The organism is Kosakonia sp. YIM B13588, from assembly GCF_042788165.1.
In the GTDB taxonomy this organism is placed as follows: domain Bacteria; phylum Pseudomonadota; class Gammaproteobacteria; order Enterobacterales; family Enterobacteriaceae; genus Kosakonia; species Kosakonia sacchari.
On the sequence record NZ_JBHZPO010000001.1, the window covers coordinates 861,788 to 918,627 of the forward strand.

Genomic DNA, 56,840 nt, shown 5'->3' on the forward strand with positions numbered 1-56,840 from the left:
TTGCGGCCTGGACAAAAGTGATGAACCTCGATCGCTTCGACCTGCTGTAATCTCACGCTTTATCCTCAAGCCTGCGACCTGTCGCAGGCTTTTTTATGCCGCGCGTTCAGGAATGCGCGCAATCACCTTAATTTCGAAATCAAAACCCGCCAGCCAGTTCACGCCCACGGCTGTCCAGTTGGGATACGGCGGTTGCGGGAAAAGCGCCTGTTTAACCTCCATGATGGTGGCGAACTGGTTTTCCGGGTCCGTATGAAAGGTGGTGACATCAATCAGGTCATCAAAAGTACACCCCGCCGCCGCCAGCGTGGCCTGCAGATTGTCGAACGCGAGGCGCACCTGGGCGGCGAAATCGGGCTCCGGGCTGCCATCGGCGCGGCTGCCAACCTGGCCGGAAACAAACAGCAGATCGCCGGAACGTATCGCGGCGGAGTAACCATGCTGTTCATACAACACATGGCGATGAGCGGGAAAAACGGGTTCGCGCGGGATCATAGGGTTACCTTTTGTTGGTTAATTTAAGATACACTTCGTATATGAAGGTAATCCACATACACCGCGTATGTCAATTCACATACGCAATGTATTTAAAAGGGAGTCAACATGGCCGTAAAACGTCGCGCGCAAACCATGGAAGAGAACCGCGCCAAACTTATCGCCGCTGCACGCAAGGCGTTTGCCGAAAAAGGGTTTGCGGCGGCATCAATGGATGAACTGACCGCCAGCGTGGGCTTAACGCGCGGGGCGCTGTACCACAACTTTGGTGATAAACAGGGTTTACTTGCCGCCGTGGTGGCGCAGGTCGATGGCGAAATGGCGCAGCGCGCAAAGATGCAGGCACACGCCACCGATAATGCCTGGGATACGCTGCTGGCTGAAGGTGTCGCCTATATCGAGATGGCGCTCGATGCGGAAATCCAGCGCATTGTGTTGCTTGATGGCCCGGCGTTTCTTGGCGATCCTTCGCGCTGGCCAAGCCAGAATGCCTGCCTGCAGGCCACCCGTATTGCCGTAGCCGACATGGTGGCAAACGGCGAGATGAAAGAGGTGGATGTGGAATCCGCCGCGCGTTTGCTCAACGGCGCAGCGTTGAATGCCGCGTTATGGGTTGCCGCCAGTGATAACCCGCAACAGACGTTACCCAAAGTGATTGACGCGTTTATCTTGCTGGCGAATGGGCTGCGCGCAGAGAAAAAAAACCCGGCGTAATGCCGGGAATAATTTGGTAGATAACGAGTTTGAGCGTGGCGGCAAAGTGCGCCGCCGCGAAATCAGGGTAACAACAAATGAAGCCGCAAGCCGGAGAAAACAGAGTCAGTGGCAGGGCTCGCGGCTATTAAAAGGGATAAATATAACGCAGAGATGACACGACGTCGGTTGCCAATAATAGGCCCGTCGCGTGCGCTTCTGTGCCACTGGTGAAACATGCTACCCGAGTGTGTTCAACCTGAAGCGGCTTCTTTCTCCAGCCTGAGCACAAAATGGTTATCGTGACGGGCAATCTTCGCCCCGCTGTTGCCGTAATTTGCCGAGAGCATAAAAAAAGTATCCGCATCGACATCAAATGCCAGCTCAACTTCCTGGTGCTTTCCTGAGCTAATCATTTGATACGCCTGCTTTAAATTATAAGCTTTTGCTATAGCCATGGATAAGTCTCCGCGCATGCTGTTGCTTACTGTAAATCTCGCCTTTACTTTATAGCCTGTTTTGCCGAACTAACCTGCAATTTTTCCACTGAAGATGCGAAAAACCCAGCTGTTATAAAACAATGTGACTGGCACCAGCAACGCAAACGTCAACAGCAGAAATCGTTGCGTGGCCGGTGGCGCGGCGGTCTGCGTAATGCTGAGGACAGGCGGCACTATCCACGGAAAAAGCGTAAACACCAGCGCACAAAAAGCACAACAGACCATCACTAACACGCCGGCAAGGGGTAAAAAAGGCCGACGCAAAATCAGACCAACCCCAAACAACGCCACTGCCAGTACACCCACCAGTAACAGCGGCAACCAAAGCCAGATATTAAACAGATGCTGACGCCAGGTTTCATATAGTTGCGTAGTCCACGCCAACAAACCCGCCAGCAGTAATCCGGTGACGATGGCGAGCCACGGCATCACCCGTCTTCCCCACATTTCCAGCTCACCGGTGCAGCGCCAGATTATCCACCCGGCCCCCATCAGGCTATATCCACACACCAGCGCAAGGCCGCAATAGAGCGGAAAAGGACGCAGCCACTCAAAGCCGTTGCCGGTAAACTGGCGCCCATCGGTGGCAATCCCCTGTAGCAGCGCCCCCACAAGAATCCCCTGCGCCAGCGCCGCCAGCAGCGAACCGGCGACCAGCATCAGGTCAAACAGCCGTGGCGCATAGTGGCGATACTCAATCGCCATGCCGCGCATCACCAGCGCCAGCACCATCATAAACACCGGGATATAGAGTGCGCTGAGGATAATGCCGTACGCCAGCGGAAAAAGCCCCAGCAAGCCGCCCGCCGTGAGCACCAGCCAGGTTTCGTTGCCATCCCAGACCGGCAGTAAAGAGAGGTTGATAACATGGCGCGACTGCGGGCTGCGCTGAAAGGCACACAGGATGCCGGTGCCCAAATCTGTACCATCAAGTAGAACATAGACCAGCAAACTGAGCGCCAGTGCAGCGGCAGAAAGTGCATCAAGCCACGGCAAACCTAAAATATCCGGCATATCACGTCCCCTTCCCGGTGCGTTCGGCGACCTCGGGCATGGCACTCTTTTCATGCCTGGCAGGTAAGCGCGACATCAGCTTAAGCAAAAACCACAGCCCCAGCGCAAAGAGCGCGATATAAACCACTACCGTCACCAGCAACGAGCCCAGCACCAGTGCCGGTGAAACCGGCGCCACGCTGTGCGAGGTGCGCAGCAACCCGTAGATTGTCCAGGGCTGACGCCCCGCTTCCGTCACCAGCCAGCCCGCCAGCATGGCGATAAATCCGGCGGGAGCCAGCAGCACCATCACGCGTTGTAACCAGCGAGCGTGCCACAAACGCCCCCGCAGGCGCACCACCAGCCCGGCAATGCCTGCGGCCGCCATAGCGATGCCAAGCCCGACCATTACGCGAAACGACCAGAACACCACCGGCACCCACGGCAACGTTTCCGGTGGGTACTGATTGAGCGTATGAATGCGCCCTTCAAGATTGTGGCGCAAGTAGAGCGAACCGATATTGGGAATGGCGACTTCATATAAGTTGCGGCGCTGTTGCATGTCCGGCAGCGCAAATAATCGCAGCGGCTCGCCTTCGCCCGGCGGCGGCGGATCCCACGCACCTTCCATCGCTGCCAGTTTTATTGGCTGATGGTCACGCGTGTTTTCGCCATGCAGATCGCCAAGCACGATCTGTACCGGTGCCATCACCACCAGCATCCACAGGCCTAACGAGAACATCTGACGCGCCGCCGGATGTCGCGCCTCGCGCAGCAGATGCCACGCCCCGCACGCCGCCACCAGGCACGCCGTGCCTAACATTGCCGCCACCACCATATGCGCCATGCGCCAGGGAAATGACGGATTAATGATCGCCGCCCACCAGTCGACCGGCACAAAGCGCCCATCGGCCGCCACGGCGAATCCATCTGGCGTCTGCATCCATGAGTTGGCCGCAAGGATCCAGAACGCGCTGAACAGCGAACCCAGCGCCACAATGCAGGTCGCCATAAAATGCACCCACGGCCGGACTTTGCCCATGCCGAAAAGCACCACGCCCATAAACCCCGCTTCAAGAAAGAAAGCGACCAGCACTTCCATGTACATCATCGGGCCGAGCACTGCCCCCGCGCGGCTGGCCAGCCCGCTCCAGTTCGTCCCGAAAGCGAACTCCATCACCACGCCGGTGACCACGCCCACCGCCACGTTAAGCGCAAAAATTTTGCTCCAGTAGCGCCACAGCGACAGCCAGAGCGTCTGCTTGCGCCAGAGCCACATCGCCTCAAGGAACATCAAAAAATGCGCCAGGCCAATGGAAAAGGCCGCCAGCACAATGTGAAAGCCGATGGTAAAAGCAAACTGGCCGCGCGCCAGCAACAGTGCGGTTTCCCCGTTCATTATGCGTCGCTGGGTTTACCGGTCCACGCGGAGATCGGCTTATCAACCGGTTCCTCCATGCGCCGCGCGAAGGCTTTCATCCCACTGAGCAGAGGTTGCAGGGCATGCCACAAATCCTCGTCCTGTAGCATCTTCCACGCGCCCTGCAGACCAGGCGCATTATGCTCGCCCGCCCCGGCAGGCTGACTTAGCGCATCGGCCATGTCGCGCAGACCAAAGGCCAGTTTGTACATTTTCTCCGGCGGAATGCTGGAGAGCGCGAGCAGCAGCACCGAGATATTCTGCATCGCATTGAGCGTGCCTTCGCGCTGTAAACCTTTAACCAGCACGTTTGCGATGTCCTGATTGGCACCCACCAAATCATTCGCCAGGCGCAGCACACCATGCTGATGCAGCGACTCCAGCAGCCGCGCCAGTTCTTCATGGGCATCGGGGCCAATTTTTGCCGGTTCCGGCTGATAATCAATCGCTTTTGCCATCAGAATTTCTCCGGGTGGGGTTCAGTTGCTGGCGGTTCGAGGTAATCGGCGCGCCGCCATTTCTCTTCCACTGGCACCTTGTCAATCGGGGTGCGTTTACCGTGGCGGAAATTGTGCTTCGGTAGCGGGTCGGGCAACGGCGGGCGATCCAGCGTCTCCAGGCGCACCGCCAGCTCTTTATAGGCGGGTGTATTGACCGACGGATCGTGGTGTTCGCCTGTGAGTTTGTTAATGCCATCTTTACCCTGATGAATAGAGATAAACAGCACCTTCCCCTGAACGCGATCGGTCACCACCACCGGCACCTCTACCTCACCGCGCCGGGAGATAAGTTTTACCCAGTCGCCCTCCTGCAGGCTGCGCGCGCCCGCAAGTTGCGGGCTGATTTCCACAAACCAGTCCGGCGAAAGGCTGGTTGTGCGCCCGCCCTGCCCGCTCTGGTTGGTGGACTGGAAATGCTCCAGCATCCGGCCATTGTTGAGCAACAAATCATATTCGGCATCCGCCTCTTCGGCAGGTGGTTGCCAGCTCAACGGATAAAGCGTGGCGCGCCCATCCGGGGATTTAAAGCGTTCGGTATAGAGCAGTGGCGTGCTGCTGCCATCGGCATTGACCGGCCAGATTTGCGATTTCCAGCCCTCAAGACGTGAATAGCTGACACCAGCAAAACTTTCGGCAATACCCGCCACTTCTGCCATGATCTCCTGCGGATGTTGATAGCCCCAGTCATGGCCCATGCGGGCTGCCAGTTGCGTAAGGATCCACCAGTCCTGGCGGCTGTCGCCAAGCGGCTCCATAACCGGGTAGAAACGCTGAATTCGCCGCTCGGTGTTCACAAACGAGCCCTCTTTTTCCACGCTCGGGCAACCAGGCAACACCACATCGGCAAACTGCGCCGTGCGGCTAAGAAACAGATCCTGCACCACCAGAAAATCGAGGTTGGTAAAGCCCTGATGGACATTTTCCGCATCCGCATCGGAAAAGGCCGTTTCTTCGCCAATGACGTACATGGCGCGGATCACCTCCTTGCGCGCCAGTTCGACCATCATAAAGTTATCCTGGCCGACCTTGAGCGACAGGCGCTCAGCCGGTACGCCCCAGGCTTTGGCCCATTTTTCGCGGATCTGCGGATCGCTGACCGATTCATAACCGGGGTAGAAGTTTTTCAGGCAGCCAAAATCGCTGGCACCCTGCACATTGTTATGCCCGCGCATCGGATAGCCACCAGTTCCGGGTCGGCCATAGTTGCCGGTAACCAGTAGCAGGTTGGATAACGCGGTGCTGGTGTCCGCGCCGTGGCTGTGCTGCGTAATGCCCATCGCCCACATAATGCAGACACTGCCCGCCTTGCCGATCAACTCAGCCGCTTCGCGCAGTGTCTCTTCCTGAATACCGGTGATTTGCGCGGCGTAATCCAGCGTAAACGGGGTTAGCGACTGGCGATAAGCTTCAACCTGGTTGACGCGTTCAGCAAGAAAGCCTGCATCTTCATAACCGTGGTCAAACATATAACGCGCCATCGCCGATGCCCAAACCAGATCGCTGCCGGGATGAATGCGTAAATGCAGGTCGGCGCGCTCCGCCATTTCATGCCGTCTTGGATCGACCACCAGCCATTTTTGCCCATAATGTTTTTTTGCCGCTTTCAGGCGTGAAGCGATCACCGGATGGTTTTCCGCCGTGTTGCTGCCGACGATAATCACCAGTTCGGCCTGTTGCAGATCGTCAATCGTCCCGGCATCGCCGCCATAGCCCACCGTGCGAAACAGCCCTTCCGTGGCCGGGTTCTGGCAATAGCGCGATGAGTTATCCACGCTGTTGGTGCCAATAATCGCGCGGGCAATTTTCTGCGTCAGATACGCTTCCTCGTTGCTGCCTTTGCTGGAACCAATAAAACCAATACTGTCCGGGCCGTACTGATCACGGGTCTGTAATAAGCGGCTGGCAACAAGGGTTAACGCTTCCTCCCAGCTTGCCGGGCGGAAACAATCGTTTTCGCGAATCAGCGGCGTGGTCAGGCGCTGCGGGCTGTTAATGAAATCCCACGCGAATTTGCCTTTAACACAGGTGGATATGCCATTCACCGGCGCATCAACCACTGGCTGCACTTTCAGAAGCTGGCGGTCGCGGGTCCACATTTCAAAGCTGCATCCCACACCGCAATAGGTGCAGACGGTTTTGGTGCGTTTGATCTCCTGCTGGCGTAACGCGGTATCTATCACCGAAATACCGGAGATAATTTCGGCGCCGGTGGAATTTTCCAGCACTTTAATCACATCAATCAGCGGGCGTTTGAGCGACTGGCGCATCGAGGTGAAAGGCCCGGCATCCGGCTGCATGCTTTTTTCCAGCAGCGCATTGCACGGGCAGACCGTCACGCAATGCCCGCAGCTAACGCAGCTCGAACCGGCAATCTGATTTCCCCCGTCCCACAGCACGCGCGGGTGCTCCATGGTGTAATCAATGCTCAGCGTTTCGTTGACTTCCACGTTCTGACAGGCGTCCACGCAGCGCCCGCACAAAATGCATTGATCCGGATCGTAGGTATAAAACGGGTTGGAGTGATCTTTAACATAAGGCTTGCGCGTATACGGGTAGCGCTGGATGGGAATATGCATATCAACCATGGTGTTATGCAATGTACAGTCGCCGGTGTTGTGTTCGCACACGGTACAATAAAGTTCATGTTTCGCCAGCAGACGATCCATCCCCTCTTCGCGCGCCGCGCGCGCCTGTGTATCCAGCGAGTTAATCACCAACCCTTCATGGCTTCGCAGCGTACAGCCGCGCACCAGTTTCCCCTCCTGTTCGACCCAGCACACATCGCAGGTCTGTAACGGATCGAGCGCCGGGTGGTAGCAAACATGGGGCAGTGTGATATTGCAGGTTTCCAGAAAATCGATCAGCGGGACATTTTGCGGGCCAACCAGCGCCCTACCGTCATACAGGACGGTACATTTTTGCAGGCTCATCTTGCTTCCTCACCAAAAAACACTGTACGCGCACTCCCGGTTCGACAGTTCAGTGAACGTGCAAAAAGTCGTTCCTGTTCAGGGTGACGTATCGGTTATTGAAGTTTAAAAGTAGTTGCCGTGTTGGTTGCGAGCCAAACGGCAAGATACATTCTGCATCCTTGTTTAAGACTTCTCTTAAAACCATAAGCAACAATGATGATTACCCAAAGCCAAATGTAAATTTATGTCAATAAATGCCATTTTCATGCCAATAATGAGATGAAAAAAGGTAGGTAATAACGCAAGGTAATATTCGTTTTCTATCTACTTTTTGCTAAGTGACTTATTTTAAAGATACATCCTTAATGCCGCTTTGTTTAAATAACCAGCAGCTACACCTAAAGGAGTATTTTTTGCATAGGAATTTTCACGTTTGACTATTTCACTACAGCGACTAACTTTAATCCCTGAACGCAGTGAACATGGTTTCGAATATTCATGTTCATATATTTAACAACGAAACAGGAGAAATATTATGGCTGAACATCGTGGCGGCTCAGGTAATTTCGCCGAAGATCGTGATAAAGCGTCCGAAGCGGGCCGCAAAGGCGGTCAACACAGCGGTGGTAATTTCAAAAATGATCCACAGCGCGCTTCCGAAGCAGGTAAAAAAGGCGGCCAGAATAGCCACAGCGGCGGCCGTAAATCAGGGGAGTAATTTCTGATTTAATTTTTACCGCATCAATATATTTATTACCTTACTGGCGAGCCGGCAACGGCTCGCTATTTTTAACCCTGGAATTAAAGGTCTTTAATTATGCAGATTAATACGCTAAACGATTTATTTATCCATGGCTTGTCGGACATTTACAGCGCAGAAAAACAGCTTGCCCGCGCGTTAGCCAAACTGGCTCGCGAAGCCTCTACCACCGAGCTGGTGCAAGCGTTCAAACAACACATGGAAGAGACGCAAGGCCAGATAGAGCGCATCGATCAGCTGCTTGAAGCCGAAAGCGGCCTCAAGTTAAAACGCATGAAGTGCCATGCAATGGAAGGTCTGGTAGAAGAAGCAGACGAAGTTATTGAAAGCACCGAAAAAGGTACCATTCGTGACGCCGCTTTAATTGCCGCTGCGCAAAAAGTTGAACATTATGAAATTGCCTCTTACGGTACGCTTTGCACCCTTGCCGATCAATTAGGCTATAAAAAAGCGAAAACACTTCTGGCGCAAACGCTGGAAGAGGAAAAAACCACCGACAATCTGCTGACTAAAATTGCGACCAGCAAAATTAATTCCAAAGCGGAAGTAGAATAAACGTCATTGAGTTAATTCCACCTGAGGTAAACGTATGACACGCGAAGAGAATTATCACGACTGGCTACGTGACGCACATGGGATGGAAAAACAGGCGGAGTCGATGCTGGAGGCAATGGCTAAACGCATCGACAATTATCCTGTGTTGAAAAGCAAAATAGAAAGTCATTTAGCCGAAACCCGTGAACAAATAGTGTTACTTGAAGGGCTTATTGATCAATGCGGAATATCGCGATCGGTCCTTAAAGATACCATGGGTAAAATGGCGGCGATGGGTCAGGCCGTCGGCGGTGTCTTTAATTCCGACGAGGTGGTTAAAGGCGCGATAGGTGGCTATGTCTTTGAGCAATTTGAAATTGCTTGCTACACCTCATTGATTAGAACGGCTGAAGAATTGGGTGACGTCAACGGCGTGCAGGTGCTGCAAAAAATTGTGGCGCAAGAGATTGAAATGGCGGAGTGGATGCTCCAGCACGTTCCGGAAGTGACTACTCAATTCCTTGAACGCTCCAGCGCGCCCGGCGTTGAGGCGAAAAAATAACCTGCGTTTATTGTTAATGGAGAGACGACGATGCTGCCAAAGCTGAAACGCGTAAGGAATGTGTTAATGAACAGCCGTGCCAGTGACGATCTCGGCTGGCAGGTGTTGAGTGAGTTCGAACGCGCCCGGGAGCAAAAACCCTTTGTTGCCGGGCAACCCGCCAGCAACCATGACGAGGCTGAACTGCCACAACCCGATCTTTCTCTCGACCCCGTGCAGGAATATCTGGTCACGACGATGGCTAACCGTAAACAGGCCAGCGAGTAACGCCCACCGACCGCGTTATTCCCTCCCCCTTTGTGTCTTGTTAGATTTGCCCGGAGTGGAATCTCCGGGTTTTTTATTGCCTTTCAACCGCGCTTTTCCGCACCTGCTTGACTTAAAATGTAATTAGCGTACGTTTCAGGACATGAAAACATTCCTCATTATTGTCCCTGATGGTGGCATGCTGTTCGAAGCCGCCGGGATAGCCGACATTCTGATGCAGGCCAACCAGCTGCACCCGGATGATACCGCCCAGCCGCGCTATCGCGTTGCTGTTGCCACCACCCAGCCACATCAGGTGATCCACGGCCAGTCCGGACTGAACCTGCTGGCGGATCATCGTCTGCCGGAAATCGATCCGCGCCAGCCGTGGGACACCATCATGATAACCGGGCGCGGTACTGATGCCGAAGAGGGTACCGCCGTGGTGGACTGGCTGCGCCTTGCCGCGCCGCACGCACGCCGGGTCGTTTCTATTTGCGGCGGCGCGATGCTGCTGGCGCAAAGTGGGTTGCTCAATGGGCGGCGCGCAACCACCCACTGGCGGTTACTGGAAACCATGCAGAAAGAGTACCCCGCTGTCACCGTTGAAGGCGGCCCGCTCTATATTCAGGACGGGCCAGTCTGGACCTCCGGCGGCGTCAGTTCCGGCTTCGATCTCACGCTGGCGCTGGTTGAAGATGATTACGGCTTCTCGCTGGCGCTGGATATCGCGCAGAACATGGTGATGTACCTGCGCCGTCCCGGCGGGCAGTTGCAGTTCAGCCGCTATCAATTACAACAGGCCAGCGGCGTCGGGCCAATCAGCGAACTGCAAAACTGGATCCTTGCCAACCTGGCTGAGGATTTATCCGTTGAGCGGCTGGCGGAGCAGGTTGCGATGAGCCCACGCAACTTCACCCGCGTCTTTACCCGTGAAACCGGCGTTTCCCCCGCGCGCTATGTGTCCGAAGCGCGGCTCGCCGCCGCACGCAGCCGGCTGGAGCAAACCAGTGAAACGCTGGAGCAGATTGCCGCCGCCACCGGTTTTGGCAGCAGCATCAATCTACGGCGCATTTTCGAACGCCAGTTACACCTCACACCGGGCGATTACCGCCAGCGCTTCCACTGCCGCAAATTGGCGTAAAGTGATCCTTTTTTGTCGTTTACGCCAAACCATGACCGGCCTACAGTAACTGCAGTTAGTTACCGCACAGGAAGGATTCAATTATGGTTAAGGTCGGCATTAATGGTTTTGGCAGAATTGGACGCAACGTGTTACGCGCGGCGCTGGGCAACCCGGAGATTCAGATCGTGGCGATTAACGATCTGACAGACAGCAAAACCCTCGCGCATCTGCTGAAACATGATTCTCTGCTCGGCACCCTGCCCGTTCCGGTAGAAGCAGGTGAAGGCCAGTTGTTCGTCGATGGCAACGCGGTGCGTGTGTTCAGCGAACGCGATCCGGGCAACATTCCATGGCGCGATGTTGGCGTCGAAGTGGTGATTGAAGCCACCGGTTTCTTCACCGAACGCGACAAAGCCGAAGTGCATATCAGCCGCGGCGGCGCGAAACGGGTGATTATCTCCGCGCCCGGTAAAAATGATGATTTAACCATTGTGCTGGGCGTAAACGATAGCCAGTACGATCCCAAACGCCATTTTGTGGTCAGCAACGGCAGTTGCACCACCAACGGTCTGGCACCTGCCGCGCAGGTGTTGCACCAACGTTTTGGTATCGAACATGGCCTGATGAACACCACCCACGCCTATACCAACAGCCAGGCGCTGCACGACCAGCCGGAGAAAGATCTGCGCGGCGCGCGTGCTGCGGCGCTGTCGATTGTGCCTTACTCCAGCGGTGCGGCAAAAGCGCTCGGCAAAGTGATCCCGGAACTCGACGGCCGACTGACAGGTTACTCACTGCGCGTGCCGGTTCCGGTGGTGTCGATTGTCGACCTGACGGTCACGCTGAAGCGTGATGTGACGGTTGAAGAGGTGAATGCCGCGTTCCGCGAAGCGGCAGAAGCGGGTCCGTTGAAAGGTATTCTGGGCTATAGCGACGAACCGCTGGTTTCCAGCGATTACCAGGGCGACCCGCGCTCGTCAATCATTGATGGATTATCAACGCTGGTGATTGGCGGCAATCTGGTAAAAATCCTCGCCTGGTATGATAACGAATGGGGCTTCTCTAATCGTCTGGTTGAGCTGGCGAGCCTGATCGCCAAACGCGGTTTGTAACAGACGACATTTCAGCCCTTCACACTATGACGACGCCTCAGGGCGTCGTTTTTTATTCGATATCGCTCAAAGCGGCAACCAGTTGCGCGCGGCGGCGTTCAAGGGTGGCGATTTGCGCCTCAATCGTCGCCAGCCGTTTACGCTGCAACGCACGCGTTTGCGGGCACATCGTCGCCCCCTCTTCATTGCGCATACAGGCAGGAAAAGCAGCAATTTCAGCAATGCTAAAACCCGTGGCGATTAACTGCTGGATTTGCCTCACCTGCCCGAGCGCCTGCGGTGGAAAGTAGCGATAACCGTTGCAGGCACGCGTGCTGCACAGCAGACCGTGGCGATCGTAATGGCGGATTGATCGCACGCTGATACCCGTTTGTCGGGCGAGCTCGCCAATTGATAACATCTTCTTCCTCCCGGTAAATGGCTTGTTGACTCTGACACCAGTGTCAGGGTTGAGGATAGCCGCGTACATTCATCTGGAGGAACATTTTATGCTGTTATCCCCTGGCCGTTATCTCGCTATTTTGTTATTCAGCTTTTCCGCCTCGCTGTTTGCCAGCGACAAGCAGTACACCGTTACCTCGGCGGACGGTGTGGAACTGGCGGTACAAGAGTCCGGCTCGCCGCAAGGTAAACCGATTATTTTTATTCACGGCTTATTAGGCAGCCACCTGAACTGGGAAAAACAGCGTCAGGACCCGGCTTTGCAACGTTTTCGGTTAATCAGTTTTGATATGCGCGGCCATGGTCTGTCGGCAAAACCGACGCAGGCAGAGGCCTACCGCGAGGGAAGCCGCTGGGCGGAGGATGTCGCCGCCGTGATTGACGCAAGCGATGCAAAAAAACCGCTGCTGGTCGGCTGGTCGCTCGGCGGTGCGGTGATCAGTCACTACCTGGCACAGTTTGGTGACAAATCCCTGTCTGGCGCGCTGTATGTCGATGCGGTGGTGGAGTTAACGCCCGAGCAGATCCCGGCACACCCGCAAGTCTATCAGGCGATGACCTCGGCGGATTTAGCCACCCACCTGGATGGCGAGCGCGAGTTTCTGCGGCTCTGCTTTTATCAGCAGCCTGACGAGGTAACCTTCGCGCGCCTGCAGGCCAATGCGGCGATGGCCTCCTGGGAGATGCAACGCGCCGTGCCGTCGATGAAAGTTGCGCTTGAGCAGGGGTTGGGAAAAGCGACAATCCCGGTACGCTTTATTTACGGCAGGCATGACCAACTGGTGGATCCACAAGCGTCACTGGCGCGGGCCAGAAGCGTGAATCCCCATGTTAGCACGGTGTGGTTTGACCATTCGGGGCACGCCCCGTTCCTTGAAGAGCCAGCCCGTTTTAACCAGCAGCTGGCAGATTTTGCGGATTCTCTGCACTGAAATACAAAACGGGGCATCACTGCCCCGTTTTACTGGGTTACTTCGACATATCAACGACGATCCTGCCGGTGATTTTCCCGGCGCGCATCCGCTCAAAGATACTGTTGATATTCTCCAGCGGCTCCACGGCGACTTCCGCATGGACTTTGTTGCGCCCGGCGAAATCCAGCGCTTCCTGCAGATCTTTACGCGTGCCGACAATCGAACCGCGCACCGTGGTGCCGTCGAGCACCATGTCAAAAATCGACAGGTCGAATTTCCCCGGAGGCAAGCCGTTGAGCACCATGGTGCCGCCACGGCGCATCATGGTGGTTGCCTGCTCAAAGGCTTTTGGCGATACCGCGGTTACCAGCACGCCGTGCGCACCGCCAAATTCGCTATGGAAACGCGTTCCCGGATCTTCCTGGCGCGCATTGACCACCACCGAGGCACCGAGACGGCGGGCAAACGCCAGTTTGTCATCATCAATATCGACCGCCGCCACGTTCATGCCCATCGCCACCGCATACTGGATCGCCAGGTGTCCCAGACCGCCGATACCCGACACCACTACCCACTCTCCGGCGCGCGCTTCGGTCATTTTCAGCCCTTTATAGACCGTCACCCCGGCGCAGAGGATCGGCGCGATACTGTGAAAATCGACGTTATCCGGCAAAATCCCGACATAGCTGGCATCGGCCAGGCAATATTCGGCAAACGTACCGTTCACCGAATAGCCGGAGTTTTGCTGGGAATGGCACAGGGTTTCCCAGCCGCCAAGGCAGTGTTCACAGTGACCACACGTCGAGTAGAGCCACGGCACACCGACACGATCGCCCTCTTTCACATGCTTCACGCCCGGCCCGACCGCCACCACATGGCCGACACCTTCGTGGCCGGGTATAAACGGCGGGTTCGGTTTAATCGGCCAGTCGCCATCGGCGGCGTGTAAATCCGTGTGACACACGCCGGTCGCTTCAATTTTGACGAGGATTTTGCCCGGTTCAACAGCCGGCACCATTACCTCTTCAATTACCAGCGGCTGACCAAAGGCTTTCACCACTGCGGCTTTCATGGTTTTCAATTGCATATTATCGCCTCATCCTGATGTAGATAATTAATACAGCCCCAGCGGCGAACCGCTGTAACTCACCAGCAGGTTTTTGATCTGCTGGTAGTGACTCAGTGCCAGTTTGTGGGTTTCACGCCCGACGCCCGAGTTTTTGTAACCGCCAAACGCTGCATGTGCAGGGTAGAGGTGGTAACAGTTTGTCCATACGCGACCCGCTTTAATGGCGCGCCCCATGCGCCATGCGCGGTTGATATCCAGCGTCCACACCCCGGCGCCGAGGCCAAACTCGGTGTCGTTGGCGATGCGCAGCGCTTCGGCTTCATCTTTAAACGTAGTGATGCCCAGCACCGGCCCAAAAATCTCTTCCTGGAAGCAGCGCATACCGTTATGGCCTTTAATCAACGTCGGTTGGATATAGAAACCGTTTTGCAGCCCGTCGCCGTGTTCAACATGGGCGCCTCCGGTAATGATTTCGCCGCCTTCGTCGCGGGCAATCGAGATGTAAGAGAGGATCTTGTCGTACTGTTCTTGTGACGCCTGCGCACCGATCATGGTGTCGGTGTCAAACGGGTCGCCTTTGCGGATGTTTTCCATGCGGGCGATGACTTTCTCGACAAACTGCGGGTAGATTGACTCCTGCACCAGCACGCGCGACGGGCAGGTACAAACTTCGCCCTGGTTGAAGAACCCGAGCACAACGCCTTCCACCGCTTTATCAATAAAGCCTTCATCACCGTTCATCACATCCTCGAAGTAGATATTCGGTGATTTCCCGCCGAGCTCGACGGTGCTGGGAATGATGTTTTCCGCTGCGCACGAAAGGATGTGGCGGCCAATCGGCGTGGAGCCGGTAAAAGCGATTTTTTCGATGCGTTTGCTGCGCGCCAGCGGTTCACCGGCTTCAGTGCCGAAGCCGTGCACCACATTCAGCACGCCTTTTGGCAGCAAATCGCCAATCAGTTCCATCAACACGCAGATGCCAAGCGGCGTCTGTTCAGCCGGTTTCAGTACCACGCAGTTCCCCGCCGCCAGCGCCGGCGCCAGTTTCCACGCCGCCATCAGCAACGGGAAGTTCCACGGGATGATCTGCCCGACCACGCCCAGCGGTTCGTAAATGTGGTAGGCGACCGTATTACTGTCGATTTCTGCCGCCGTCCCTTCCTGCGCGCGGATACAGCCGGCGAAATAACGGAAGTGATCCACGGCCAGCGGTAAGTCCGCGCCCATGGTTTCGCGGATCGGTTTTCCGTTATCCCAGGTTTCTGTTAATGCCAGCACTTCCAGGTTGGCTTCAATGCGGTCGGCAATGGCCAGCAGCACATTGGCGCGATCCTGCACGCTGGTTTTTCCCCAGGCGTCGGCGGCAGCATGCGCTGCGTCCAGAGCCTTCTCAATATCCGCCGCGTCTGAGCGCGGGAATTCGGCAATCACCTGTCCGGTGACCGGCGAGGTGTTGGTAAACCAACGCCCTTCCACCGGGTCAACAAATTCACCGCCAATATAATTGCCATAACGCTGTTTAAAAGAGACTTTCGCGCCAGCAAGGCCAGGGTGGACATATTTCATAAGATGTTCCTCTTTTATTATCGGTACAGGTGAGGCGTCACGCATCGTGGCGGACACAGGGACATAAGCAGTTCTTATGCCAGGTCGTAGAAAACGAGCCGTTGCAGTTTTTTTATGCTGATAAAACAATGGAATAACTGAGAATCACGCGCTTGCTGGAATGAAATGACACAAAAAAGCACGGTGCTGGGTGTGGGAAGTGTGTCGCACGTCGCTACATACGGGACACTGTTATGCTACACAACTGTAACATCTCATTCAACGGAGAGTCACATGCCGCCACGCGCCTTGTCCCTCGCTCCTGCCGGGTTGCCCTGCCTGCTTGAAAACTCCTGGCAGCGTAGTCTCAGCTACGGGTTGACCCGCGATGATGACGCCCAGCCCTGGGTGGCGACATCCATGCTGAAAGATGCCCGCGCGGAAAACGGTTGGGTCAACCATCTGGCCGCCCCGCTACTGGCGCGGCTGCGCCCGGAGCTGGCCAGTCATCCGTCGATAATGGTGCTGTCCGACGCGACCGGCCTGGTGCTGGAGACCCACGGCAACCGCGACTTTCTGCAAAAAGCGCAGCGTTATGCGCTGGCACCCGGCAATCTGTGGGGCGAGCACGCACGCGGCACCAACGCGATAGGCACGGCGCTGGCCTTGCAGCGCCACTGTGAAGTCTCTGGCGGCGAACATTACCTCAGCCGCAACGCAGGCTTGTTTTGCTCGGCGTCCCCCGTCTTCCGACCGGATGGGCAAATTGCTGGCGTGTTAGATCTCTCGACTCCCGCCCAGGCACCGCGCCGCGATGCCGCTGCGCTGATCCGTCGCGCGGTGTGCCAAATAGAGCATGAATGGGCCACCAGCGCGCTCGGTGCCGATCGCTGGCTGCTGAGTCTGCATCATGACCCGTCTGTGCTCGGCAGTGCGCAGGAGCTGTTGCTGATTTTCGCCGATCAAACCCTGCTCGGCGCAAACAAGCTGGCGATGGATGAATTTTCGCTGACCACGCAGCATTTTGGTGAACTCTCTTTGCAGACCCTTTTCCCGCAGGCCGGTTTACAGGTGGGCGAAACCACCCTCGACGCCAGCAATACACGGCGCTACTACGCACGTCAGACGCTGCCTGCACGGCGCTATATCGGGCGCGGCGCGGCATTTGCGCAGGATCAACTGACGAAGGAAAAAGAGAAAGCGCTGCGCATTGTGAATGCCGGAATTGCCTTGTGCGTGACCGGTGAAACCGGCAGCGGAAAAGAGTATCTGGCACGCAAGTTATATGCCCGCAGCCAGTGGCGTACGGGAAATTTCGTCGCCATTAACTGTGCGGCGCTCCCGGAGCATTTGATTGAGTCCGAACTGTTTGGCTATGTCCCCGGCGCGTTTACCGGCGCAAGCCCGAAAGGCTATATCGGTAAGTGCCGGGAAGCCCACGGCGGGGTGCTCTTCCTTGATGAAATCGGCGATATGCCACTGGCGCTGCAAACCCGCCTGCTGCGCGTGTTGCAGGAGAAAAAAGTGACGCCGCTTGGCGCAAACAGTGTGTATGACGTCAATTTCACGCTGATTTGTGCCACTCATCAGGATCTCGCCACACGGGTGCAGGCCGGAACATTCCGCGAAGATCTGCTGTACCGCATTCAGGAGTTTCATCTGCGCATTCCCCCGTTGCGCGAATGGCAGAATATTGATGGGTTTATCCAAAAACTGTGGCAGGAGCTGGGCGCGGCCAGCCGTGGCCTCACCCTTAGCGCCGAGGTGGTCGCCACGCTGGCAGGTCGGCCGTGGCCGGGCAATGTGCGCCAGTTACTCAGCCAGTTGCGGGTATTGATAGCGCTGGCGGAAGACGGTGATTGCATTACGCTTGCAGATTTACCGGCCGAGATAGCCGCTCCGCGTCAGCCCGTGGCTGCGGTCACGCCGAAGGATGAGCAGAGCGCGATTGACGAAGCGCAGGGCAATATGAGCCTGGCCGCAAAAAAACTGGGTATCTCGCGCAGCACACTTTATCGGCGGCTGGAGAAACGACAAACCAGCGAGTAAGATAACACGTTGTTTTTAACCGTTTGATTTTAAATACAAATAATACAAAAGGGATATATACATAAGATGGATATTTCGACCCATAAACTCGCCAACGGTATCGCCGTAACGCTGCATATGCAGGCCACTGATAAAGACCAGCCGGTGATCATCCTGTGTCACGGCTTCTGCGGCATTCAAAAAATTCTGCTACCTGAATTTGTCGGGGTGTTTAACCAGGCAGGCTTTGCGACGATCACCTTCGATTATCGTGGCTTTGGCGACAGCGACGGCGAACGCGGTCGGCTGGTTCCGGCGTTGCAAATTGCCGATATTCGCTCGGTCGTTGACTGGGCGCGCCAGCAACCGGGGCTTGATCCTGACAGAGTCGGACTTTGGGGCACCTCATTCGGCGGCTGTCATGTTTTTGCCGCCGCGGCGCAGGATCGCGGCATTAAATGTCTCGTCAGCCAGCTGGCGTTTGCCGATGGAGAAGAGATGGTTACCGGCAAGATGAACGCGGATGAGAAAAGCGCGTTTATCGCCACGCTGGATAAAATGGCGGAAAAACAGCGCGCCACCGGGAAAGAGATGTTTGTCGCCATTACTCGCGTGGTCAGCGACAGCGAGTCGAAAGCCTTTTTTGAGGAAAACCGCGCCCGGTTCCCGGAAATGGATATCAAAATTCCGTTCCTTACCGTGCGGGAAACGCTGAATTACAAACCGGCGCATTTTGCGCGCGAGGTCACCTGCCCTTCGCTGGTGGTCGTCGCCGGGCAGGACAACGTCAACCCGCCGGAATATGGCCGGGCGCTGTTCGCCGCCGTCGCAGCCGAGAAAAAAGCGTTATACGAAGAGAGCGATGCGCGCCACTATGATGTTTACGCTGGCGAACATTTTGCGCGCGTCAGCCATGCTGAAATAGCCTGGTTTACTACCTACCTTTAATCGATATCCGTGACGGGTTGCCTGACCCGTCACGTTCACGCCTCGTTACGCCTCTCCCGGACAAAATAAAAATCGTTTCCGCAGAGATACTCTTTTTGCGCGTTCAAATTTTGTGATCAGCTTCAAACAAAATCAGCTAAAGCCTAATGCGCGGAAAAATAAGTACGTTTTGTTATGCAAATGCACATTGTCTGCGGATGGGGATAATCCTATCTTTGGCAAAGTGAATAATGATCAGGGAAATTAATGCATCCGCATAAAGATACTTAACCTAAATAAATCCACTGCGCTCATGTTAATAATCCATTCACTCCGAAAGCACCGGCCCGGAATGTATTGATTATTAACGTTTCGAAGTTATGGCAAATTTAAGGTGGTTTCGCATGAGTCAGGTGAATAATCTTGAGGGCGTCGCACAGGCGAAAAAAACGAATGTCCGCTGGTATATCGTTATTATCCTCTTTGTAATTACGGCGGTGAGCGTCGGCGATCGTTCTACGCTGGCGATTGCCGGTAAAGACATGTCTGCTGCGCTCGGCATCAATCCGGGACAAATGGGTTGGGTGTTCTCTGCTTTTGCCTGGGCTTACTGCCTGGCGCAAATTCCCGGCGGCTGGTTACTTGATCGTTTCGGGTCGAAAAAAGTCTATCTGTGCGGTTTGTGCATGTGGTCGGTGTTTACGCTGCTGCAAGCTTGCGTGGAGATCTTCCACGGCTTCGGCGCGATTATTTGCTTTACCATTTTATTGTTTCTGGTGGGTCTGTTTGAAGCACCGGTGATGCCAGGCAATAGCCGTTTTGTCGCCGCCTGGTTTCCGTCGAAAGAACGGGCGACCGCCGCCGCGATTTTTAATTCAGCGCAATATTTTGCCACGGCTTTTTTTGCGCCAATAATGGGTTGGTTAACGCTTAATTATGGCTGGCAATCCATATTTATTTTTATGGGTACGCTGGGGGTAATTATTACCTTTGTTGCGGCAAGAATTGTACATAACCCGTTAAATCATCCGCACGTTAACAGCGAAGAAATTGAGTATATTCGCAACGGTGGCGCGCTGGTGGATATGGATCAGCGTAAAGTGCGCACGGGCCCGGCATTTGATTTTGCCGCCTTTAAGCAGTTAATCACCAACCGTATGCTGCTTGGTGTTTATCTCGGGCAGTATTGCATCAACGTTTTAACCTTCTTTTTCATTACCTGGTTTCCGCTGTATCTGGCAATGGAAAAAGGGCTGGATATTAAAACTGTCGGTTTTATTGCCGCTATTCCGGCACTTTGCGGATTTGTCGGCGGGTTACTCGGCGGCGTGATTTCCGATCGCATTTTGCGCATTAGTCAGTCGCTGTCGGTTGCCCGTAAAACCCCGATCGTGCTTGGTATGTTGCTGTCGATGGTGATGGTGTTCTGCAACTACGTTGATTCGATTTACCTGGTGGTTTTCTTTATGTCACTGGCCTTTCTGGGTAAAGGGATTGGCGCGCTGGGCTGGGCGGTGATGTCCGATACCGCGCCGAAAGAGATGGCGGGCGTCGCCGGAGGCTTCTTTAATCTGTGCGGCAACGTTGCCGGCATTATTTCACCGGTGGTGATTGGTTATATCGTCAAAGCGACCGGTCATTTTGAGTGGGCGCTGGTGTTTGTCGCGCTGCACGCGCTGGTTGCCATTTTCAGCTTTGTGGTGATTGTTGGTCCGATCAAACGTATCGAACTGAAAAAAGCGCAGTAAGCACCGGAAAAAATCAGGGCGCACCGCGGTGCGCCCTTTTCTCTTTACAGCGCCATATCGTGCTGCGGGGAGGCTTCGCTTTTCGCTTCTGCCGGTTTGTCGGCAGGCGCGTTGCTCTGATCGTTCATCTGAATCACCGGCGGTTTAGTCAGTTGCAGTGTGGCGGCCGTGTCATCCCACACTTTCTGGGTCAGCGCCACATTACCGTTCATCTCCTGACCGTAGCTCGGAACGATGTCGCGGATTTTGCTCTGCCACTGCGGCGAGTTGAACTGCTCCGGGAACATCTTCTTCAGCACATTCAGGGTGATTGGCGCAGCCGTCGATGCGCCCGGCGATGCGCCAAGCAGCGCAGAGATGGTTTTCTGCTGATCGACCACCACTTCGGTACCCAGCTTCAGCACGCCACCTTTGTCTTCATCTTTCTTGATGATCTGTACACGCTGACCGGCCTGGATCAGTTTCCAGTCCTCTTTACGCGCCTGCGGATAGTACTCTTTCAGCGCTTCAAAGCGGTCTTCATCGCTCAGCATGACCTGACCAATCAGGTATTTCACCAGGTCGAAGTTGTCGAGCCCTACATGGGTCATCGGCATAAAATTGCTGGTGGTGGTGGTGCTCAGCAGGTCGAAGAAGGAGCCGTTTTTCAGGAACTTGGTGGAGAAGGTCGCGAACGGCCCAAACAGCACCACACGTTTGCCATCAATAAAGCGGGCATCGATATGCGGCACCGACATCGGCGGCGCGCCAACGGACGCCTGACCGTAGACTTTTTGCTGGTGCTGGCTGGTGATCGCCGGGTTTTCCGTCATCAGGAAGGAACCGCCAACCGGGAAGCCTGCGTAGTTGTCTGCTTCCGGGATGCCGGTTTTTTGCAGCAGCTTCAGCGCCCCGCCACCGGCACCGATAAAGACATATTTCGCATCAATGGTGTGCTCGTTGCCGCTGTTCACGTCTTTGATGGTGACATGCCAGGAGTTATCGGCATTGCGTTTGAAATCGGTCACTTCGGAAGAAGTTTGCAGCGAGAAGTTGCTGCTTTTTTTCAGGCTGCCAACCAGCTGACGGGTAATTTCACCGTAGTTAACATCGGTGCCGACCGGCGTCCAGGTGGCGGCGACTTTCTGGTTCGGGTCGCGCCCTTCCATCACCAGCGGTGCCCACTGTTTAATTTGCTGATGGTCTGTGGAGAATTTCATGCCCTGGAATAAAGTCGTTTGCTGCAACGCAGCATAACGTTTTGCCAGATAATCAACATTATCGCCCCAGACGAAACTCATGTGCGGCGTGGAATTAATAAAAGCGTGCGGGTTATTCAAAATATCGCGCTTAACCTGTGCCGACCAGAACTGGCGGGAAATCATAAACTGCTCATTAATTTCCAGCGCTTTGCTGACATCAATAGAACCATCCGCACGCTGCGGCGTGTAGTTAAGTTCCATATTTGCCGAGTGACCGGTGCCGGCATTATTCCAGCCGTTAGAAGACTCGAGCGCCACGCCATCGAGTTTTTCCACCATCACTTGTTTCCACTCCGGCTGCAACTCCTGCAGCCAGGTGCCCAGAGAGGCGCTCATGATGCCGCCGCCAATCAGCAGGAAGTCCGTTTTTTGCGTCTCTTCTGCGTACGCGCTGGTCACTGAACTGACGAGTAACGCGACGGCGCTGAGCGAGATAATTGTCTTTTTCATTGCAGGCATAATTATAAGGTTACATAGCAGGTGTGATTTGTGAAAACAGATATTAACGCACTTTTACGTTAATTTAAAATATCATTCACAAATCAGCTCATATCGATAAATATTATTTCGCCGCTTTTTTAAATTAAAAAAAGCAGTGGCATATTTTGTGTGGAATTAATATCGTCGGGATTTATTTTAAAGCAGAGAAATATCAAACAACTCGAGGGAAATTAAACGAAAAATAAAAAAGCCCGCAAGATGAGTGCCTGCGGGCTTTTTTGTTATTCAGACATTAGCAAGATGCGTTTTCGCCTCCTGTAAGGCGATTCGCAAATGATCGTTATTCTCCGTTAACAGATCGCGCGCGCGCCAGGCATCCAGGCCGGTCAGCACCATGAGTATCGCCGTGCGACAGTGATGATCGCAGCTTTCCAGCGCGCTTTTCGCTTGCTCGCGCGAACACTGCGTAGCCGCCATCACCAGCGTGATTTGCCGCTCTGCCCAGTGCACATTAGTCGCCTGCACATCCACCCGCAGGTTGCTATAAACACGCCCGGTACGGATAGCAAGACCGGTTGCCAGCATGCTGAGGATCTGCTGCTGGGCAAGACGCGCTTTCGGTTCGCTAAAGCCACTCACCACCTCTGCGCCGCTGTCCGGTGCCAGCACGATATCCGCTAATTGGGCGGCTTCGCTATCGTGACCCCGGCAAACCAGCGCGATGCGTGCGCCGAGCGACCAGGCATGGCGCAGCGCGCCCCATGTCCACGGCGTTTTGCCACTGACCGACAGCGCCACCAGCATGTCGTCATGGCTAAAGTTGATGGCCTGTAAATCGGCGACACCGCGTTCATAATTTGCCGCCGCCGAGTCACGCGCTTGCGCGTTAGCATTGATACCACCGGCCACCACGCCGATAACGCCGTGACGCGTATCCGGGGCAAAACCTTGTGCGGTTTGTATCGCCGCCTGCCCGGACGCACCGGCGCCGATAATCACCACCCTGCCGGCGCGGTTCAGCGTCGCGCTGGCGTTATCCACCAGCCGGGCGATCTCCGGCAAACAGGCGCTTACCGCGTCGGTGACCTGTTTATCTTCCTCATTGATCAGCGTCAGCATATCCAGCGTAGCGAGCCGGTCGATGTCGGTCGTGCGGCGGTTGCGACGTTCCACTAGTGAACCGTTTGGCTTACTGCTCATACCCTGCTCCTTCTGAATGGTTCCACACTCACTATAAGGTTATTTATCTGCCTTACCTGCGAATGGGGTCACGCTTCACGGCTACACCGCGCATTTTGTGCGTCTCACGCCGCTTTAAGATTTTTACGCCTTCGGTGATAATAACTATCTCGATGTGAATAATTGGGTTTGGCATGAAAGAGTTAGCGCAGCGGATAAAACCACGCAAACGCCCTATGAAGCTCAGCACCACCGTGACGCTAATGATATGCAGCGTTATCGGTTCAGTGCTGCTGCTGGCCTTTGCCCTGTGGTTCTGGCAAATCAGCAATGCCACGCGTGATGGTGTAAAAGAGACGGCGCTGGCCGTTGCGCGCACGCTGGCTGATTCGCCTGAAATCAAGCGTGGATTATTGTTGCCGCCCGACAGCAACGTGATCCAGCCGCTGACGGAAGCGGTCGCTGCCCGTAACGATCTGCTGTATGCCATTGTCACCAATATGCACGGCATCCGTTATTCGCACCCGAACGCCGGGATCATCGGGCAACACTTTATTGGCGAGGATCTTAACCCGGCGCTGAAAGGCAAAGAGAATGTCGCGGTGAATCGCGGCGTGCTGGCACCCGCATTACGCGTTTTTACGCCGGTATACGACCACGCCAATCAGCAAATTGGCGTGGTCGTGGTCGGGATCTCGCTGAGCAAAGTCGATCAGCAAGTCAGCCGCAGCCGCTGGGCGGTGATGTGGACGCTGCTGTTTAGCGCGCTGGTCGGCTCGCTCGGCACCTGGCAACTGGTACGGGTGCTGAAACGCATTTTGCTTGGCCTTGAGCCGCACGAGATTTCAGCGCAATTCAAGCAGCGCCAGGCGATGTTACAGTCGCTCAAAGAAGGGGTAATTGCCGTCGATGCTGATGGGCGCGTAACGCTGCTTAACCATGCCGCGCGGCAGATGCTGCTGACCAACGCGCCGGACGGTGCCGCCGGGCACGGGCCTCTGCTCGCCGACCTGCTGGAAGTACTGGAAACCGGCGAGCCAACCCATGACCGCGAGCTCGGTTGCAACGGTCTGCTGCTGCTCAGCAACACCGTGCCGGTACGCAGCCAGGGCGTGGTGATTGGTGCGATCAGCACATTCCGCGATAAAACCGAAGTGAGCCAGCTGCTCCAGCGACTGGACGGGATGGTGAATTACGTTGATGCGTTGCGCACCACGTCGCACGAATTTATGAACAAGCTGCATGTTATTCTCGGCCTGTTAAACATGAAAAGTTATGACAAGCTTGAAGAGTATGTGCTGCAAACCGCGCAGAATTATCAGACCGACATTGGCGCGATTCAGCACCGGATTAAATCGCCGGTGGTGGCGGGTTTTCTGTTAGGCAAAATCAACCGGGCGAAAGAGCGCGGTTTTACGCTGACGCTGGCGGATGAGAGCCTGGTGCCGGATAACCCCAATGAGAAGCAAGTGACCGTGCTGGTGACGGTGCTGGGGAATCTCATCGAAAACGCGCTTGATGCCATGAGTAGTCAGCCGGAAGGCGAAGTGGGTATCCTGCTGCATTATCAGGATGGCTGGCTGACGGGTGAAGTGAGCGACGATGGTCCGGGCATTGCTCCGGACAATATCGATGCCATTTTCCGTAAAGGATTCTCAACGAAAGGTGATAACCGGGGCGTTGGGCTGTTTCTTGCCAGCCAGCAGCTCACCGAACTTGGCGGCACGATCACCGTCGAGTCTGAACCCGGTGTCTTTACCCAATTTTTTGTCCATCTCCCCTGGGATAGTGAAAGGAAGAACGCGTGATAAATGTATTAATTGTTGACGATGATGCCATGGTCGCCGAGCTGAACCGCATGTATGTGGCGCAGATCGCCGGCTTTCAGTGCTGCGGCACGGCGTCGACGCTGCGCCAGGCCGAGGAGATGATTAACGATCCGCAGCGGGATATCGATCTGGTGCTGCTGGATGTCTATATGCAGCAGGACAGCGGGCTGGATCTGCTGCCGACCATTCGTGCCAGCGGTCGGGCGATTGATGTCATTATGATCACCTCCTCCGCCGATGCGGCAACCATTCAGACCTCGCTGCACTATGGGGTGGTGGATTATCTGATCAAGCCTTTCCAGTTCCCGCGCTTTGAAGAGGCCCTGACCTCGTGGCGCGAAAAACGCAAGCTGATGAGTGCACATCCTTATTATGAGCAGTCTGATGTCGACCGCCTGTTACACGGTGGCGCACCGGAAGCCGCAGACACACGTCGTCTGCCAAAAGGGTTAACCGCGCAGACATTGCGCACTATTTGCCAGTGGATTGACGCCCATCCGGGCATTGAGTTTTCCACCGATGAGCTGGCGAATGCGGTGAATATTTCGCGCGTGTCGTGCCGTAAATATCTGATTTGGCTTGCCCAAATCAATATTCTCTACACCACCATTCACTACGGCGCGACCGGTCGACCGGTATATCGCTACCAGTTGATTGCCGATCAATACAGCTTGCTTAAGCAGTACAGTCAGTGATCCGGTAGCTGTCGTCGCACGGCGTAAAGCGAAACTGACGCTGTGAAGAGAGGATAATGTCGCGGTTTTTGGTGACGAAAATCGCTTCAATATCCTCGCGCTGTTTCAGTAACGCACAGCCTTTTTCCACACCGAGACCGAAGATAAGCGTGGTCCAGATATCGCCGTCGAGCGAATCGCGGGAAATGATGGTCACGCTGTCGAGTTCGTTATCCAGCGGGTAACCACTGCGCGGATCAAGGATATGGTGCCAGCGTTTGCCATCCTGTTCGAAATAGCGCTCGTACGTGCCGGATGTCACCACCGATTGGTTCACCACACCAATCGAGCCCACCAGCGCATCGCTGGACGAGAAAGGTTTTTTCAGCCCAATTGACCAGCTACCTTGCGGTGTGCCCAGAGTTTGAACATTCCCCCCAAGGTTAATCAGCCCGTCGCGCACACCCTGCTGATGCAGGTAATCGCGCACCCGATCGGCGATAAAGCCTTTGGCGATTGCGCCAAGATCGATCTCCATCCCCGGCTGGGTGAGAAACACGCTGCTGTCGGTATCATTCAGCACCACATCCTGCGGATGAGTGATGCGCAACCGCGCGGCTATCTCGTCGGCTGGCGGTACACGGTCGCCTTTAAAACCGATACGCCACAGCTTCACCAGCGGGCCAATCGCCAGATTAAAGGCGCTATCCTGCACCATGCTGGCAGCTTTGGCGCATTTAATCAGTTCAAACACCGGACGGCTGACCGCCACCGGATGCTGTCCCGCCGCGTGATTGATGTCCATTACCTGCGAATGGGCGCGGTTGACCGTCAAAAGATCTTCGTAACGTTTGATAAGCCCAAAAACACGGGAGGCAAGCGCTTCGTTATCGGCAAAGAGTTTCAGCAGAATGGGAGAACCCATAAGGGTTGCAGAGTAGCTCCAGACACGGTTATCGGACATCGCACTCTCCTGATGGGCTAAATTGAACAGGCCTGCGCAGTGGCAGGCCTGAAGTGTAGCACGTGGTTAGCCGCGTTTGGCGCGCATCGCCGCCTGGTGTCCCGCCAGTGAGCCGAAGATAATGATATCGGCAACGGCGTTCCCGCCGATACGGTTGCCGCCATGCAGGCCGCCAACCACTTCACCGGCAGCATAGGCACCCGCGATCACCTGATTTTCTGTGTTCAACACTTCGGTTTCAGTGTTGATGGTCACCCCGCCCATGGTGTGGTGCACGCCCGGTGCAATCTGGATCGCGTGGAAAGGGCCTTCGTTGATCGGCGCACGCAGCGCGGTGGTGCGACCAAAGTCTTCATCGTGCTGTTTTTCCACAAAGCCGTTGTAGCGCTCAAGCGTGGCCAGGAAAGCGTGGTAATCAATACCCAGTTTATCCGCCAGTTCACGCGGCGAGCTGGCGCTGGTGACCAGACCACGCGCGATATACTCATCTGCCGCTTTGTTTTTCGCTCTGACATGCTCATCAAACACGATGTAAGCGTAATGTTCCGGCAGGGCGATGATTGCCGCCGAGACTTTATCGCGGGTCGACATTTCGTTAAAGAAGCGTTTCCCCTGCTGGCTGACGAGGATAGCACCGCCGCCGCGAATCGATTCGGAAATCAGATATGAGGTATTCTGCTCAACGGTCGGGTGGATCTGAATTTCGCCCATATCCACAGTGCCCGCGCCAATTCGTTCCAGCAGTGCGATACCGCCACCGGTCGCGCCCTTATGGTTGGTGGTAACAAAACCGTCCAGATCCGGGCGGTATTTCACTACCATGGCGCTGTTGGCGCTAAAACCACCGGTCGCCACAATCACGCTTTTCGCTTCTACGACCACGCTCTCCTGCTCTTCGGTCAGCAGGCGCACACCGCGCACTTCATTTTGCTCGAACAGAATATCGTCGACTGAAGTATCCAGCATTACATCAATGCCGCGTTTGGTGACGTTACGCACCAGGCCGCTAATCAGGTAGCCACCGACTGCCGATCCGTCACGCGGACGGTGCGTACGGTCAATGCTCATCCCGCCAGTGGTGGTGATGTCGTTAAGCATAATGCCGCGACGGGCCAGCCATTCGATGGCTTCTGGCGCATTTTCCACAAAGCGGCGCAGCAGTGCCGGGTTGTTTTTATTACCGCCGCCTTTCAGGGTTTCCGCGTAGAACAGCTCTTTGCTGTCCTGAATGCCTTTCACGCGCTGGAAGCGGGTTTCTGCGGCGTTCATCCCCGCAGAGGCTTTAATGGTGTTACCGCCGATAGTCGGCATTTTTTCGACAATCAGCACGCTCGCCCCTTCGTCGTGCGCCTGGATTGCCGCTGCCAGACCCGCGCCGCCGCTACCGACGACCACCACGTCATAACGTTTGGGTTCCTGCGTGTCACTGCCCTCTTCCGCCGCCAGCGCTTTGCTGGATTTCACCATCGCTTTTGATACCGCTTTTTTCACCGCTTCGCTCTGGCTGGTTGCGCCAGAAATGGCGTCGACGTGCGGGCTGTTCGCCGTCAGGATACGGCCACGGATCTCTTCAAAGCTGCTGGTGAATTCAACGCTATCAACGGTGCTTGCGGCAAGTTCAATATCGACGATGCGGTCAGTATCGAGGCTGACATTGATAACCAACTCGTTGGCATCGTCCTGAACCGTTTCAGCAAAAAGACCTGGCTTAAATTTCGATGCGCCCATGCTCATGTCGCGGATCATCGCTTCCACCAGCGAGAAGCGCCACAGCGGTTCCGGGATATTCAGCGCTTCACGCTGGGTGCTATCAATGAACAGTTCCAGGTTTTCACCACTGGCGATACGCGCCGTCCAGTCCGGGTACGCGATGCACGCGCGGCCTACCGCAATCAGGTCATAGCCGTGATCCAGCCCCTGCTCAGCATCGGCGGCATTTACCACGCCGCCTACGCCCATCACCGGGATCTGCGCCAGCGTTGCGGAACGCATGGCACAATATTTATCAATCAGCGGCGTCGGGTCGCTGGTGTCGTTAATGGAAGGACGCAGCGCCGCACCGACGGAGAAGTGCAGGTAATCAACACCGCGCGCCGCCAGTTTTTCCAGCAGGAACATGGTGTCATCAAAACGGATGCCGGGCACTTCCAGCTCTTCCGGCGAGAAACGGTAACCGATAATAAAGGCATCGTCGGCATACTGACGCGCCATTTTATGGGTGATATCCAGTACGGCCAGCGGGAACTTCGCGCGGTTGTCGCGGCTGCCGCCCCACTCATCGTCACGCTGGTTGGAGTTTGGCGAGAAGAATTGCTGAATAAGATAAGTATTGGCACCGTGAATTTCGACACCGTCGAACCCAGCCTGAATGGCGCGGCGCACGGCTTCACCAAATTTACCAATCATTCCTTCAACTTCGGCGGTGGTCAGCGCAACCGGGGTGGCTGCGCCATCACGCGGTGCGGCAATAGCGCTCGGGCCAACCGGAGTACGGCCGCCAATCAGTTTCGGTTCGACCATGCGGCCGCCATGGTAAATCTGCAAAATCGCTTTCGAGCCTTCGGCTTTAATCGCTGCGGCAATTTTTGCCAGGCCGGCAATTTTCTCGTCGTTATCAATACCGATAGCACCCGGAAATGCCAGACCGAGATCATCGACAAAACAGCATTCAACAATAATGGTGCCGATACTTCCGGCGCGGGCGCGATAATATTCCACCAGTTCACTGCTGACAGTGCCGTCAAAATAACCTGTGCAGGTGGTCATTGGCGCCATTAACAAACGGTTTTTCAGTTCTGCGCCATTCGGCAAGGTAAACGGGCTGAGGATGCGTTCGTTGCTGGTCATAATTAAACTCCAAATCTAAAAATTAAAAACTTTGAATTCGGTGACGGATTTATTTTTCGTTCTATTTTTTAATCCTGATGTCGTGTATTTAATATACCGTGAATTTTAATTACCAAATTAATTACGTTAGTTATAAAACTATTTAACCACCCTAATAACAGAGCTACCTCCAGTGTATTATCATTTTTAAATATCGTGTTCACATGGCTTTAATTACCGGTAACATTGCGATTACTTCACACTTTTCCTTTCCAGCTTTATTCAAATAATAAAATAGATAATTATCATATACTTAAAAGAAAAAACATCGTTAATGAGAGTTATTATCAGCACCATTTTTTAACATTTGCGGCAATTTTGTGAAATTAACCACATAATACTCTGTGGGTATTCAGTTTATTAAAAAAAGTGTCGTTCGTTTCGTTTTCTTGATCTCAATCAAGAGTATTCGCCAATGGAAGAGCAATATATAAATACGCTCAGATTTTTATTTAATGCGATTGAATTTGCGTTAAACAACACATGCCAGAATGTGAAAAGTCTCAATAAAAAATTAAAGTAACTTTTGAAACTAAAATAATCAGAGATTCACTTTCCGCGCATGACCGAATTTTTAACTACTTGTAGATGCTCACTATGACAGAGAAAACAACAACCCCACCGTCTGCTCCTGCAGCCAGTGCAAAAGCCGGAAATAAAAACCGCCTGATAATGATGGCGTTGCCGATTATCGTGGCAGTGCTTCTGCTGTTTGTCCCGGTGCCGGAAGGTTTACCGCCGTTTGCCTGGCACTACTTTGCTATTTTCGTTGGCGTGATTGTCGGCCTGATTTTCGAACCCCTGCCGGGTGCGGTTATCGGCATGACCGGCGTGGTGGTTATCGCGCTGTGTAGCCAGTGGCTGCTGTTCAGCCCTGAACAACTGGCCGACCCGAAATTCAAACTTGCTGGTCAGTCCTTTAAATGGGCGGTGAGCGGTTTCGGTAACTCCACCGTGTGGCTTATCTTCGGCGCGTTTATGTTTGCCGCCGGTTACGATAAAACCCAGTTTGGTCGCCGCCTGGCGCTGATTCTGGTGAAATACCTTGGTCGCCGCAGCCTGACGCTCGGTTATGCCATTACTTTTGCCGACCTTCTGCTGGCACCTTTCACACCGTCAAACACCGCGCGCAGCGGCGGGACAATCTACCCGATTATCGCCAACCTGCCGCCGCTGTACGGTTCCAAACCGAACGATCCAAGCGCGCGCCGTATCGGTTCTTATCTGATGTGGGTAGCGATTACCGCAGCCTGTATCACCAGTTCTATGTTCCTTTCCGCACTGGCACCGAACCTGCTGGCGCTGGCGCTGGTGAAAAGCACCGTTGGCATTAACATCTCGTGGGGCAGCTGGTTTATCGCCTTCCTGCCGCTGGGCGTACTGTTGATTCTGACCATGCCGCTGCTGGCGTACTGGTTCTACCCGCCAGAAGTGAAAATCAATGACGAAGTGCCGCTGTGGGCCAGCCGCGAGCTGGAAAAACTGGGCAGAATGTCACGCAATGAAATCCTGCTGCTGGTGTTTGTCTGCTGTGCGCTGCTGATGTGGATCTTCGCCGCCGACTTTATCGAGCCTGCGCTTGCAGCACTGCTGGTGGTCGTGCTGATGCTGTGGACCGGCGTGTTAACCTGGAACGACATTACCAGCAACAAACCGGCATGGAACACCTTCGTCTGGTTCGCCACGTTAGTTGCGCTGGCCGATGGCCTCTCCACCACTGGCTTTATCGCCTGGTTAGGTAAAGAAGGCGGCCTGCTGATGAGCGGTATCTCTCCGGGGATGGCGACCATCGCTCTGCTGCTGGCGTTCTACCTGCTGCACTATCTGTTCGCCAGCACCACCGCGCACACCACGGCGCTGCTGCCTGCGATGCTGACCATCGCCGCGACAATTCCTGGCATCAATATGGAAGTGGTGGTTCTGGTTCTGTGTACCTCGCTCGGTGTGATGGGCATCATCACCCCGTACGGTACTGGCCCAAGCCCGATTTACTACGGTAGCGGCTACCTGCCGACCAAAGATTACTGGCGTCTGGGCACCATCTTCGGTGCTATCTTCCTGGCCGCCCTGCTGTTGATTGGTTATCCGTGGATCACCATGATGTTCTGATTCGTAACCGCCGGGCTTTCCCGGCGGTTTTATTTTATGGAGTAAAGAGCTATGTCGAACAAACCCTTTGTTTATCAGGACCCGTTCCCGCTGGCGAAAGACAATACGGAATATTACCTACTGAGCCGTGAATATGTCTCTGTTGCCGACTTCGACGGCCAGCAAGTGCTGAAAGTCGAGCCGGAAGCACTCACGCTGCTGGCGCAACGCGCGTTCCATGACGCTTCCTTTATGCTGCGCCCTTCCCACCAGAAACAGGTGGCGGCCATTCTGCATGACCCGCAAGCGAGCGAAAACGACAAATACGTTGCTCTGCAATTCCTGCGAAACTCTGAAATCGCCGCCAAAGGCGTGCTGCCGACCTGCCAGGACACCGGCACGGCCATCATTATGGGTAAAAAAGGTCAGCGCGTGTGGACCGGCGGCGGTGACGAAGCTGCGCTGGCGCGTGGTGTTTACAACACCTATACCGAAGACAACCTGCGTTATTCGCAGAATGCGCCGCTGGATATGTATAAAGAGGTCAACACCGGCACTAACCTGCCTGCGCAGATCGATCTCTATAGCGTCGACGGCGACGAGTATAAATTCCTCTGCATCGCTAAAGGCGGTGGTTCTGCCAACAAAACCTATCTCTACCAGGAAACCAAAGCGCTGATTACACCAGCGAAGCTGAAAAACTATCTGGTTGAGAAGATGCGTACCCTCGGCACGGCAGCCTGCCCGCCATACCATATTGCGTTCGTGATTGGCGGTACGTCGGCTGAATCAACACTGAAAACGGTGAAACTGGCCTCAACCCGCTACTACGATGGCCTGCCGACCGAAGGTAACGAGCATGGCCAGGCATTCCGCGATGTCCAGCTTGAACAGGAACTGATGCAGGAAGCGCAAAATCTCGGCCTCGGCGCGCAGTTTGGTGGTAAATATTTCGCTCACGATATCCGCGTGATCCGTCTGCCGCGCCACGGTGCCTCCTGCCCTATCGGCATGGGCGTCTCCTGCTCCGCCGACCGTAACATCAAAGCGAAGATCAACCGCGAAGGCATCTGGATCGAGAAGATGGAGCACAATCCGGGGCAGTATATTCCGGTAGAACTGCGCCAGCAGGGTGAAGGCGATGTGGCGAAAATCGACCTCAACCAGCCGATGAAAGCGATCCTCGCGCAGCTTTCCGCGTTCCCGGTATCGACCCGCGTTTCGCTGAACGGCACGATTATCGTGGCGCGCGATATTGCCCACGCGAAGCTGAAAGAGCTGATTGATAACGGCGAAGAGTTGCCGCAGTACGTCAAAGATCACCCGATCTACTACGCAGGCCCGGCAAAAACACCTGAAGGTTATGCTTCCGGTTCGCTTGGCCCAACCACCGCAGGGCGTATGGACTCCTACGTGGACCTGCTGCAATCGCACGGCGCGAGCATGATCATGCTGGCAAAAGGCAACCGCAGCCAGCAAGTGACCGATGCCTGTGCCAAACACGGCGGTTTCTATCTGGGGAGTATTGGCGGTCCGGCTGCCGTACTGGCGCAGCAGAGCATTAAGAGTCTTGAATGCGTGGCTTACCCGGAACTGGGTATGGAAGCGATCTGGAAAATTGAAGTGGAGAACTTCCCGGCGTTCATTCTGGTGGACGACAAAGGTAACGACTTCTTCCAGCAGATCCAGAACAAACAGTGCGCCGGCTGTAACCAGCGTTAAGTAAGAAATGAAAAACCCCCGGCGGAGTGTCCGACCGGGGGTTTTTTATTGCGCGAACATCAGCGGGCGGCGACGGGTTTTAGATACTGCAATGCTTTCCGCCGCGCGCTATTCATCCTCGCTAACCACCAGCAGCGCATAAAGCGTGGCGATGTAACGGGCAGGCTGTTGCTCTTTATAACTGAAGATAACCAGCGTTTTCCCCTGCCCGTCTTCACAGTTATGCGCAGAACACAGAAGCGAACCCTCTGGCGCGGAGTAACGCGTATAAGCCTCAGGATTGAAAGTAATGGCTTTGATTCTTACCGCCACTGCGGCCTGGATGTGCTCTGGCAGCCGGGCGAAATCCCCGCTCTGGTAGAGATCTGGCTCAATTGGCTTCTGGCAACGCGGGCAAATCAATTCGACATGTTGATTAAAAAAGCGCGTTTCCAGGCCATCGTGCAGCATCACGCGTTTCTTAATGAGCTTGTCAATTTTCATCGTCGTCACCCAGGCCGGAAAGTTGATCATTCAGGTCACCCGTTCAGTCATTTCCAGTGCTGATATTAATGACCTGCACTTTGCCGCCGGTGACATCGAAAGCGATATTTTTGCGCGCCAGTGAATACATAATCCACTCTTCGCCATCGCTGTTATCGGTTTCACCCGCGCCATACTGCTCAATCACGCGCTGTTTCGCATCGCCGGGCGCCACACCACGCGCGGTATGCAATGTGGAAGAATGTAGCGTTATCTGCCCGATGACGTAACTGTCGACGCTTTTGCCGCGTTGCTGCCAGTCGATATTGGCGCTGTAGATATCAAAGCCCGGAAAAATGTGGCGGTAAAACTTATAGTTTTCCTCGCCAAACGGCACTTCACCGACGAAGTCCTCGCTGGTTTGTTTCCCGAGAGCCGCCATCAGATTGCGATCCCAGTCCTGCCCCAGGGTGATAGCCTGTTTGTTGATTTCCACGCTGAAGTCGTTTTCCGTCAGCGGCGTTTGCGCCGCCTGGGCAGCAAAACCAAGCAGTAGCGCAAAAACAGGGAATACTCGACGCATTAACTTTTCCATAGCCAGTCAGAAGAAGCGCTATTTAAGCCAGCTACCCGCCTGGTTGACAAGCGTTTTACCCGCCTGAGTCACCACCAGTTTCGGCGGGTTGTAATCGACAAGATAAAGCACATTCCCATTACGGAATTCTGCGCCAATTACGCGGTTTGTATCATCCAGCCGCGTTTTACCGTGCAGGCTAATCTGCTGGCTGTCGCGGTTTCGCGCACCGGTATAAAGCAGATCATCGCAAGGCGTGGTGAACTCTCCACAATTATTGCGGATCGCAATCATAAAATTATCCGTGCGGATAATTTTCGTGGTCGCGCCAGCGTGAACGGTCTCTTTAACCAGCGCGTAATTTTCCGGGGCGTAATAATCACCGTGTTCAGGCGGTTGCGTCAGATGCCACGCCAGTTTGTCATCATTAATAACCAGCCTGGCTTTACCGTTTTTACCGCCAAAGCTCGAATCAAACGTAACGATAGCGATATTATTTTTAACCTCACCGCGCAGGTTATTCTGCTGTTCATCCGGGCAATCGATGCGGTTGCCGCGCTGAGTAATAAAGCAATACGATCCAGTAAGCTTGTTATTCTGCTGGAATAATTTCAGCGTTAATGTGGATTCGTTGCTTTCACTGCCGTGCCACTGCCCGGAAAAATCCGTTGCCGACGCGGCGCTGGCGCAACAGGAGAGCAATAAGCTCGCAACGACAAAATAAAGCCGCTGATGTGTTGGATGAATAGCGTGCATAACGTGCGTCTCTTCCTTTTCAGCATCACAGAAAATGAGTTGATTCTTAAGGCCCGTAAAAGAACATCACGGTCGACAGGTCGTCAAGATCTGCTTTCGATAACGCATTTTTTTCCATGCGATCGTACTGGTAGATAATCCCCTTCATGGGAATAGTCGATGGATGTTCTCTGGCCATTGCCATTAATGTTTCAATATCCGACGGATTTTTGAGCGCTCTGCTGAGAAATTTGAGCAGTAACGCTTCGCCCTCTTCGCGGGTTAACAGATCCATGTGCATTTTCTCATTCGGTTAATTCAGCAGCGAAAAGGTGATGGCTGAAATAATTCCCCTCAATAACGCCCTCAACGCTTCTCTGTTTTGCAGCAGATCACCTGCTCCTTTGAAACGCACGGTGACATTGGAATGCGAATCTACTCATGCGCTTTCCAGATACCTTTTTCATCGAGGAGGATTTTATTGTTTTGTATCACGGTTAAGCTGTTATCAATTTTACTCAGCAGATAAGTGGTGGTGCCGTTTTTAAAGGTGTAGGTAATAACAGGGCAGATCGACTGTTCACAAGATTTCCGCACCGCAAAGCCGTGCAAATTGACTTCGGCCCGATCGTTTTTACGCACGCCGTAGTACGTTGCTTCGTCACAATTCGCGCCGCTACCACACACAGTGACAACCTTTATCTTAAATTTAGGGGTTTCAAAAAAATCGACGAAGGTCTCAGCCGTTTGATTAACCGCGGGCGCATTAAACGACACGTCCTGAAAACGGCTAACCCATTGTTGCAATGCCTCAGGAATGCGTTTTTCGCCTGTGTTGCTTTTATAGTGCGCAACCGATGCCGTTGGTAATACCCATGCGGCAGAAAGCCTGCCATCCGGGTAAATCACAAATGCGGAGGCATTTTCCAGATAGAGATCTTTCAGCCAGCCTTCCACGAATAACCCGCCATCCGCAGTGTGTCGCGGTTCGCCATAGACATCGAAATTGCCTGTAAACGCAGCATAATCTGGCCCTAAGACATTTTTTAACGACGCCTGCACCTGCTTATCTGCAGTGATATTTTCGACGGTTTCGAGCTGGTCAAAATGGGTGATATCAATACCCGCAGCAGCGTCAAAAGAGAAAAAAGAGAACAAGCAAACAAAAAGGATCGACAAACGCACGTTGCCAAAAAAAACATTTCGCATAAAGTTAATTCACATCCGTTCTAACGCACTTTAAACTCAGGAACCGGGACTTCACGATGTTTGTATTTATCATAATTGTCGCGCATATCTTTTGCTAACGAGACCATTTCGTGAAAATCTCTATATCGACTTAACTCGGCATTTTCGAGAATAAAACATTTTTGCACATCCCACATACTGTTATAGGGCCAAATCATGCAGATAAGATATTTATCATCGTTTTGCAAAATAAAGAAATCGCCCTTTTCTTTATGAATAACGTTCACTCCAGCCATAACTACTCCTGATAATTCTATAAAACAGCAAAGCTGAATATGCTAAAAAGCATCATCAAGATAAATTTTGCTTTACTGTCATGTCGATAAGTCAAAACTAAGGGCTAAAATTTCAACAGAGGAGTCCAGTGGGCATTGAATTTCAGAATAGACGCTAACAGACTTTATATGCATCTAATTTTTATAGCTTAATGGAGCAACCTTGTTGTTCTATTCGAAAAATAACTAAACATCAAAATCATCTGGATATAGCAAAGCCAGCCTTTTTTGTTTTTCATAATAATTCTTATCAATTTGGTGCGGCAACTGTACCTTTAATCTCTTTCGGATCTGAGAGGCAATATAAAAAGCATCAGTCAATCGTTCAAATAAAACCTCATCTGAAGATTCAAATTCTTTTGCAGCATAGATACCAAAAGTTAGTTCACGTAACTTACTTTTATCTTTCTCTGTACCATTTACAACTTCCTTTAAATATTTAAGCTGCGCAGCGATTGACTGATACATTAGTACAAGTGAATTTGTTGTTTGATTATTTTCTATGTCCTGACATCTTTTAGCCACAAGGTTTAATGCTTTTTCTATATATTCAGAAGCTGTCAACTCAGGCATTGGATACTCGTTTATGTGCATGATAACTCGTTGAAATTATATATCTAAAATTATTCTTTTCTCGTTAAAACTCCGTCCATGAAGATAAAATCCATTGATCATATTAAATTATAAAACTATAATTGTTTCTTATCCCATTCATTTGCTTTTAAAGGTATATTATTAACAACAAAACGGCCTGCATTAAATTTAATTTAAAAACACACCATTATATTATCGACTTATCCAAAGAGTTAAAGTGGTAAGTCTAATTAACAAAATCAATGAACAAATATACCTATAATACATAATTCATTCACTGATCAAGAAAAAAAACGGCATGAGCACTGAAAAAGTATTGTGACGTGACATGGAGCCGGTAATTGGTAACTTATTGAAATCGCAATCCATTCAAATAATGGTTAGCTCATTTAAATAAGCCTTTGGATAATAATTTTTGATGATTTCCAGGATCATATCTCGTTCTTGTTCTTCAATTACTTTTCCGTTATCCCAGCGCTTAATGCTTTTTTTACTTAACATTGCATCTCGTGCTGAGATTGCGCAAATTAGTGCTCTGTCATTTAGCTGAAAGTACAACCCTTCACCACGATAAATTGTTTTAAGGCGAATCACACCATAGGTTTTATCTGCAAACTCAGAAGTCGTGCCATCATTTTTTAATTCTTGAAGATAAGTGAGTTCGTCGCTATTCACTTCATCCCTCTATTATAGAGTCCGTGGTATTTACTTAGCAGTAAAGTAAGAATACCAAACATTCGCTCTGCTAAATAGTCAACTTCATGCAACTACACAATTAGTGAAAAAATATCCGCATTGGCATAGTTCCTTTACTTAATTAGCGACGGTAATGGCATACAACCTCAGCAGTCTGGTTATGTGGATCATAGGACGCATCTATATCACCCCATTTTTTTTGGAGCGGTAATAAATGATTTGTTTGCTCCTGAAACCAGGCTCTTAGATTTTTAGTCAATTTCCCATCAACTTTTTTTTGTACGCCATAAAATTTTTGAGTTGGAGCTAGCAACCAACCTTTCAGAGCAGCGGTTTCAACGGAAACCCCATCAAAATAAATAATAACAGTAACTTTTTCTTTTTTATTTTTCTGGTTAATATCTATAATTGTTCGATAGTTAAAAATCATATCATCCACTTTGGGAAACCATTCATCCCATAAAACATTTTGCGATAGAATGTCTTTCTTTGTCATCTGAGGTGAAAGAGTTAAATTTTCATTAACTTCTAATATTCCAGTATCACTATCAAAGTTCATTTCACATTCCTAATTTAAACGGAAGGCCAATTGGTTCAAGCACGGTTTTATAGTTTGATATAAAATATTGCGTCCCGTTTCCTTGACCAAAGATAGTCTTATCCTGAGCTAAAGCTTTTCCTGTTCCAGCAATCGCAACACGTTTAACACGGTAGGCCTGGATCTGACCACGATAGCCAAAGTCACGATGTGGTAAGACTTGTAAACTTTGCCACAATTTACTCCTGCTTCCACCCGCAGCATCAAGAGTTGCCTTATCGAAATAGAACCCCGACTGCCCCGGTGTACCACCATAAATTATCTCACCTTCTTTCAGCATGGTATTTGACCATGAATCACGACCTTTATACGCTCCATGCCCTTGCCATTGTCGACCAAATGCGGCCTGATTATGGTCATTTGCTTTTGTCGGCTTACTCGGTTTGCAAGACCTTCTCAACCCCCACGGGTCCACCCACCCCTGCGCATTCGGCGCATACTGGTAAAGATTGAGCCCCCCCGCCAGCCCTATCGGGTCCTGCTGGGTAAAGCGCCCGCAGTCCGGGTCGTAATAGCGGAACAGATTGTAGTGTAAGCCGGTTTCGCGATCCAGGTATTGTCCCTGCATGCGCAGGTTCTGGGCATATTCCGGCGTATGCAGCGGTGTTTCATGCAGCAGTTTCCCCCACGCGCTATTCTGCCCTTCCCAACGCAGTTCACCTTCCGCGTCGGTGAGACGCTCCGGCGTGCCATTTGGCTGATTGTGAAACCAGTAAATGTCCGGGTTGGTAATACCATCGATGCGCGCCAGCGGGTCGAAACTGCCTTGATCGCTGTAAACATAGGTCAGCGGCACATCGTCGTGAATTTCCTGTAATAACCTGAAACCGTCCCAGACGAAACGCGTGGTAACGCTTTGCCCAACCGGCTGGTCAGCGCGCATCTGGCGGCGTGTTTTGCTGATACGTCGTCCCAACGGGTCATAACGAAAACTGACCTGCACCTGCGGTTTATTGCGGTCACGCGGCTGGCTGATGACCTCCGTCAGCCGATGTTCGCCATCATAGCGATAGCGCCAGCGCGTCTGGCCGTTATCTTTCTCCACGGTACGACCGTGGATGTCATATTGCCAGCGGATACCATGTAGCTGCGTGACGCGGTTGTGACGCACGGCATGCTGCACCGTTGTATCGACAGGGTTGCTCGCCGCATCCCAGCGCCACTGTTCCTGCCCCGGCAGAGTACCGTCCTGCGTCAGCAAGCGCCCGGCATCGTCGTATTTCCAGCGATACCAGTTAAACGGATTATCGTCCCGCTCTTCGCGCACCAGGTTGTTGCGGTGATCATAATCCCAGCGGCGGGACCAGCGCCGTGGCGCCGGACGCTGGGCGTTGCCGCTAAAGACGTCGCGTCGATACAGGCGTCCAAGGCGGTCGTAATCACTACGGGTGGTGAGCAGCCCTTGCGTGCGGCTAATTTCCCGGTGCAAGGTGTCGCGGCCAAAATCACTGATCGGCAGGTTATCCAGCGCAATACTCAACAAATGCCCGCTGCCGTAATAGAACTGTTTCAGCTCACGGCCATCCGGCAACTGTAGCGAGGTGCGATTACCCAACGCATCGTAGCCCCAGCCGAGTGTACCGTTTTCTCCCTGCTCACCGATCACGCGCCCCAGCGCATCGAAAGTGAAGTTCAGCTCCTGCTCCGCTTCGGCGCTCCAGCTGTTTTCATCAAGCTGTGGGTGCAGGCTAACGCGCTCAGGGTATCCCGCAGCAGACCAGCGCCAGCGCGTCTGGCCTTCCGGTGTGGATCGCGTGAGCAACTGCCCTGCCGCGCTCCAGCTAAAACGGTGGGTAATCGCCTCAGGGTGCCCGGCGGCAAAAGTGCGTGACAACGTGCGTCCGCAGGCATCGTAGGTATAGCGGCTGACAACGCCATCCAGCCCCTGCTCTTCCAGCAACAGGGAATCCGCCCCCCAACGGAACTGGTAGGCTTCCCCGTTCTCGTTGTGCAGGGCTACCAGGCGGCCACGGCTATCCCAACTGCGGCGGATCTCTTCCCCAAGATGGTTACGCGTCGCCACCAGTCGCCCGGTGTTGTCATAACGAAACGCGCTGCGACTGCCATCCGCCGCTTCATGTTCTGTTGGCAGCCCTTGTTCGTTCCAGCGCAGCGTTTCCAGCCAGCCTTCTGCCCGCTCAAGCTGCACCGGGCGGCCTGCGGCATCATAGTGATAGCGGGTTTCTTCCCCGTCCGCCGCCTGCACCGCCACCAGCCAACCGAGAGGATGATAGTGGTAACGAGTGAGATGTCCGGAACAATCCGTTTCGCGGATAACCTGACCGGCATCGTTGTACTCCATGCGACGGCTGTTACCTGCCGCATCCACTTCTTCGATAACCTGACCAAACTCGTCGCGATGCCAGAGCGTGGTTTGCCCCAGCGCATCCACGGTGCGCGCCAGACCAAAATGGGGATCGTAAAAAAAGCGTGTTGTACTGCCGCCAGGTTCGGTTATCACCGCTGGCAACGCGCGGTTTTCCAGCCACCGGGTGGCGCGTTCATTGCCGTCGGCGTCAATCTCCTGAACCCGGTTGCCCATCTCGTCATATACGAAGGTCATGGCATTGCCGAGCGGATCGATACGGCGGGTTAATTGCTCGTTGTCGTCCCATTCGAAACGCCAGTTCTCACCGCGCTCATCAACGAAACGTACAATCAACCCCTGCGCATTCCAGAAGTGCTGACGCGTCTGGCCGTCATAGTGCGTAACGGTGGTTAACCCAGCATCAAGATCGTAGGCAAAGCGGCAGCCGTCTCCGGTATTGGTACGGTTTTCAACCACGCGCCAGTGATCAAACATCGCCCAGCGGTATTCACTTTCCAGCCCACCCGCGGCGCGGTGCCAGACCATCAGTCCGTCATCGTTATAACGATACTCGCGCGTCACGATCCCGCTAGCATCAGTCACCATTGCCAGTTGACCGCGCGCATCGTAACGCCAGTGCATCAGCGGCCAGTGGTGTTCGCCATCAAAATGGCTGGCGGAGGTCACACGCTGCGCAAAACGCGCGTCGTCATAAGCGAACGTCACATCAATCGCGCAGGGCGCATCGTGAAGGCGCACCAGACGCCCGTGCTCATCCCAGCCGGTTTCCAGCGCGTTGCCATATTCATCGCTGAGTGACGCAAGGCGCAGGATCGCCGGGTTGGCGCGCGTGGGTTTGAATAAACGCCATACCGCGCCGTCATCATCTGCAATGACGACATCGCCATTATCATTACGCCGGATGATCACCCCTTCGCTGATGCTGTACATCGCGTGATCAACCGACGGCAAAGTGAAGCGCAATTCACGCCCGGTTTCGTCAAACCAACAGGCTTCATCGCCCGTCAGCGTCAGATAGCTATCAAAAACGGTCGACCAGCCCAGACCAAACAGCCCGGCGCGTGACGTCAGGCTGTTATAGCTGCGCTGCAACCGTAGCGGAAAGCGCCCCGGCAGTGAGAAATCGAGTTCCTGCTCGTCATTAAGGACTTTCACACCGGTGGCGGCATGCACCGGGTGCGATGAGCCAAAGATAGCATTCACCGCCATGTCCGCTAGCATACCGCCGCCGGCGGATGCCAGCGCACAGGGCATATTCTTTAAAATTTTGCCGGGACGCCCACGAATAAGCGACAACGCGATCATCGCCACCGCTAAACCGGCTAATTTGCCACTTTTGATATCACGCACCGTCAGGGTTTCGCCGCCAATGATCACATTTGGCGAGACATCATCCGAAACTGTCGCTTCACAGGTGGTTTTATCTTTCGCGCGTACCGCAGGCTGACCATTGATAAACACGCTTTTCGAACCCTGTGCCAGGTATTGCGGCCCGGAGTGCTTCTCGCAGGCCACTTTGTCCTGCTCCAGTGGCGATGTACCAGCGTCCGCCGAGCCGACAGTGGGTTGCCACATTTCGCTGCCAAAATGTTTTGCTCCGGCAAGTAGCATTCCGGCGTAATCGGCGAAACTGGCGGGAGATTGCGGCTCGGCAGGTGGTGTATCCGCAGGGGTTAACGTTCCGGCGGCTCGCGCTGCCAGCTTGTTATTGGTCAACACGTTGGACGAACCGGTAACGATTTTACCCGCGGGCGACGGCGGGAAAAGCGCGTCGCCAAGGCTATTGGCCATATTGCTGATGTCGTCGGTGATCCCGGCGACGTTAGCGAGAATACCGCCAACAATTCCGCTCAGCAGGCAACTGGAACCAATCGCCGCCACACTCGCAGCGGCGGCACCAGCACCCAATAAGGGCGCGGCAGTCGCCGCCGCAAACGCCACCGCCGAACCAATCGCCGCATAGGCGACCCCTTCAGCAACGATACTGGTGATATCGGCGAAAACGCTCGAGTGAATGATTTCATCGCCCTGACGGGCTGCGTGTTTGTCGCTCATGCTACCGATTCCGTTATTCGTGCAGCGTTAGACTGTGTTTGATGGCATCCCAGCGCTCGCCGTCTTCATCGGTAAAGGCGCGCAGTGCCGAAAGGGTAAAGATCATCACTACCGCCGCACCCGGCGCCTGAACAGCAAACTGTTTTTGCCAGATTTGCTGACCGTTACGGGTAAACACCGTTTCCACTTCCACCGCGCGGGTTTTGTTGTCGCGGCCAACAAGGATACGCGCGAATTCGCTCTGTGCGATGTCGCCCATTTGCGTGCGCAGCACGTCCCACTGGCGATAAAACTCTTTCTCAAAATCGCTGCCGTCCGGGATCGGGCCACGACTGACGATCAGCGATAAGCCACTCGCTTCATCGCGAAGCATGGTCATACTGGTGTCCTGCCAGCCGGCAGGAAATAATGAAAAGGAACCTTCCTGGAGGGTGTATTGCATAAGTTAATCCTGAAAATTCCTGAGGGTCATATTTTTTAAATAAGAGGGTTGGGCATAAGGAAAACCAAATCCGATGGCGTTACCCCGTTCATCAAGTGGGGTGATCCAGGAGAAAGTTTCATCCTCTGAATGCCCGCGCGGAACATCAATTAACTTTAATTGCGGGTAGGTTTTCCTGACGTCCTCTAACAAAATATCGGCATTCGCGACATCATAAGAAATGATATAAACCTTACCCGGATTGTGCAGATCAAGACGGACTTTCATATTTCTGATTTCAATACCGCCGTCAATCGTGAACGGTTCTGCTTTTAATCTCTCCGCAATATTGGATTCTTCACGCACAAATCTGCCGGGAATAATTGCATCCAGCTTTTCTACATCTTGCCCTACTGTATTTTTAAGCTGTGTCGAAAATTGCCATAATGATTGTACTTTCATATTATTTTCTTCTGCCAATGAATTAAATGAGGAGAATAAAGCGAATGCCATTACGATTATTTTAGTGAGGTGCCTTACCTTGCATATAGTCATCGTACATTTTCCCGTAATGATCTTCATAAACTTCATCGGCAGTTGTACTGGATGCAACGTCACCCCTGCGGTAGATCTCTCTGCCGCCGGACGGCGTCTGGTGATAAGGAATGCTTTCATAGCCGCTGAAGGGCTGATGTTCGGTCGCCGCTATTCAGATCCCTTGACTTAAAATACAGAGACAGGAAGTTTTAATGATGAAATATCAAAAATCGTAATCCGACATCGTAATCTCGCTAAGGCATTTGCGGTCCAGCGCCGGGAAACCAAATCCCCAGGCTAACTGCTTATTGTCGCGTGCGGTGAGATAACCAAACGTTCTTCCCGGTAATTTTTCGCGGGGGACAAAGCGCAATGTGACATCCGGGAAATTATCCTGGACCTCTTCAAGCGTAATACATTCTCCACTGATGGAAAACGAGACCAGCTTAACGGTACCGCCACCATTCGGGCTAAGGCGCACATCCAGGTTGCTGATGGTTATCCCATCATTTAAGGTAAATGGCGCGGAGGTGAAACGATCTTTTGCTGTCGGTTTATAAGGAATCATCGGCTGGTTTAAAAGGGCGCTAACCGCATCTATTTTTTTGCCCCACAGTGATTTTAATTCTTTTGTTATTTGCCACAGAGAATCATGATTCATTTTTTTTTGTTCCGCATGCGTCGTCAACGTGAAAAGAGAAAGGAGTAATAACACCGGGAAATTTATCGCCATCCTACTGGTCATAATGACTCCCATAATAATCGTTATAATTTTGTTCGGTTCCAGAGGCGATTTCATTTTTACCGATAATCTTACCGATGGATTGCATGGCACTATTCCGTGATATTTCACCGCTAACCATCTTGTTGTACGTCTGATTATAGGCCGCTTCCGTTGCACCGCTGCCTGCGGCGACACCAATATCAAGCCCACCATTTGCCAGTATTTCACGCTGGATCTTGATGTTGTTCAATGTCGCGCCACCCTCGTCCATCAGTTGGCTATTGATATAATTTTCACGGCTGGATAAATCCGGCGTAACCGGATACATCGCATGACCCGCTTCGTGCGCCAGCGTTTGTACCGTGTCCTGAGCATTAACCATATGCTCAGGATCCATGACAATAAGCCTGCTCTCGCCGCTGGTGAAACTCCCTTCCCCGGCAGCCCCTGGCTGGATAGCCCAGCCTTTCGTTTTCAATTCTTTAAGCTGCGACTGAAGAGTAGGCGATTTATTGATCTGGTTAACCACATCCTCATTGAACGGCATAGTCTGAGAATTCTCAGGATCATTCTTATAAACATAATCCCCCTTCAGCGGCGGTGGTGCTTTGTATTTCGTAACCGGCCTGGCAGCACCCGCCGGAGCCGCTGCCACAGGAGCTGCGTGTTGCACGTTACCCTGCGGGGAAAATTTTGCCTGCACAGCGGAGTTAATATTCCCTTTATGGTCTGTCCCTGGCGCGGTAGTCGGGGCTTTTGTTCCGGGAGCATTCAGATGCAACTTACCGCCGGTGGTAATGTGCCCATCCTCTTCGACAAAGAAGTTAAAGGATTTACCGATCAGGTTGATTTTGCCGTTCGCGTTAAGCTCAATGGCGCTGTGACCGGACACCAGCCGCAGTTGCGTCCCGGAAGCCAGAATGAACTGCTCCACCACGGCATCGAGCTTGCCTTTGCCGGTGAGGATTTCCGTTTGCCCTTTCACCGCCTGCGTCTGATTCGTTTCGACGCGGTGCAGCTCATTTTTACGCACATAGTGGCTGTGATTACTGCCAATCGAGCGCGAGGCGTCGTTTTTAACGTGGACATCCATGTTGCGCTCCGCCTGGATCCAGACCTGCTCTTCACCCGCCTTGTCTTCAAAGCGCAGGGCGTTGGCGTTATTGACCGAGCCATCTTTCGAGCGGCTGAGGAAGCCCATTTGCGTGGCAGCCGCAGGTAATGCCCACGGCGGCATACTCGCTTCGTTATAGACGCGCCCGGTGATAATCGGCCGGTCCGGGTCGCCGTTGATAAAGTCGATCACCACTTCGTCGCCCACGCGCGGGATCTGCACCCCGCCGAAGCCCTGTCCTGCCCAGGCACTCGACACGCGCACCCAGCAGGAGCTGGTGTCATCGCCTTTCGCCAGACGGTCCCAGTGAAATTTCACCTTCACCCGGCCATACTTATCCGTCCAGATGCTCTCGCCCTGCGGCCCGACCACTTTCGCCGTCTGCGGACCGTAGGTCTTCGGCCACGCCGTCACCGCCGCCGGGCGGAACACCACCGACGACGGAATCACGGTGAAATCGATGCGGTGCACCGTTTCCCCGTCTGAACCGCTGGCGTAGCGGTTTTCCTCGAAAAAGTAGTTCGCTTCGGTGGTCAGGTACTCGCCGTTATCGCTGAAAAACGGCGCGTTATACAGCGCGAAGGTGTTTCCCGGTGCGACGCCAGTCGCCGTGGCGGTGCCCTGAATCTGCTGGTGCTCCACCTGCCAGCGCTCCTGGCGGATGCGCGCGTAATACTCCCCGTGACCGTGCTCAACAAAACGCCCCGGCCAGTCGTACACGTCAATACTGCCCGGCTGCGGTGACGCCGGGTTCTGCCGCGCCTGAAACAGCCACGCGTTCGGTTTGCGAAAGTCATAATCGTCCAGGCTGTAAATGCCCGGCGTCACGCTGTCCTCCAGCGCCCACTGGCTGATGCCCTCTTCGTCCGTGCTGCCGCCGGACGGCGTCTGGTGATAGGGAATGGTTTCGTAGCCGCTGAAGGGCTGATGTTCGGTCGCCGCGTCAGTCAGCACCAGCACATGGCGGTCGGCTTCGTGGCGAAAATGGTAGGCGATGCCTTCAAGCTCCATCAGGCGGCTGATGAAATCGAGGCTCGATTCCTGGTACTGCACGCAGTAATCCCAGGTGCGGTAGCTGCCGGTCAGCTTATCTTCCACATTCACCTGATATTCGCCGAGCAGCGTTTTCACTATCTGCGGCGCAGTCTGGCCCTGGAAGATACGCAGGTTGCGGTCGCGTTTCATCGGCCACAGATCCGGCTCCACGGTGAGCTGATACACCGCGTAACGCGTACCCGAAAGCTCCACGGCGCTCACCGCCACGCGGGTGATTTTGCCATTGATATAGCGCGTACCCGTTCCCTGGGTGGGAATATTGACGGTTGCGGACTGACCCAGCAGTTTGCTGCGATCGACCCGCGCATCGGTGCCCAGCACCGTCAGCGCCAGCGTAAATGACTCGGACAGCGCTTCGCGCCCGGAGAGTTTCCAGAAAAGCAGGCCGTCGACCGGCAGCTTGACCGTGATCCTGTTCGCCATAACCATGATTCCGTAAAAAATCAATCACCGGAAAGCGCACTTGCTATTGCCTGTGCGTTCGTTTTTTTAGGTGGAAAATTACTGTGCGGCGCGTGTGCCGTTACGGTGCCAGCATTAAAACTTTGAACTGGCTTGGCACAATGCGCATGCCAATGGCATTGGTGGAGTTTTGCAGGCTGACGCTGGTTAAGCGCGTTGCCGGTGTACCTTTTAGCAGTACGGTGAATGCGCCGGTCAGGTGTCGCGATGGCCCCATCACCGTACCGGAAGCGACACCCGTCGCCACGCCTGGATTATCGCCGTTAGTCAGCGGTGTAATGGTCGCCATATTGTGCGCGGGCATGCCCATAAACAGAATATTGAGCGCGTTCGGTATCGCGGTTGGCCCCAGCGCGATATCCGGGTACGGGATCGGCGTCGGAGCAGGCATCGGCGTCAGGCAGACATCCGGAAACGCGAGATCAACCCCCATCAACTGGCAGTTTGCAAACATCGAATTACCCCATGTGGATCTGTTCAGAATCGACTTTAGTGATCGCTTTCGAGGTGATCACCGTGTTTTGTGCGTGCATACGCAGATAATCATCCGCTTTCATATCCAGTTGTCCGGCGCGCACATGCTCAGTCTGCCGGGTGGTGCGAAACAGGTGCTGGCTCATCTGCGTGACCGTCTGCCAGACGGATTCCGCCCGTTTGCCAACGATGCGCGAAAGCGTAACCCACGCGGAAATCTTGTCGCCGCTGTAGTTCATCTCACTGATATGGCAATCGCCTTTCGCCGCACTGACGTTGAGCGCATCGCTGCTGAGGGTTAACGCGCCCAGACTTGTGATACGCAAGTCGCCCGGTACGCTAAGTTCGGTAGCGTCCGCGTTGCCGCGCTCCAGCACCGCGAGTAGCCACATCTGGTTATCGACCGCGCTTATCAGCACCGTATCGCCCGCCTGCGGCGCAATCACGCAGCTTACTGCCCGGCGGCAGTGCCAGCCGCGCCCGTCGCATTCGACCATCAGACTGCCATCGTCAAAACAGTGGGTGACGCGCGCTGAAAACTGCCCGCCGGGCAGCGTGGCGAGAGCCAAAGGTTGATTGAGGTTGTTCATTGCAGGTCTCCGTAAATTCGGCTGTGGCGTTCAGCGGTCCAGGCCTCCGCCGCCAGTAACTCTTCGTCGTACTCAAGAATGCCTTTGCGATCGGCAAAGCGCGCGCCCTCTTGCCGCGCGCGATGAAAACGGCTGCGTGAGAAGGTCGAGCCGCGAAAATCGGCTTCGCACACCTCCGCGCCGCTGAAATCGGCATAGGTAAAATCACACAGGGTGAAATCGGCCTGCCGGGCCGCAACGTGTTGCAGGATGCTCTGAAAAAAGCGGCTCTGTTTAAAACTGGCCTGCTGTAATGTCGCACCGACAAAAATCGCCTGATCGAACAGGCTGCCGTGGGCATGTGCGCCGCTCAAATCGGCCTGCATAAATAGCGCCTGCGAGGCGTTAACGTTGTTCAGTCGCGCTTGTTTGAGCGATGCGCCTTTGAAATTGCACTGGGTGAGTTGCGCCCCGCTAAAATCAGCACCATCAAGCTGGTTATCGGTAAACTGACAGCCGGTGAACTGATGTTGCGCATAGTTTTTGCCGCGCTGGTCGCAGTTAAAAAATACCGCCCGTTCAAACTGACTCCCGCTGAGATCTGTATCGCGCAAATCAATACCGAAGTACGTGGTCAGCAGGTTATGGCAATGATTGAGTTTCGCCCCTTCAAGCGGGCACTCAAACAGGGTCGAACGTTCTAAACGCGCACCGGCAAAAAGACTGTTATTCAGCGGGCTGCGCATAAACTGTGTGCTGTCAAAAGCTGACTGCGAGAAGTCGCAGCCGGTTAATGTGCATTCGTTGAATACGCAACGCAGCAGCGATGAATTGCTGAAGTTCGCCGTGGCTATATCGCACTGGTTAAACACGGTCTCTTCGAGGTGTGCCGCAGTAAGTACGGCGCCTGCGAGCTGGCATTCGGTAAAGACGCTCTCCTGAAGATTGCAACCTTGCAGGTTGGCTCCTTCGAAAGAAACCTCCTGAAAAATCCCGCCGGATAAATCACATCCGCGCAGATCGCAGCCATCAAAGTTGAGTTCCATAATGGCCTCGCCGCTTTTCACTTTCTGTTGCAGCTCAGCGGCACTTAACTGACTCATATCACCTCCCCATCGCGCTTCGGCAGGGTTTTCACGCGTTTGTTATAGGCACCCTCAAATTTCGTGGCGCTGTCCGCTAGCGACTGGGAAAGATCGGCGCGGAATAGATTACTGAAACTGAGATCGGCGCCTTCAAGACGGCATTTTTGCATCATCGCGCCCATTAAATTGGCTTCGGTAAAACGCACACGCCGAAAATCGGTACGCATAAACAGGCTGCCGGTTAGCGTCGCGCCGCTAAAATCCGCCCCTTCGCATTGCGCCTCGCTGAAATCGCTGTTATCCAGCTTCGCACGAACGAAATGAGCGTCAGTCAGTACCGCCTGGCGTAAATTGCTCTGCTTAAGCTGCGCGCCGCTGAAATCTGCACCGCACAGCGTGCCGCCGGATGCCACCGCACAGGTGATAAGCGTGGCGTCACGAAACAGGGCTCGCTCAAGGCGGCTCTCTACCCAGGAACAGCCGTCCAGGTACGCTCCGGCAAACGAGGCGCTTTGCAGTTCACACTGGATAAAGCTGCTTTTATTCATTTTTGCCGCGCTGAAGTCAGGTTGCGGCAGCGTAAGTTCCATAAACACACAATTATCCAGCGTCGCGTGACGGAATACGCACTGGCTAAAGCCGGTTTTACGCAGCAGCAGGTTTTCCAGTCGCGCATGGCTGAAATCACATGCGTCAAACAACGCATCGGTCATTTCCGATTCTTTAAACTGCGCGCCGGTGAAATTGGTCTGGTGGCACTGTGCCAGCGCGAGGCTCGCTTCGGTGAAGTCGCATTCGCAAAGCGAGGCACCCTGTAAATCCGTGCGCGCCAGCATCGCGTGGCTGAAATCAGCGCCGTCAAGCTGGCACTGGCTGAGGTTGGCACACTCCAGCAGCGCATTATGGAAATTGGCGCCACGGAGATCCATGCCGGAAAAATCCGCGCCGGTCAGATCCAGCCCGCTGAAATCCCCGCCCTGCGCCATCGTTCTTTCGGCACGCTGGCGAATAATCAGCGCGATATCGCCAGTCAGTTTGATGGCAGGTGGTTGTTCGGCCGCAGACATCAGATAGAGTTTGTGCAGCGCTTCCCGGCTCTGCTTTAGCTTTTTCTCACTCATGCTGTCGGCGTTGCGCTCGAGTAAATCCTGCATGCGCATCATCGACTCCGGCCCGCGCGGCTGGTTTTCCTGCGCATTCATCTGCGGGAAGCGCGCCTCCATCTCGGCCTTGCGTGTTTCGGCCTGCGCCTGCATTTGCTGGGCTTTGCGCTCCATCTCTTCGATAAACTCAGGCAAATCCTCCAGCTTCGGAAGTGCGGGCTCCTCCATCTCCTTGAGCAGATCGGCGGTGTCCGCACCCTGCGCTTCCAGCCGCGCGCGATGCTGCTCACGAAGCTGCATGGCGCGGTTTTGCTGGTTATCGCGCATCGGGCTGTGATTTTCCTGTACCTCGCTGTCGATCCACGGGCCGATAACATCTTCAGGTAGCAGATCTTTTTCACGGAACGCAAACAGCGCGCCTTTCTCTTTATCCAGCCGCTGTTGGAGCACTTTGCGATAATGGTTGACCGAGCGGGGAGCACCGTTTTTTTCCAGCGCGGGCATCAGTTGCAAAACGTCTGCGGCATCGTCTTCATTGATGCGTTGATTGCCCTGCCAGATAAGCACCATCTGTTCAAGATGCGGGAAAAACCACACCGTGGTAGCGCGCAGCGTTATCTCTTCAAACAGGATCTCATCGCCGCGCTGGCGCTGCATAAAGCAGCGTGCCTGCCACGGCGGCAGCGTGCCTTCCTGCAAATGCTGCTCCGGGTGCATATTCCAGATGCGCCATGCGGCCTGCGGTGGTAACGCATCCCGCTCTTCCCACCACTGATCGGGGCTGGCGGCGTTAAATACCCGCCAGTCAATATCGGGCGCAAAACCAGGAAAATCATGCTGCAACCAGCGGGCATCGTAGTTTTTACCCATCCGGCGAAAGCGGCGAGGCCAGAGAAGATCCAGCGGGCCGAAACAGGCTGGTTCAGGTTTGGCGCGCGCAGACGTGACACGCTGATTTAAGAGTTCAATATTTGGCAGGCGACGAAACCGGGTGCCGTTGTGGTTTTCTTCCACGGCACCGATACCGTGCGGGTTTTCCTCAAAACCTTCGCCCCCGAAAGCGCGGCTCCAGTCGAGACGCATCTGTTCAAACGGTTTGGCGGCGGTCGGGCGTGAACCGGCCCAGTAGCGATCGCCGGTAACGGCCAGGGTTTTACTGAGTTCGCCAATTTCAATGCGTACCGCACACGCGGTTTTATCCTGATGATGGTGCGAGTAAGCGAAGCCGGTAGCGAGGAATTCGGCGCGCGCTTTCGGCATTGCCATATCCAGCACGCCGCCGCTGGTTTGCAACTCACTGGCCGCCAGTTGCCACAACTCGACTTCAGGACGTAATTTTGGTTGTGCGCTCATATCCAGCAGCGCGAGAACAGAAACACCCAGGTGATTTTGCCCCTGCAGGCGAAATGGGCGATTAAGCACGCTCAGCCGCAGCGGTTTAATAATCTTCATATAACATCCTTTGGAAGATTAAGCGTATCGTCGGCGTTTTTTAACGTCAGGAAAGATCGCCTTACGATGAATAAAATTATGTGTGAAATAAAAACTGGCAACGTATTAAACAGCAGTACCAGAGACATCTGGTGATTGATTGATAACTTCATCGAAAATCATGCCAGCGACAGCAATTCTTTTCGCCGCTAATCCCTGATATTTCACTCGCAGCTTGAGGCCTTGTTTTAATCGATCAATCTCTTTTGTTTTCACCAGCGCCGCTGCTTTTTTATGTTGTGTTTGCCGGTCGATAACTATGGTGAAATGGAAAATAAAATATTCCCCTTTACGGGTGGTTTTCAGCGGCGACCATGATTCAAGTACGGCCTCTTTTTCCGGGCCATACCAGTCACACTGCGTAGCACAATCTTTAATGAGTTTTGCGTTGCCGGTTGGTTCGCGCAGGCCTTTAACAGTGAGATAAAGAAAAAGAGCCAATACACACCAGGAAAAGAGCGTTGAGTATTTAGCAATTAATTCCATCATTACGGGTAGTGCCTTATTTCGCTAGAACTCGATTTTAATGACCGCTAAACGGCCTTCGTTTCCTTTCTTCACTTTGATCCGCAGTCCTGGTCGAATCAATGGCATCTGAGAAATATTCACCAGTGTTTTAGCAGTGTAGAGTTGATTATCGCCCCGCAGGTGAAAGCGAATATCATAAAAGAAGTCATTACCAAACCGATCGCCGGTTATTTTGCAGGAAACAATTTCGCTTTCGACAATATCTCCCGGCCAAAGATGGCAAGTCAGAAAGACACCAATATCTGCTTTTTTCTTATCCTCCGCTCTGAACACAAAATAAAAAATCAGACTGGCAATAACCGAAGCAGCAATTCCGCCATACATAAAATATTTTGAATAATATTCAATACCCATCATCACGTTCCTGAATGAAGTCTATTTACGGTACTGAAATAAGATATTTTTATCGTCGAGGTATTTTATTTTTATCTCTTTGCCGGGCTCTAATTGGTAGGAATAAAATGTATCGATCGTTTGTGATCCTTTGACGATGCGCTGGACACCGTCGAAATCCACCGCCAGTTCATAGACGACCTTTGTACTACCACCATCACCCGACCCCGTTGAACGCATGCTTAATATCTTTGCATTTAGCAACCTTCCATATTGATCCGTCTGGTATGTTAAATAACACTCCCTGCCTATATAGAAAACTATCCCAACGACAAAAGCGAGACCAAGGAAAACCTCCATGGAAATTACCTCATTATGCCCAATATTTATGTCAAAACGTTATTAAAGAGAGCGGAGAAGTAAGAGATGCTCATTATATTTTTGTTAGGTAGTTTAAAATGCGTAATGCAAAGTTAATCACATAAAACTCAAGGCTTATTAAAATAGTGATCTTTATTCAAACGGTATTATTTATCAAGTGGAGACGGGATGTTAATCTTTATTTTCTTAGGTTCTTTTTTTGAGTAAGTCACTGGCACTTTTACTCCCTTTTGATACTCAGGGATCTTAACTACATCAATAACCGCCTTCCCTTCAGTGTTGACGATTTTATGATCGGCGGTAATAAACCGTACCTGAATGATCACATTAATAAAAGCGGAATTCTCGCCACTAGAGCTACGGATATTAACAATCTCACCCTGCGCCTGCCCCGCATCAGTCGGGTCAATTTTAACCGCCCCTCTACCAGCCATGATGATGTTATAGACAAAGAAAACAAACATGCCAAAGAAGACAACTAGCAAGGGATAAGTAACAAAGTAAGAAATTGCCATTTGGACCTTTTTATTATGCCGTGTAGTTGTTATTAACGCTTTGAATTTTTTTGAAATGCAACCCGATAGTATAACCAGTCACGCACCACTAAAAAAGCCAGTTAACTTATTTCATTTCGCCCGGCATAAGAAGCACTTGTTGAGGATCCTGAGGTAGATAGTAAAGCACAACAGTGTTGTTCCTCATGATTTTTATTAAATCCTCAGGCGTAAAGTATCTTTTAGTTGTAACGGTTACAGTTTCATTTTTAGTTGTAAACTCGACAACCATGCGAAATCGAGTATTTCCCGTGCCAGATGCGCCAATTTTCTCCTTGCTTAAAACTTTCGCTTCTGTTTTAACTCCTTATTTTTTAAATTTATCGTGAGCAACACCTGTAGGGTAACAGTATAAAAGGATGCCAATGCAAACAATAAAAATAAGTGAGATGGTAAAAACAGGAGAGTCAAACACGATAGCCGCCTTGATCTAAATAATTAAAACAACATAATTTATATTTTTCACTGTCAAAAACGATCGTGCTTACTGAAAAACCGTTAGCTTTACAGCCTCCGACCTTCAAAAAAAACCAACCAGGATTACCTTTGCAACCAACCGATTCGATTTACCATTTACAATAATGGCTATTCCATATCCTGAGGGACCAAATAAATCTGTTGAGGGTTTTCTGGCAGATAAAATAGCTGCACATTATTTTTATCATTTTCACCATCTATGGGAGTACGTTTAGGCCAAGGTGCCGGCAGGGGGTAGAACGCCACAGATGTCCGAAGTTACATACCTTTTCACTTACACTTTGGCAATTAACTTATCCAGCGGGGAGGAGATTTTCAATTTTATTTTCTTAGACTCTAGCGCCCAGGCATAGAAGCAAATGAATTATTCGACATCTCCTGAACAACAAACAGGAATAATCAATAATAATCATCTTACTTTTTTGTTATCAGATTTATTTTATTTCTCAAACATAAAAACATAATGTTTATCATCGACATACATAATTTTTATTTGCATTCCAGGTTGCATCTGTGGAGCGTAAAAGGTATCGATCTTTTCACGACCTTCAATTTTATGCCCTTCAACATTTAAAACATAAGCTACAGTTGTATTTCCTGAGTCATCCGTGGAAACAGGTCTGATATTTTCAATCACGGCCATAATCGGGCGACCTTCACGAATTATTTTCTCCGTTTTATTAACAGAAATGAAACACATAATAACAACCGCAGCAATTATGCCAATCGCTAATAAAATCCCCATCATATTGTTCATTCCTTTTTCATAAATACTTAGTCAACTGTGCTGACATATTCACCTACTGTGGTCGTGCGCTTCGCACGATAGTGGAACGAGGTATCATCGGTGACATCATCTCGACCTAACCATAATTGTCATTACTTTATCCGACTTTCTGATTCAAGTATCAGCCATATTTTTTTAGGATTTTCTTTCTTGTAGTAAATATCCACTTTGCGCTCTCGCTCGAGAGGCATCATATCTAACACAGTAACAACCTGTGTTTTTTCCAGAGTTATCTCTTGACCATCTTGCGTAGTAAAAGAAAGCGTAAAGACACATTTTGGAGAACCAGTACCTGAAGTGGATGTTTGCTTGATATTATTTATCTTAGCAACTGTCTTTATACCGTTCTTTTTAAAATCATCATGAACCATCCCTGTATGGAATACCAAATAAATAAGGAAGCATGGCGCTGCAATGCTTAATATCAGGCCAACATTATCGCCAGTGAACATTATGACCTCTTAAGGTTTATATTTTTCGATAAGATGGTTTTTAATGAAACATTTTCGCTAATCTGTAATATGAAAGAAAGCATATGCATATGACACCAACTCAGAACAAATTATCCATCATAACTGTTATAGGTTTTATTTATAGTCGATAGCCATCACAGCTATACGTGGCGGATTATCAGCATTATATTTTATGACTAGAGTTAACCCTTTCTGAATCTTATGTACCTCATTAGGTCTAACCAGACCTTTTGCGACATATTGTTTCCTTGTGTTATTAACAGTAGCCGTAAAAGTAAAATCGTATAAAAATCATTGCCGTATTTGGTATCTGTTTGATGCCATGATTCAAGTGACGCCTCAATAATTTGACCATTCCACTTTTCTCTGGATGACCAGTCACGCAGAGTGGTAACTTCATCTTTATTCGGCTTTAATGTTGAAAAGGCCAGTATAATACCCAGGATAGATACGATAACACCGATTATTAAAGGGGCTTCTGTAAAAGCACTCATATTCACTGCCATGTAAATAAATGAATTGCACTAACAATAAAGTTCTGTATTTAGAATAGCATAGTGACAATAGATATTTACCTGACTAGCACGCCATCTTTCCCTTCGTTCAGAAAATGTTTTTCAGGATTAGTCCGTAAATAGACAACCGGAACGGTGCTACCAATCTGGTATTCGAAAAGGTTCATTGTTTTAATTATTGTCAGTACGTTCTTGCGCGAGTAGTTCACTCCAGTAAGATCTTTAAATTCATAATCGATCGTTAAGTTAACCAATCCGGTTGACGACGGCGTTCCCGGCATAACGGCAGAGATAGTCGCATGTGTATAGACCGGATTTCTAAGAATGATTCTTTTCATCCCCCCCCAAACGATGTCCCTGCAGATCAAATAAATAATAAGACCCACTACCAGCCCAACCAAAATGATATGCAGGATCTTCAAATAATCCATGGAGAGATTTCCTTGATTAACATATAGTGATCTAATTTCACTAAAATTAACTAAACAACCAAATATGAATTAATAACTCATAAAACACACACCCTTTTAAATATTTTTTAATAGTTTTGATAATCTTCGTAATAAAACTACTCAGGCATATCACGATTGACTCTGATTTTGATGATTTCCCCAGGAACAATTTTTTCTTTTTCAGTAAAT

At 52.6% G+C, this 56,840-nt stretch carries 56 protein-coding genes (2 of these 56 running past the window's edge); 16 read left to right on the forward strand and 40 right to left on the reverse strand.

Annotated features, from left to right (window positions below):
- Positions 1–50 carry the final stretch of a catalase/peroxidase HPI gene (katG, locus tag ACFX4U_RS04015; RefSeq protein ID WP_313507464.1) on the forward strand. Its footprint begins 2,134 nt before the window's first position, so the window shows 50 of its 2,184 coding nt (coding positions 2,135–2,184); the start codon falls outside the window, past its left edge; it ends in the stop codon at positions 48–50.
- 43 nt (positions 51–93) lie between these two features.
- On the opposite strand, the gene ACFX4U_RS04020 is transcribed toward katG, so the two are convergent.
- Positions 94–495 carry a RidA family protein gene (locus ACFX4U_RS04020; protein WP_313507463.1) on the reverse strand — a complete coding sequence of 134 codons (402 nt, stop codon included), beginning with the start codon at positions 493–495 and terminating at the stop codon, positions 94–96.
- Between the two features lie 108 nt (positions 496–603).
- Between ACFX4U_RS04020 and ACFX4U_RS04025 the strand changes: the two genes are divergently transcribed.
- Complete coding sequence (locus ACFX4U_RS04025) at positions 604–1,209, forward strand: TetR/AcrR family transcriptional regulator (protein ID WP_313507462.1); 606 nt, start codon at positions 604–606, stop codon at positions 1,207–1,209.
- 233 nt (positions 1,210–1,442) lie between these two features.
- Here ACFX4U_RS04025 and ACFX4U_RS04030 read toward each other — a convergent pair whose 3' ends face one another.
- From ACFX4U_RS04030 to fdhF, 5 genes are all read right to left on the reverse strand, one after another.
- Entirely contained in the window at positions 1,443–1,604 is a 162-nt protein-coding gene (locus tag ACFX4U_RS04030) for a hypothetical protein (protein ID WP_016495717.1), read from the reverse strand.
- 111 nt (positions 1,605–1,715) lie between these two features.
- A complete protein-coding gene (locus tag ACFX4U_RS04035) occupies positions 1,716–2,702 on the reverse strand; it encodes a cytochrome d ubiquinol oxidase subunit II (RefSeq protein ID WP_313507461.1) in 987 nt (328 codons plus the stop codon).
- A gap of 1 nt (position 2,703) precedes the next feature.
- Positions 2,704–4,080, reverse strand: a complete 1,377-nt coding sequence (locus ACFX4U_RS04040) for a cytochrome ubiquinol oxidase subunit I (RefSeq protein ID WP_313507460.1) — start codon at positions 4,078–4,080, stop codon at positions 2,704–2,706.
- On the reverse strand, positions 4,080–4,559 hold the full coding sequence (locus ACFX4U_RS04045) for a DUF1641 domain-containing protein (RefSeq protein ID WP_313507459.1): 480 nt from the start codon (positions 4,557–4,559) through the stop codon (positions 4,080–4,082). The genes ACFX4U_RS04040 and ACFX4U_RS04045 overlap by 1 nt, the downstream gene beginning before the upstream one ends.
- Entirely contained in the window at positions 4,559–7,531 is a 2,973-nt protein-coding gene (gene fdhF / locus ACFX4U_RS04050) for a formate dehydrogenase subunit alpha (protein ID WP_349350561.1), read from the reverse strand. The genes ACFX4U_RS04045 and fdhF overlap by 1 nt, the downstream gene beginning before the upstream one ends.
- A 517-nt stretch (positions 7,532–8,048) precedes the next feature.
- Between fdhF and ACFX4U_RS04055 the strand changes: the two genes are divergently transcribed.
- The 6 genes from ACFX4U_RS04055 (at position 8,049) to gap (ending at position 11,853) form a co-directional block, all read left to right on the forward strand.
- On the forward strand, positions 8,049–8,231 hold the full coding sequence (locus tag ACFX4U_RS04055) for a general stress protein (RefSeq protein WP_131409086.1): 183 nt from the start codon (positions 8,049–8,051) through the stop codon (positions 8,229–8,231).
- A gap of 99 nt (positions 8,232–8,330) precedes the next feature.
- Positions 8,331–8,828 (forward strand): ferritin-like domain-containing protein, encoded by a 498-nt coding sequence (locus ACFX4U_RS04060; protein ID WP_017457067.1) that lies wholly within the window; start codon positions 8,331–8,333, stop codon positions 8,826–8,828.
- A 34-nt stretch (positions 8,829–8,862) separates the two neighbouring features.
- Positions 8,863–9,369, forward strand: a complete 507-nt coding sequence (locus tag ACFX4U_RS04065; protein WP_305735824.1) for a ferritin-like domain-containing protein — start codon at positions 8,863–8,865, stop codon at positions 9,367–9,369.
- A gap of 66 nt (positions 9,370–9,435) precedes the next feature.
- Positions 9,436–9,636: a hypothetical protein gene (locus ACFX4U_RS04070; protein WP_313507454.1), complete on the forward strand. Its 201-nt coding sequence runs from the start codon at positions 9,436–9,438 to the stop codon at positions 9,634–9,636.
- A 142-nt stretch (positions 9,637–9,778) separates the two neighbouring features.
- Entirely contained in the window at positions 9,779–10,759 is a 981-nt protein-coding gene (locus ACFX4U_RS04075; RefSeq protein WP_313507453.1) for a helix-turn-helix domain-containing protein, read from the forward strand.
- Between the two features lie 83 nt (positions 10,760–10,842).
- On the forward strand, positions 10,843–11,853 hold the full coding sequence (gene gap / locus ACFX4U_RS04080) for a type I glyceraldehyde-3-phosphate dehydrogenase (protein ID WP_305735821.1): 1,011 nt from the start codon (positions 10,843–10,845) through the stop codon (positions 11,851–11,853).
- Between the two features lie 52 nt (positions 11,854–11,905).
- On the opposite strand, the gene ACFX4U_RS04085 is transcribed toward gap, so the two are convergent.
- On the reverse strand, positions 11,906–12,253 hold the full coding sequence (locus ACFX4U_RS04085) for a MerR family transcriptional regulator (RefSeq protein ID WP_313507450.1): 348 nt from the start codon (positions 12,251–12,253) through the stop codon (positions 11,906–11,908).
- Between the two features lie 88 nt (positions 12,254–12,341).
- Here ACFX4U_RS04085 and ACFX4U_RS04090 point away from each other — a divergent pair, with 88 nt between their 5' ends.
- Positions 12,342–13,226, forward strand: a complete 885-nt coding sequence (locus tag ACFX4U_RS04090) for an alpha/beta fold hydrolase (RefSeq protein ID WP_305735819.1) — start codon at positions 12,342–12,344, stop codon at positions 13,224–13,226.
- 37 nt (positions 13,227–13,263) lie between these two features.
- Here ACFX4U_RS04090 and adhP read toward each other — a convergent pair whose 3' ends face one another.
- Together adhP and ACFX4U_RS04100 are read right to left on the reverse strand one after the other, a co-directional pair.
- The gene (gene adhP / locus ACFX4U_RS04095) at positions 13,264–14,295 is read right to left on the reverse strand and encodes an alcohol dehydrogenase AdhP (RefSeq protein ID WP_305735818.1); all 1,032 of its coding nucleotides are present in this window, start codon (positions 14,293–14,295) and stop codon (positions 13,264–13,266) included.
- Positions 14,296–14,322: 27 nt separating this feature from the next.
- Positions 14,323–15,843 (reverse strand): aldehyde dehydrogenase family protein, encoded by a 1,521-nt coding sequence (locus ACFX4U_RS04100; RefSeq protein WP_131409784.1) that lies wholly within the window; start codon positions 15,841–15,843, stop codon positions 14,323–14,325.
- Between the two features lie 273 nt (positions 15,844–16,116).
- On the opposite strand from ACFX4U_RS04100, the gene ACFX4U_RS04105 reads away from it, so the two are divergent.
- From ACFX4U_RS04105 to ACFX4U_RS04115, 3 genes are all read left to right on the forward strand, one after another.
- A complete protein-coding gene (locus ACFX4U_RS04105; protein WP_313507448.1) occupies positions 16,117–17,871 on the forward strand; it encodes a sigma-54-dependent Fis family transcriptional regulator in 1,755 nt (584 codons plus the stop codon).
- A 66-nt stretch (positions 17,872–17,937) separates the two neighbouring features.
- The gene (locus tag ACFX4U_RS04110; protein ID WP_313507447.1) at positions 17,938–18,798 is read left to right on the forward strand and encodes an alpha/beta hydrolase; all 861 of its coding nucleotides are present in this window, start codon (positions 17,938–17,940) and stop codon (positions 18,796–18,798) included.
- A gap of 383 nt (positions 18,799–19,181) precedes the next feature.
- Positions 19,182–20,525, forward strand: coding sequence for an MFS transporter (locus tag ACFX4U_RS04115; RefSeq protein ID WP_313507445.1), 1,344 nt, complete (start codon positions 19,182–19,184; stop codon positions 20,523–20,525).
- 44 nt (positions 20,526–20,569) lie between these two features.
- Here ACFX4U_RS04115 and mqo read toward each other — a convergent pair whose 3' ends face one another.
- On the reverse strand, positions 20,570–22,225 hold the full coding sequence (gene mqo / locus ACFX4U_RS04120) for a malate dehydrogenase (quinone) (protein ID WP_349350560.1): 1,656 nt from the start codon (positions 22,223–22,225) through the stop codon (positions 20,570–20,572).
- Positions 22,226–22,492: 267 nt separating this feature from the next.
- Positions 22,493–23,407, reverse strand: a complete 915-nt coding sequence (locus ACFX4U_RS04125) for an N-acetylmuramic acid 6-phosphate etherase (protein ID WP_313510218.1) — start codon at positions 23,405–23,407, stop codon at positions 22,493–22,495.
- 173 nt (positions 23,408–23,580) lie between these two features.
- On the opposite strand from ACFX4U_RS04125, the gene ACFX4U_RS04130 reads away from it, so the two are divergent.
- Both ACFX4U_RS04130 and dcuR read left to right on the forward strand, forming a co-directional pair.
- Positions 23,581–25,194 carry a sensor histidine kinase gene (locus ACFX4U_RS04130; protein WP_313510220.1) on the forward strand — a complete coding sequence of 538 codons (1,614 nt, stop codon included), beginning with the start codon at positions 23,581–23,583 and terminating at the stop codon, positions 25,192–25,194.
- Positions 25,191–25,910 carry a two-component system response regulator DcuR gene (gene dcuR, locus ACFX4U_RS04135; protein WP_065368317.1) on the forward strand — a complete coding sequence of 240 codons (720 nt, stop codon included), beginning with the start codon at positions 25,191–25,193 and terminating at the stop codon, positions 25,908–25,910. The genes ACFX4U_RS04130 and dcuR overlap by 4 nt, the downstream gene beginning before the upstream one ends.
- On the opposite strand, the gene ACFX4U_RS04140 is transcribed toward dcuR, so the two are convergent.
- Positions 25,891–26,853 (reverse strand): FAD:protein FMN transferase, encoded by a 963-nt coding sequence (locus tag ACFX4U_RS04140; RefSeq protein WP_313510226.1) that lies wholly within the window; start codon positions 26,851–26,853, stop codon positions 25,891–25,893. The genes dcuR and ACFX4U_RS04140 overlap by 20 nt on opposite strands.
- A 66-nt stretch (positions 26,854–26,919) precedes the next feature.
- Complete coding sequence (locus ACFX4U_RS04145) at positions 26,920–29,700, reverse strand: flavocytochrome c (protein WP_313510228.1); 2,781 nt, start codon at positions 29,698–29,700, stop codon at positions 26,920–26,922.
- 636 nt (positions 29,701–30,336) lie between these two features.
- Here ACFX4U_RS04145 and ACFX4U_RS04150 point away from each other — a divergent pair.
- Together ACFX4U_RS04150 and fumA are read left to right on the forward strand one after the other, a co-directional pair.
- Positions 30,337–31,848, forward strand: a complete 1,512-nt coding sequence (locus tag ACFX4U_RS04150) for an anion permease (RefSeq protein ID WP_017457050.1) — start codon at positions 30,337–30,339, stop codon at positions 31,846–31,848.
- A 51-nt stretch (positions 31,849–31,899) separates the two neighbouring features.
- A complete protein-coding gene (gene fumA / locus ACFX4U_RS04155; protein WP_305735809.1) occupies positions 31,900–33,549 on the forward strand; it encodes a class I fumarate hydratase FumA in 1,650 nt (549 codons plus the stop codon).
- 108 nt (positions 33,550–33,657) lie between these two features.
- On the opposite strand, the gene ACFX4U_RS04160 is transcribed toward fumA, so the two are convergent.
- The 27 genes from ACFX4U_RS04160 to ACFX4U_RS04290 all read right to left on the reverse strand — a co-directional run.
- Complete coding sequence (locus tag ACFX4U_RS04160; protein WP_313510229.1) at positions 33,658–34,062, reverse strand: hypothetical protein; 405 nt, start codon at positions 34,060–34,062, stop codon at positions 33,658–33,660.
- A gap of 13 nt (positions 34,063–34,075) precedes the next feature.
- The gene (locus ACFX4U_RS04165) at positions 34,076–34,594 is read right to left on the reverse strand and encodes a hypothetical protein (protein ID WP_313510231.1); all 519 of its coding nucleotides are present in this window, start codon (positions 34,592–34,594) and stop codon (positions 34,076–34,078) included.
- 30 nt (positions 34,595–34,624) lie between these two features.
- On the reverse strand, positions 34,625–35,341 hold the full coding sequence (locus ACFX4U_RS04170; RefSeq protein WP_313510233.1) for a hypothetical protein: 717 nt from the start codon (positions 35,339–35,341) through the stop codon (positions 34,625–34,627).
- Between the two features lie 46 nt (positions 35,342–35,387).
- Positions 35,388–35,615, reverse strand: a complete 228-nt coding sequence (locus ACFX4U_RS04175) for a hypothetical protein (RefSeq protein WP_313510235.1) — start codon at positions 35,613–35,615, stop codon at positions 35,388–35,390.
- Positions 35,616–35,755: 140 nt separating this feature from the next.
- Positions 35,756–36,529: a hypothetical protein gene (locus tag ACFX4U_RS04180; protein ID WP_313510237.1), complete on the reverse strand. Its 774-nt coding sequence runs from the start codon at positions 36,527–36,529 to the stop codon at positions 35,756–35,758.
- Between the two features lie 20 nt (positions 36,530–36,549).
- A complete protein-coding gene (locus ACFX4U_RS04185) occupies positions 36,550–36,804 on the reverse strand; it encodes a hypothetical protein (protein WP_313510239.1) in 255 nt (84 codons plus the stop codon).
- Positions 36,805–37,029: 225 nt separating this feature from the next.
- On the reverse strand, positions 37,030–37,416 hold the full coding sequence (locus ACFX4U_RS04190) for an immunity protein Tsi6 family protein (RefSeq protein ID WP_313510242.1): 387 nt from the start codon (positions 37,414–37,416) through the stop codon (positions 37,030–37,032).
- 390 nt (positions 37,417–37,806) lie between these two features.
- Complete coding sequence (locus ACFX4U_RS04195; protein WP_313510245.1) at positions 37,807–38,112, reverse strand: hypothetical protein; 306 nt, start codon at positions 38,110–38,112, stop codon at positions 37,807–37,809.
- A 142-nt stretch (positions 38,113–38,254) separates the two neighbouring features.
- Entirely contained in the window at positions 38,255–38,692 is a 438-nt protein-coding gene (locus ACFX4U_RS04200) for a hypothetical protein (protein WP_313510247.1), read from the reverse strand.
- A 1-nt stretch (position 38,693) separates the two neighbouring features.
- Complete coding sequence (locus ACFX4U_RS04205; RefSeq protein ID WP_313510250.1) at positions 38,694–43,115, reverse strand: RHS repeat-associated core domain-containing protein; 4,422 nt, start codon at positions 43,113–43,115, stop codon at positions 38,694–38,696.
- 13 nt (positions 43,116–43,128) lie between these two features.
- Positions 43,129–43,557, reverse strand: a complete 429-nt coding sequence (locus ACFX4U_RS04210; protein WP_313510252.1) for a DcrB-related protein — start codon at positions 43,555–43,557, stop codon at positions 43,129–43,131.
- A 3-nt stretch (positions 43,558–43,560) separates the two neighbouring features.
- Entirely contained in the window at positions 43,561–44,211 is a 651-nt protein-coding gene (locus tag ACFX4U_RS04215; protein ID WP_313510255.1) for a hypothetical protein, read from the reverse strand.
- A gap of 85 nt (positions 44,212–44,296) precedes the next feature.
- Positions 44,297–44,830, reverse strand: a complete 534-nt coding sequence (locus tag ACFX4U_RS04220; protein WP_313510258.1) for a hypothetical protein — start codon at positions 44,828–44,830, stop codon at positions 44,297–44,299.
- Positions 44,808–47,390 (reverse strand): type VI secretion system tip protein TssI/VgrG, encoded by a 2,583-nt coding sequence (locus tag ACFX4U_RS04225; protein WP_349350556.1) that lies wholly within the window; start codon positions 47,388–47,390, stop codon positions 44,808–44,810. Before ACFX4U_RS04225 ends, ACFX4U_RS04220 begins: the two co-directional genes overlap by 23 nt.
- 100 nt (positions 47,391–47,490) lie before the next feature.
- Complete coding sequence (locus ACFX4U_RS04230; RefSeq protein ID WP_016495682.1) at positions 47,491–47,883, reverse strand: DUF4150 domain-containing protein; 393 nt, start codon at positions 47,881–47,883, stop codon at positions 47,491–47,493.
- Positions 47,884–47,887: 4 nt separating this feature from the next.
- Entirely contained in the window at positions 47,888–48,493 is a 606-nt protein-coding gene (locus tag ACFX4U_RS04235) for a DUF3540 domain-containing protein (RefSeq protein ID WP_313510783.1), read from the reverse strand.
- Positions 48,490–49,575, reverse strand: coding sequence for a pentapeptide repeat-containing protein (locus ACFX4U_RS04240; protein ID WP_313510780.1), 1,086 nt, complete (start codon positions 49,573–49,575; stop codon positions 48,490–48,492). Before ACFX4U_RS04240 ends, ACFX4U_RS04235 begins: the two co-directional genes overlap by 4 nt.
- On the reverse strand, positions 49,572–52,112 hold the full coding sequence (locus ACFX4U_RS04245; protein WP_313510777.1) for a DUF2169 domain-containing protein: 2,541 nt from the start codon (positions 52,110–52,112) through the stop codon (positions 49,572–49,574). Before ACFX4U_RS04245 ends, ACFX4U_RS04240 begins: the two co-directional genes overlap by 4 nt.
- A 105-nt stretch (positions 52,113–52,217) precedes the next feature.
- The gene (locus ACFX4U_RS04250) at positions 52,218–52,640 is read right to left on the reverse strand and encodes a hypothetical protein (protein ID WP_313510774.1); all 423 of its coding nucleotides are present in this window, start codon (positions 52,638–52,640) and stop codon (positions 52,218–52,220) included.
- 21 nt (positions 52,641–52,661) lie between these two features.
- Positions 52,662–53,036 carry a hypothetical protein gene (locus tag ACFX4U_RS04255; RefSeq protein ID WP_313510771.1) on the reverse strand — a complete coding sequence of 125 codons (375 nt, stop codon included), beginning with the start codon at positions 53,034–53,036 and terminating at the stop codon, positions 52,662–52,664.
- 18 nt (positions 53,037–53,054) lie between these two features.
- Positions 53,055–53,372: a hypothetical protein gene (locus ACFX4U_RS04260; protein WP_305735790.1), complete on the reverse strand. Its 318-nt coding sequence runs from the start codon at positions 53,370–53,372 to the stop codon at positions 53,055–53,057.
- 167 nt (positions 53,373–53,539) lie between these two features.
- The gene (locus ACFX4U_RS04265; RefSeq protein ID WP_313510769.1) at positions 53,540–53,908 is read right to left on the reverse strand and encodes a DUF3592 domain-containing protein; all 369 of its coding nucleotides are present in this window, start codon (positions 53,906–53,908) and stop codon (positions 53,540–53,542) included.
- A 955-nt stretch (positions 53,909–54,863) separates the two neighbouring features.
- Positions 54,864–55,172 carry a hypothetical protein gene (locus ACFX4U_RS04270; protein ID WP_313510767.1) on the reverse strand — a complete coding sequence of 103 codons (309 nt, stop codon included), beginning with the start codon at positions 55,170–55,172 and terminating at the stop codon, positions 54,864–54,866.
- Positions 55,173–55,303: 131 nt separating this feature from the next.
- Positions 55,304–55,663, reverse strand: a complete 360-nt coding sequence (locus tag ACFX4U_RS04275) for a hypothetical protein (RefSeq protein ID WP_313510765.1) — start codon at positions 55,661–55,663, stop codon at positions 55,304–55,306.
- Positions 55,664–55,866: 203 nt separating this feature from the next.
- Positions 55,867–56,178 (reverse strand): hypothetical protein, encoded by a 312-nt coding sequence (locus ACFX4U_RS04280; RefSeq protein WP_313510762.1) that lies wholly within the window; start codon positions 56,176–56,178, stop codon positions 55,867–55,869.
- A 77-nt stretch (positions 56,179–56,255) separates the two neighbouring features.
- Positions 56,256–56,630 carry a DUF3592 domain-containing protein gene (locus ACFX4U_RS04285; RefSeq protein ID WP_313510760.1) on the reverse strand — a complete coding sequence of 125 codons (375 nt, stop codon included), beginning with the start codon at positions 56,628–56,630 and terminating at the stop codon, positions 56,256–56,258.
- Between the two features lie 137 nt (positions 56,631–56,767).
- Positions 56,768–56,840, reverse strand: partial view of a hypothetical protein gene (locus tag ACFX4U_RS04290; protein WP_313510757.1) — the final stretch only. Its footprint extends 212 nt past the window's final position; the window shows 73 of its 285 coding nt (coding positions 213–285); the start codon falls outside the window, past its right edge; the stop codon is at positions 56,768–56,770.

What these genes read in the sequence shown, in the direction of transcription:
- ACFX4U_RS04020 (WP_313507463.1), bottom strand. Translation starts at nt 495, where the DNA reads ATGATCCCGCGCGAACCCGTTTTTCCCGCTCATCGCCATGTGTTGTAT.
- ACFX4U_RS04025 (WP_313507462.1), top strand. Translation starts at nt 604, where the DNA reads ATGGCCGTAAAACGTCGCGCGCAAACCATGGAAGAGAACCGCGCCAAA.
- ACFX4U_RS04030 (WP_016495717.1), bottom strand. Translation starts at nt 1,604, where the DNA reads ATGATTAGCTCAGGAAAGCACCAGGAAGTTGAGCTGGCATTTGATGTC.
- ACFX4U_RS04035 (WP_313507461.1), bottom strand. Translation starts at nt 2,702, where the DNA reads ATGCCGGATATTTTAGGTTTGCCGTGGCTTGATGCACTTTCTGCCGCT.
- ACFX4U_RS04040 (WP_313507460.1), bottom strand. Translation starts at nt 4,080, where the DNA reads ATGAACGGGGAAACCGCACTGTTGCTGGCGCGCGGCCAGTTTGCTTTT.
- ACFX4U_RS04045 (WP_313507459.1), bottom strand. Translation starts at nt 4,559, where the DNA reads ATGGCAAAAGCGATTGATTATCAGCCGGAACCGGCAAAAATTGGCCCC.
- fdhF (WP_349350561.1), bottom strand. Translation starts at nt 7,531, where the DNA reads ATGAGCCTGCAAAAATGTACCGTCCTGTATGACGGTAGGGCGCTGGTT.
- ACFX4U_RS04055 (WP_131409086.1), top strand. Translation starts at nt 8,049, where the DNA reads ATGGCTGAACATCGTGGCGGCTCAGGTAATTTCGCCGAAGATCGTGAT.
- ACFX4U_RS04060 (WP_017457067.1), top strand. Translation starts at nt 8,331, where the DNA reads ATGCAGATTAATACGCTAAACGATTTATTTATCCATGGCTTGTCGGAC.
- ACFX4U_RS04065 (WP_305735824.1), top strand. Translation starts at nt 8,863, where the DNA reads ATGACACGCGAAGAGAATTATCACGACTGGCTACGTGACGCACATGGG.
- ACFX4U_RS04070 (WP_313507454.1), top strand. Translation starts at nt 9,436, where the DNA reads ATGAACAGCCGTGCCAGTGACGATCTCGGCTGGCAGGTGTTGAGTGAG.
- ACFX4U_RS04075 (WP_313507453.1), top strand. Translation starts at nt 9,779, where the DNA reads ATGAAAACATTCCTCATTATTGTCCCTGATGGTGGCATGCTGTTCGAA.
- gap (WP_305735821.1), top strand. Translation starts at nt 10,843, where the DNA reads ATGGTTAAGGTCGGCATTAATGGTTTTGGCAGAATTGGACGCAACGTG.
- ACFX4U_RS04085 (WP_313507450.1), bottom strand. Translation starts at nt 12,253, where the DNA reads ATGTTATCAATTGGCGAGCTCGCCCGACAAACGGGTATCAGCGTGCGA.
- ACFX4U_RS04090 (WP_305735819.1), top strand. Translation starts at nt 12,342, where the DNA reads ATGCTGTTATCCCCTGGCCGTTATCTCGCTATTTTGTTATTCAGCTTT.
- adhP (WP_305735818.1), bottom strand. Translation starts at nt 14,295, where the DNA reads ATGCAATTGAAAACCATGAAAGCCGCAGTGGTGAAAGCCTTTGGTCAG.
- ACFX4U_RS04100 (WP_131409784.1), bottom strand. Translation starts at nt 15,843, where the DNA reads ATGAAATATGTCCACCCTGGCCTTGCTGGCGCGAAAGTCTCTTTTAAA.
- ACFX4U_RS04105 (WP_313507448.1), top strand. Translation starts at nt 16,117, where the DNA reads ATGCCGCCACGCGCCTTGTCCCTCGCTCCTGCCGGGTTGCCCTGCCTG.
- ACFX4U_RS04110 (WP_313507447.1), top strand. Translation starts at nt 17,938, where the DNA reads ATGGATATTTCGACCCATAAACTCGCCAACGGTATCGCCGTAACGCTG.
- ACFX4U_RS04115 (WP_313507445.1), top strand. Translation starts at nt 19,182, where the DNA reads ATGAGTCAGGTGAATAATCTTGAGGGCGTCGCACAGGCGAAAAAAACG.
- mqo (WP_349350560.1), bottom strand. Translation starts at nt 22,225, where the DNA reads ATGCCTGCAATGAAAAAGACAATTATCTCGCTCAGCGCCGTCGCGTTA.
- ACFX4U_RS04125 (WP_313510218.1), bottom strand. Translation starts at nt 23,407, where the DNA reads ATGAGCAGTAAGCCAAACGGTTCACTAGTGGAACGTCGCAACCGCCGC.
- ACFX4U_RS04130 (WP_313510220.1), top strand. Translation starts at nt 23,581, where the DNA reads ATGAAAGAGTTAGCGCAGCGGATAAAACCACGCAAACGCCCTATGAAG.
- ACFX4U_RS04140 (WP_313510226.1), bottom strand. Translation starts at nt 26,853, where the DNA reads ATGTCCGATAACCGTGTCTGGAGCTACTCTGCAACCCTTATGGGTTCT.
- ACFX4U_RS04145 (WP_313510228.1), bottom strand. Translation starts at nt 29,700, where the DNA reads ATGACCAGCAACGAACGCATCCTCAGCCCGTTTACCTTGCCGAATGGC.
- ACFX4U_RS04150 (WP_017457050.1), top strand. Translation starts at nt 30,337, where the DNA reads ATGACAGAGAAAACAACAACCCCACCGTCTGCTCCTGCAGCCAGTGCA.
- fumA (WP_305735809.1), top strand. Translation starts at nt 31,900, where the DNA reads ATGTCGAACAAACCCTTTGTTTATCAGGACCCGTTCCCGCTGGCGAAA.
- ACFX4U_RS04160 (WP_313510229.1), bottom strand. Translation starts at nt 34,062, where the DNA reads ATGATCAACTTTCCGGCCTGGGTGACGACGATGAAAATTGACAAGCTC.
- ACFX4U_RS04165 (WP_313510231.1), bottom strand. Translation starts at nt 34,594, where the DNA reads ATGCGTCGAGTATTCCCTGTTTTTGCGCTACTGCTTGGTTTTGCTGCC.
- ACFX4U_RS04170 (WP_313510233.1), bottom strand. Translation starts at nt 35,341, where the DNA reads ATGCACGCTATTCATCCAACACATCAGCGGCTTTATTTTGTCGTTGCG.
- ACFX4U_RS04175 (WP_313510235.1), bottom strand. Translation starts at nt 35,615, where the DNA reads ATGGATCTGTTAACCCGCGAAGAGGGCGAAGCGTTACTGCTCAAATTT.
- ACFX4U_RS04180 (WP_313510237.1), bottom strand. Translation starts at nt 36,529, where the DNA reads ATGCGAAATGTTTTTTTTGGCAACGTGCGTTTGTCGATCCTTTTTGTT.
- ACFX4U_RS04185 (WP_313510239.1), bottom strand. Translation starts at nt 36,804, where the DNA reads ATGGCTGGAGTGAACGTTATTCATAAAGAAAAGGGCGATTTCTTTATT.
- ACFX4U_RS04190 (WP_313510242.1), bottom strand. Translation starts at nt 37,416, where the DNA reads ATGCCTGAGTTGACAGCTTCTGAATATATAGAAAAAGCATTAAACCTT.
- ACFX4U_RS04200 (WP_313510247.1), bottom strand. Translation starts at nt 38,692, where the DNA reads ATGAACTTTGATAGTGATACTGGAATATTAGAAGTTAATGAAAATTTA.
- ACFX4U_RS04205 (WP_313510250.1), bottom strand. Translation starts at nt 43,115, where the DNA reads ATGAGCGACAAACACGCAGCCCGTCAGGGCGATGAAATCATTCACTCG.
- ACFX4U_RS04210 (WP_313510252.1), bottom strand. Translation starts at nt 43,557, where the DNA reads ATGCAATACACCCTCCAGGAAGGTTCCTTTTCATTATTTCCTGCCGGC.
- ACFX4U_RS04215 (WP_313510255.1), bottom strand. Translation starts at nt 44,211, where the DNA reads ATGAAAGCATTCCTTATCACCAGACGCCGTCCGGCGGCAGAGAGATCT.
- ACFX4U_RS04220 (WP_313510258.1), bottom strand. Translation starts at nt 44,830, where the DNA reads ATGGGAGTCATTATGACCAGTAGGATGGCGATAAATTTCCCGGTGTTA.
- ACFX4U_RS04225 (WP_349350556.1), bottom strand. Translation starts at nt 47,390, where the DNA reads ATGGCGAACAGGATCACGGTCAAGCTGCCGGTCGACGGCCTGCTTTTC.
- ACFX4U_RS04230 (WP_016495682.1), bottom strand. Translation starts at nt 47,883, where the DNA reads ATGTTTGCAAACTGCCAGTTGATGGGGGTTGATCTCGCGTTTCCGGAT.
- ACFX4U_RS04235 (WP_313510783.1), bottom strand. Translation starts at nt 48,493, where the DNA reads ATGAACAACCTCAATCAACCTTTGGCTCTCGCCACGCTGCCCGGCGGG.
- ACFX4U_RS04240 (WP_313510780.1), bottom strand. Translation starts at nt 49,575, where the DNA reads ATGAGTCAGTTAAGTGCCGCTGAGCTGCAACAGAAAGTGAAAAGCGGC.
- ACFX4U_RS04245 (WP_313510777.1), bottom strand. Translation starts at nt 52,112, where the DNA reads ATGAAGATTATTAAACCGCTGCGGCTGAGCGTGCTTAATCGCCCATTT.
- ACFX4U_RS04250 (WP_313510774.1), bottom strand. Translation starts at nt 52,640, where the DNA reads ATGATGGAATTAATTGCTAAATACTCAACGCTCTTTTCCTGGTGTGTA.
- ACFX4U_RS04255 (WP_313510771.1), bottom strand. Translation starts at nt 53,036, where the DNA reads ATGATGGGTATTGAATATTATTCAAAATATTTTATGTATGGCGGAATT.
- ACFX4U_RS04260 (WP_305735790.1), bottom strand. Translation starts at nt 53,372, where the DNA reads ATGGAGGTTTTCCTTGGTCTCGCTTTTGTCGTTGGGATAGTTTTCTAT.
- ACFX4U_RS04265 (WP_313510769.1), bottom strand. Translation starts at nt 53,908, where the DNA reads ATGGCAATTTCTTACTTTGTTACTTATCCCTTGCTAGTTGTCTTCTTT.
- ACFX4U_RS04270 (WP_313510767.1), bottom strand. Translation starts at nt 55,172, where the DNA reads ATGATGGGGATTTTATTAGCGATTGGCATAATTGCTGCGGTTGTTATT.
- ACFX4U_RS04275 (WP_313510765.1), bottom strand. Translation starts at nt 55,663, where the DNA reads ATGTTCACTGGCGATAATGTTGGCCTGATATTAAGCATTGCAGCGCCA.
- ACFX4U_RS04280 (WP_313510762.1), bottom strand. Translation starts at nt 56,178, where the DNA reads ATGAGTGCTTTTACAGAAGCCCCTTTAATAATCGGTGTTATCGTATCT.
- ACFX4U_RS04285 (WP_313510760.1), bottom strand. Translation starts at nt 56,630, where the DNA reads ATGGATTATTTGAAGATCCTGCATATCATTTTGGTTGGGCTGGTAGTG.